At 71.6% G+C, this 56,805-nt stretch carries 54 protein-coding genes (2 of these 54 only partly in view); 14 read left to right on the forward strand and 40 right to left on the reverse strand.

What is annotated here, in order from left to right:
• From ABD401_RS22830 to ABD401_RS22855, 6 genes are all read right to left on the reverse strand, one after another.
• Positions 1–177, reverse strand: the beginning of a protein-coding gene (locus ABD401_RS22830) for a Rieske 2Fe-2S domain-containing protein (protein WP_344609115.1). 1,008 nt of this gene lie to the left of the window's left edge; the window shows 177 of its 1,185 coding nt (coding positions 1–177); the start codon lies at positions 175–177; its stop codon lies beyond the left edge, outside the window.
• A 176-nt stretch (positions 178–353) separates the two neighbouring features.
• Positions 354–1,391, reverse strand: a complete 1,038-nt coding sequence (locus ABD401_RS22835; RefSeq protein WP_344609117.1) for an alpha-ketoacid dehydrogenase subunit beta — start codon at positions 1,389–1,391, stop codon at positions 354–356.
• A gap of 2 nt (positions 1,392–1,393) precedes the next feature.
• Positions 1,394–2,392 (reverse strand): thiamine pyrophosphate-dependent dehydrogenase E1 component subunit alpha, encoded by a 999-nt coding sequence (locus tag ABD401_RS22840; RefSeq protein ID WP_344609119.1) that lies wholly within the window; start codon positions 2,390–2,392, stop codon positions 1,394–1,396.
• Positions 2,393–2,406: 14 nt separating this feature from the next.
• On the reverse strand, positions 2,407–3,549 hold the full coding sequence (locus tag ABD401_RS22845; RefSeq protein WP_344609121.1) for an acyl-CoA dehydrogenase family protein: 1,143 nt from the start codon (positions 3,547–3,549) through the stop codon (positions 2,407–2,409).
• Positions 3,546–4,280 carry an SDR family oxidoreductase gene (locus tag ABD401_RS22850; protein WP_344609123.1) on the reverse strand — a complete coding sequence of 245 codons (735 nt, stop codon included), beginning with the start codon at positions 4,278–4,280 and terminating at the stop codon, positions 3,546–3,548. Before ABD401_RS22850 ends, ABD401_RS22845 begins: the two co-directional genes overlap by 4 nt.
• Positions 4,277–5,257: a Rieske 2Fe-2S domain-containing protein gene (locus ABD401_RS22855; RefSeq protein ID WP_344609125.1), complete on the reverse strand. Its 981-nt coding sequence runs from the start codon at positions 5,255–5,257 to the stop codon at positions 4,277–4,279. Before ABD401_RS22855 ends, ABD401_RS22850 begins: the two co-directional genes overlap by 4 nt.
• 269 nt (positions 5,258–5,526) lie before the next feature.
• Between ABD401_RS22855 and ABD401_RS22860 the strand changes: the two genes are divergently transcribed.
• Positions 5,527–6,108 carry a TetR/AcrR family transcriptional regulator gene (locus tag ABD401_RS22860; protein WP_344609127.1) on the forward strand — a complete coding sequence of 194 codons (582 nt, stop codon included), beginning with the start codon at positions 5,527–5,529 and terminating at the stop codon, positions 6,106–6,108.
• 41 nt (positions 6,109–6,149) lie between these two features.
• Here ABD401_RS22860 and ABD401_RS22865 read toward each other — a convergent pair whose 3' ends face one another.
• From ABD401_RS22865 to ABD401_RS22905, 9 genes are all read right to left on the reverse strand, one after another.
• Positions 6,150–7,658 carry an aldehyde dehydrogenase family protein gene (locus ABD401_RS22865; protein ID WP_344609129.1) on the reverse strand — a complete coding sequence of 503 codons (1,509 nt, stop codon included), beginning with the start codon at positions 7,656–7,658 and terminating at the stop codon, positions 6,150–6,152.
• A 4-nt stretch (positions 7,659–7,662) separates the two neighbouring features.
• Positions 7,663–8,415, reverse strand: coding sequence for an enoyl-CoA hydratase/isomerase family protein (locus ABD401_RS22870; protein WP_344609131.1), 753 nt, complete (start codon positions 8,413–8,415; stop codon positions 7,663–7,665).
• Positions 8,416–8,439: 24 nt separating this feature from the next.
• A complete protein-coding gene (locus ABD401_RS22875; RefSeq protein ID WP_344609132.1) occupies positions 8,440–9,804 on the reverse strand; it encodes an aromatic ring-hydroxylating oxygenase subunit alpha in 1,365 nt (454 codons plus the stop codon).
• Positions 9,801–11,405, reverse strand: a complete 1,605-nt coding sequence (locus tag ABD401_RS22880) for an AMP-binding protein (RefSeq protein ID WP_344609134.1) — start codon at positions 11,403–11,405, stop codon at positions 9,801–9,803. Before ABD401_RS22880 ends, ABD401_RS22875 begins: the two co-directional genes overlap by 4 nt.
• A 13-nt stretch (positions 11,406–11,418) precedes the next feature.
• A complete protein-coding gene (locus tag ABD401_RS22885) occupies positions 11,419–13,020 on the reverse strand; it encodes a class I adenylate-forming enzyme family protein (RefSeq protein ID WP_344609136.1) in 1,602 nt (533 codons plus the stop codon).
• Positions 13,017–13,847, reverse strand: coding sequence for a mycofactocin-coupled SDR family oxidoreductase (locus ABD401_RS22890; RefSeq protein WP_344609138.1), 831 nt, complete (start codon positions 13,845–13,847; stop codon positions 13,017–13,019). Before ABD401_RS22890 ends, ABD401_RS22885 begins: the two co-directional genes overlap by 4 nt.
• Positions 13,848–13,932: 85 nt before the next feature.
• Positions 13,933–14,892, reverse strand: a complete 960-nt coding sequence (locus ABD401_RS22895) for a PDR/VanB family oxidoreductase (protein ID WP_344609140.1) — start codon at positions 14,890–14,892, stop codon at positions 13,933–13,935.
• Positions 14,889–15,941 carry an acyl-CoA dehydrogenase family protein gene (locus tag ABD401_RS22900; protein ID WP_344609142.1) on the reverse strand — a complete coding sequence of 351 codons (1,053 nt, stop codon included), beginning with the start codon at positions 15,939–15,941 and terminating at the stop codon, positions 14,889–14,891. Before ABD401_RS22900 ends, ABD401_RS22895 begins: the two co-directional genes overlap by 4 nt.
• The gene (locus ABD401_RS22905) at positions 15,934–17,085 is read right to left on the reverse strand and encodes an acyl-CoA dehydrogenase family protein (protein WP_344609144.1); all 1,152 of its coding nucleotides are present in this window, start codon (positions 17,083–17,085) and stop codon (positions 15,934–15,936) included. Before ABD401_RS22905 ends, ABD401_RS22900 begins: the two co-directional genes overlap by 8 nt.
• A gap of 47 nt (positions 17,086–17,132) precedes the next feature.
• Here ABD401_RS22905 and ABD401_RS22910 point away from each other — a divergent pair, with 47 nt between their 5' ends.
• Positions 17,133–17,885, forward strand: coding sequence for an enoyl-CoA hydratase/isomerase family protein (locus ABD401_RS22910; RefSeq protein WP_344609146.1), 753 nt, complete (start codon positions 17,133–17,135; stop codon positions 17,883–17,885).
• On the opposite strand, the gene ABD401_RS22915 is transcribed toward ABD401_RS22910, so the two are convergent.
• Genes ABD401_RS22915 through ABD401_RS22925 form a run of 3 tightly spaced genes read right to left on the reverse strand, consistent with a single transcriptional unit; the run spans position 17,882 to position 20,267 of the window.
• Positions 17,882–18,718, reverse strand: a complete 837-nt coding sequence (locus tag ABD401_RS22915) for an enoyl-CoA hydratase (protein WP_344609148.1) — start codon at positions 18,716–18,718, stop codon at positions 17,882–17,884. The genes ABD401_RS22910 and ABD401_RS22915 overlap by 4 nt on opposite strands.
• A complete protein-coding gene (locus tag ABD401_RS22920) occupies positions 18,715–19,029 on the reverse strand; it encodes a 2Fe-2S iron-sulfur cluster-binding protein (RefSeq protein ID WP_344609150.1) in 315 nt (104 codons plus the stop codon). The genes ABD401_RS22915 and ABD401_RS22920 overlap by 4 nt, the downstream gene beginning before the upstream one ends.
• Positions 19,026–20,267, reverse strand: a complete 1,242-nt coding sequence (locus ABD401_RS22925; RefSeq protein WP_344609152.1) for an acyl-CoA dehydrogenase family protein — start codon at positions 20,265–20,267, stop codon at positions 19,026–19,028. Before ABD401_RS22925 ends, ABD401_RS22920 begins: the two co-directional genes overlap by 4 nt.
• A gap of 72 nt (positions 20,268–20,339) precedes the next feature.
• Between ABD401_RS22925 and ABD401_RS22930 the strand changes: the two genes are divergently transcribed.
• Entirely contained in the window at positions 20,340–21,758 is a 1,419-nt protein-coding gene (locus ABD401_RS22930) for an FAD-dependent oxidoreductase (RefSeq protein WP_344609154.1), read from the forward strand.
• On the opposite strand, the gene ABD401_RS22935 is transcribed toward ABD401_RS22930, so the two are convergent.
• From ABD401_RS22935 to ABD401_RS22975, 9 genes are all read right to left on the reverse strand, one after another.
• A complete protein-coding gene (locus ABD401_RS22935; protein ID WP_344609156.1) occupies positions 21,734–23,932 on the reverse strand; it encodes a molybdopterin-containing oxidoreductase family protein in 2,199 nt (732 codons plus the stop codon). The genes ABD401_RS22930 and ABD401_RS22935 overlap by 25 nt on opposite strands.
• Positions 23,929–26,154, reverse strand: a complete 2,226-nt coding sequence (locus ABD401_RS22940; protein WP_344609226.1) for a molybdopterin-containing oxidoreductase family protein — start codon at positions 26,152–26,154, stop codon at positions 23,929–23,931. Before ABD401_RS22940 ends, ABD401_RS22935 begins: the two co-directional genes overlap by 4 nt.
• 91 nt (positions 26,155–26,245) lie before the next feature.
• Positions 26,246–28,042, reverse strand: a complete 1,797-nt coding sequence (locus tag ABD401_RS22945; protein WP_344609158.1) for an MFS transporter — start codon at positions 28,040–28,042, stop codon at positions 26,246–26,248.
• Positions 28,039–28,518, reverse strand: coding sequence for a MarR family winged helix-turn-helix transcriptional regulator (locus ABD401_RS22950; RefSeq protein ID WP_344609160.1), 480 nt, complete (start codon positions 28,516–28,518; stop codon positions 28,039–28,041). The genes ABD401_RS22945 and ABD401_RS22950 overlap by 4 nt, the downstream gene beginning before the upstream one ends.
• A 14-nt stretch (positions 28,519–28,532) precedes the next feature.
• Entirely contained in the window at positions 28,533–30,023 is a 1,491-nt protein-coding gene (locus tag ABD401_RS22955; RefSeq protein ID WP_344609162.1) for an MFS transporter, read from the reverse strand.
• Between the two features lie 24 nt (positions 30,024–30,047).
• Entirely contained in the window at positions 30,048–31,880 is a 1,833-nt protein-coding gene (locus ABD401_RS22960; protein ID WP_344609164.1) for an MFS transporter, read from the reverse strand.
• Positions 31,881–31,977: 97 nt separating this feature from the next.
• A complete protein-coding gene (locus ABD401_RS22965) occupies positions 31,978–32,190 on the reverse strand; it encodes a hypothetical protein (protein WP_344609166.1) in 213 nt (70 codons plus the stop codon).
• 55 nt (positions 32,191–32,245) lie between these two features.
• Positions 32,246–32,743: a hypothetical protein gene (locus tag ABD401_RS22970; RefSeq protein WP_344609168.1), complete on the reverse strand. Its 498-nt coding sequence runs from the start codon at positions 32,741–32,743 to the stop codon at positions 32,246–32,248.
• Positions 32,744–32,895: 152 nt separating this feature from the next.
• Positions 32,896–34,242, reverse strand: coding sequence for a PDZ domain-containing protein (locus tag ABD401_RS22975; RefSeq protein ID WP_344609170.1), 1,347 nt, complete (start codon positions 34,240–34,242; stop codon positions 32,896–32,898).
• Between the two features lie 196 nt (positions 34,243–34,438).
• On the opposite strand from ABD401_RS22975, the gene ABD401_RS22980 reads away from it, so the two are divergent.
• A complete protein-coding gene (locus tag ABD401_RS22980) occupies positions 34,439–35,350 on the forward strand; it encodes a DUF1444 domain-containing protein (protein WP_344609172.1) in 912 nt (303 codons plus the stop codon).
• Positions 35,350–35,814, forward strand: coding sequence for a DUF6884 domain-containing protein (locus tag ABD401_RS22985; RefSeq protein WP_344609174.1), 465 nt, complete (start codon positions 35,350–35,352; stop codon positions 35,812–35,814). The genes ABD401_RS22980 and ABD401_RS22985 overlap by 1 nt, the downstream gene beginning before the upstream one ends.
• Before the next feature lie 106 nt (positions 35,815–35,920).
• Here ABD401_RS22985 and ABD401_RS22990 read toward each other — a convergent pair whose 3' ends face one another.
• A complete protein-coding gene (locus ABD401_RS22990) occupies positions 35,921–36,664 on the reverse strand; it encodes a hypothetical protein (RefSeq protein WP_344609176.1) in 744 nt (247 codons plus the stop codon).
• A 158-nt stretch (positions 36,665–36,822) separates the two neighbouring features.
• Entirely contained in the window at positions 36,823–37,152 is a 330-nt protein-coding gene (locus ABD401_RS22995; RefSeq protein WP_344609177.1) for a J domain-containing protein, read from the reverse strand.
• 43 nt (positions 37,153–37,195) lie between these two features.
• Between ABD401_RS22995 and ABD401_RS23000 the strand changes: the two genes are divergently transcribed.
• Complete coding sequence (locus tag ABD401_RS23000; RefSeq protein ID WP_344609178.1) at positions 37,196–37,810, forward strand: cyclase family protein; 615 nt, start codon at positions 37,196–37,198, stop codon at positions 37,808–37,810.
• A 26-nt stretch (positions 37,811–37,836) separates the two neighbouring features.
• A complete protein-coding gene (locus ABD401_RS23005) occupies positions 37,837–38,559 on the forward strand; it encodes a nuclease-related domain-containing protein (protein WP_344609180.1) in 723 nt (240 codons plus the stop codon).
• A gap of 4 nt (positions 38,560–38,563) precedes the next feature.
• Here ABD401_RS23005 and ABD401_RS23010 read toward each other — a convergent pair whose 3' ends face one another.
• The 3 genes from ABD401_RS23010 to ABD401_RS23020 all read right to left on the reverse strand — a co-directional run bounded on the left by ABD401_RS23010 (position 38,564) and on the right by ABD401_RS23020 (position 41,910).
• The gene (locus tag ABD401_RS23010) at positions 38,564–40,789 is read right to left on the reverse strand and encodes a SpoIIE family protein phosphatase (protein ID WP_344609182.1); all 2,226 of its coding nucleotides are present in this window, start codon (positions 40,787–40,789) and stop codon (positions 38,564–38,566) included.
• A gap of 52 nt (positions 40,790–40,841) precedes the next feature.
• Complete coding sequence (locus ABD401_RS23015; protein ID WP_344609184.1) at positions 40,842–41,552, reverse strand: hypothetical protein; 711 nt, start codon at positions 41,550–41,552, stop codon at positions 40,842–40,844.
• An 82-nt stretch (positions 41,553–41,634) separates the two neighbouring features.
• Complete coding sequence (locus ABD401_RS23020; protein WP_344609185.1) at positions 41,635–41,910, reverse strand: hypothetical protein; 276 nt, start codon at positions 41,908–41,910, stop codon at positions 41,635–41,637.
• 156 nt (positions 41,911–42,066) lie between these two features.
• On the opposite strand from ABD401_RS23020, the gene ABD401_RS23025 reads away from it, so the two are divergent.
• Genes ABD401_RS23025 through ABD401_RS23035 form a run of 3 tightly spaced genes read left to right on the forward strand, consistent with a single transcriptional unit; the run spans position 42,067 to position 44,074 of the window.
• Entirely contained in the window at positions 42,067–43,053 is a 987-nt protein-coding gene (locus ABD401_RS23025; protein ID WP_344609186.1) for an NAD(P)H-quinone oxidoreductase, read from the forward strand.
• 23 nt (positions 43,054–43,076) lie between these two features.
• Positions 43,077–43,616, forward strand: coding sequence for a bacterial proteasome activator family protein (locus ABD401_RS23030; RefSeq protein ID WP_344609188.1), 540 nt, complete (start codon positions 43,077–43,079; stop codon positions 43,614–43,616).
• An 8-nt stretch (positions 43,617–43,624) separates the two neighbouring features.
• Positions 43,625–44,074, forward strand: coding sequence for a PaaI family thioesterase (locus ABD401_RS23035; protein WP_344609190.1), 450 nt, complete (start codon positions 43,625–43,627; stop codon positions 44,072–44,074).
• Positions 44,075–44,117: 43 nt separating this feature from the next.
• On the opposite strand, the gene ABD401_RS23040 is transcribed toward ABD401_RS23035, so the two are convergent.
• Positions 44,118–44,903, reverse strand: a complete 786-nt coding sequence (locus ABD401_RS23040; RefSeq protein ID WP_344609191.1) for an HAD family hydrolase — start codon at positions 44,901–44,903, stop codon at positions 44,118–44,120.
• Between the two features lie 102 nt (positions 44,904–45,005).
• On the opposite strand from ABD401_RS23040, the gene ABD401_RS23045 reads away from it, so the two are divergent.
• Positions 45,006–46,523, forward strand: a complete 1,518-nt coding sequence (locus ABD401_RS23045) for a diacylglycerol/lipid kinase family protein (protein WP_344609192.1) — start codon at positions 45,006–45,008, stop codon at positions 46,521–46,523.
• 20 nt (positions 46,524–46,543) lie between these two features.
• On the opposite strand, the gene ABD401_RS23050 is transcribed toward ABD401_RS23045, so the two are convergent.
• A complete protein-coding gene (locus tag ABD401_RS23050; RefSeq protein ID WP_344609194.1) occupies positions 46,544–47,074 on the reverse strand; it encodes a DUF4446 family protein in 531 nt (176 codons plus the stop codon).
• Between the two features lie 70 nt (positions 47,075–47,144).
• On the opposite strand from ABD401_RS23050, the gene ABD401_RS23055 reads away from it, so the two are divergent.
• Positions 47,145–49,292 (forward strand): hypothetical protein, encoded by a 2,148-nt coding sequence (locus tag ABD401_RS23055; RefSeq protein WP_344609196.1) that lies wholly within the window; start codon positions 47,145–47,147, stop codon positions 49,290–49,292.
• A 6-nt stretch (positions 49,293–49,298) separates the two neighbouring features.
• Here the strand turns inward: ABD401_RS23055 and ABD401_RS23060 are convergent, their stop codons facing one another.
• The 5 genes from ABD401_RS23060 to ABD401_RS23080 all read right to left on the reverse strand — a co-directional run bounded on the left by ABD401_RS23060 (position 49,299) and on the right by ABD401_RS23080 (position 53,497).
• Entirely contained in the window at positions 49,299–50,003 is a 705-nt protein-coding gene (locus ABD401_RS23060) for a glycosyltransferase family 2 protein (RefSeq protein ID WP_344609198.1), read from the reverse strand.
• 5 nt (positions 50,004–50,008) lie between these two features.
• Positions 50,009–50,860 (reverse strand): DUF5926 family protein, encoded by an 852-nt coding sequence (locus ABD401_RS23065; protein ID WP_344609200.1) that lies wholly within the window; start codon positions 50,858–50,860, stop codon positions 50,009–50,011.
• A 34-nt stretch (positions 50,861–50,894) separates the two neighbouring features.
• Complete coding sequence (locus ABD401_RS23070; protein ID WP_344609202.1) at positions 50,895–51,722, reverse strand: glycerophosphodiester phosphodiesterase; 828 nt, start codon at positions 51,720–51,722, stop codon at positions 50,895–50,897.
• A 70-nt stretch (positions 51,723–51,792) separates the two neighbouring features.
• Positions 51,793–53,004, reverse strand: a complete 1,212-nt coding sequence (locus tag ABD401_RS23075; RefSeq protein ID WP_344609204.1) for an AAA family ATPase — start codon at positions 53,002–53,004, stop codon at positions 51,793–51,795.
• 163 nt (positions 53,005–53,167) lie between these two features.
• Positions 53,168–53,497 carry a rhodanese-like domain-containing protein gene (locus tag ABD401_RS23080; RefSeq protein WP_344609206.1) on the reverse strand — a complete coding sequence of 110 codons (330 nt, stop codon included), beginning with the start codon at positions 53,495–53,497 and terminating at the stop codon, positions 53,168–53,170.
• Positions 53,498–53,621: 124 nt separating this feature from the next.
• Here ABD401_RS23080 and ABD401_RS23085 point away from each other — a divergent pair, with 124 nt between their 5' ends.
• Both ABD401_RS23085 and ABD401_RS23090 read left to right on the forward strand, forming a co-directional pair.
• Positions 53,622–54,131 carry an SSI family serine proteinase inhibitor gene (locus ABD401_RS23085; protein ID WP_344609208.1) on the forward strand — a complete coding sequence of 170 codons (510 nt, stop codon included), beginning with the start codon at positions 53,622–53,624 and terminating at the stop codon, positions 54,129–54,131.
• A gap of 392 nt (positions 54,132–54,523) precedes the next feature.
• The gene (locus ABD401_RS23090) at positions 54,524–56,410 is read left to right on the forward strand and encodes a S8 family peptidase (protein WP_344609210.1); all 1,887 of its coding nucleotides are present in this window, start codon (positions 54,524–54,526) and stop codon (positions 56,408–56,410) included.
• 46 nt (positions 56,411–56,456) lie between these two features.
• On the opposite strand, the gene ABD401_RS23095 is transcribed toward ABD401_RS23090, so the two are convergent.
• Positions 56,457–56,805 carry the 3' portion of an Fpg/Nei family DNA glycosylase gene (locus ABD401_RS23095; protein ID WP_344609212.1) on the reverse strand. It continues 542 nt past the right edge of the window, so only the last 349 of its 891 coding nucleotides appear in the window; its start codon lies beyond the right edge, outside the window — the gene reads right to left on this strand; its stop codon occupies positions 56,457–56,459.

A 56,805-nucleotide genomic window follows, 5' to 3' on the forward strand; every position in this document is an offset into this window, starting at 1 on the left:
CGCCTGGCAGTGAACGACGCCGTTCCCGTCACGCCACAGAACGAGGTCGCGTTCCAGCACCCTCAGCGGTACGACCTGGTTCTTCTTGACGTCGCAGGAGAATGCGATCATCCACCAGGACTTCGGGTACGCCGGATTGACCGCGGCGTAGGCCGGGCCCGCGGCGGGCGCGGGCACGTCCCGTGAGACAGCCGTGGTCCGGGCGGTCGAGACTCCAGCCGGTACGCCGGTGGCGTCAGCTGGTCGCGCTGGCGTCGCGTCGATACTCATGCACGTCCTGTCCGCTACAAATTGATAGCTTACTTTATTTAGCCGCAGGGCCACTGTCAAGAAAAAATGTGCCCGTGGTCACACTACGGCGGCCGGGGTCCGGCACCCACCGCCGCAGCGATCTCGGCCACGACTCGGGCCGTCGTGGGCACGCTGACCAACGACTCGGCGAACGGCACGGGCGTGTCGGTTCCGCCCAGCCGCAGCACGGGTCCGTCGAGGCCGCCGAACAGCTCGCTGGAGATCACCGCGGCGATCTCGGCGCCGGGGCCGGCCGTGGTGGTCGCCGAGTGCACGACCGCGGCCCGCCGGGTCCGCGCAACCGAGGCCAACACGGTCTCCGAGTCCCACGGGGACAACGTCCGCAGGTCGATGACCTCGATCTCGACACCCTGCTCGGCGAGCTTCTCCGCCGCCTTCAGCACGGTCCGGACCTGCGCGCCGTAGGTGATCGCAGTCAGGTCCCGGCCCTCGCGTCGCACCGCCGCCCGGCCCAGGGGAATGCGGTAGTCCGCGAGCTCGACCTCCTCCTTGGGCGAGAACAGGAGGTTCGAGTGCTCGACGAACAGGCAGGGGTCCGGATCGAAGATGCAGGACAGCAGCAGGCCCTTGGCGTCGCTCGGGGTCGAGGGCATCACGACCTTCAGCCCCGGCACGTGCATGAACCACGCCTCGAGCTCCTGGGCGTGCTGCGCACCGAAGCGCGAACTGCCGACCGTGGTCCGCACCGTGAGCGGAACCGGCGTCGCTCCCCCGGTCATGTAGCGCAACTTCGCCGCGTGATTGACCAGCTGATCCATGGCCACGGTCACGAAGTCGAAGAACATGATCTCCGCAACGGGCCGGTACCCGCCCAGAGCCGCCCCGATGGACGCTCCGACGATCGCCTGCTCGGCGATCGGCGTGGTGCGCACCCGGTGGGCGCCGTGCTTGGTGGACAGGCCGTTCGTCACCTTGAAGACACCACCCGCGGGGTCGGCGATGTCCTCGCCCAGCAGGATGACCTTCTCGTCGAGTCCCAACGCGATGTCCAGGGCGTTGCGCAGCGCCGCGGCCGTGTTCATCGCCTTGCTCGTGGGCTGGCTCGTGGGCTGGCCGGCCGGTGCTTCCGTCTGGCTCATCGTCACACCCCTGCAGTCATCGCGAACACGTCGGTGAACATCTCGGCCGGCTCCGGTGGCGGACTGCTCTTCGCGAACTCGAACGCACCGTTCACGAGCGCGGCGGCTCGCTCGTCGATCTCCTGCGCAGCTGCCTCGTCGACCTCGCCCCGCTCCAGCAGCCAGGCGCGGAAGCTCGGCGCCGGGTCGCGGGCGAGGGCGGCGTCGAAATCGGTGGCGGGCATGTAGGAGTAGTCGGTGGCTCCGGTGTGCCCGGACAGCCGGTAGGTCCGGCACTCGACGAAGGCGGGGCCCCCGCCGGCGCGGACGGCGTCGACCGCGCTCCGCAACGTGTTCCAGGTCGCCACCGGGTCGAAGCCGTCGACGCTGTAGGCCGTCACCCCGTATCCCCCGGCCCGGCCCGCGAAGTCCGGGTTGGCGGCGTACTCCGCGACCGGCGTGTGCTCGGCCCACCCGTTGTTCTGGCAGAGGAAGACGACCGGGAGCCGCCAGAGCGCCGCGAGGTTCATCGCCTCGTGGAAGGCACCGATCGACGTGGCACCGTCGCCGAAGGTCACCAGCGTCACGCGGTCGATGCCGTCGAGCTGGGAGGCGAGGCCGAGCCCGGTCGCGATCGGAAGGCCCGAACCGACGATTCCGGTCGTCATCATGAATCCGACCTCGAGGTCCTGCAGGTGCATGGGGCCGCCCTTGCCCTTCGACGTCCCCGTGATGCGCCCGTAGGCCTCCGCGACGATGGCGTCCAGGGACGCTCCCTTGGCCACCGCGTCGCCGAGATTGCGGTAGGTCGAGACCAGGTAGTCGGTCCGGCGCAGGACCACTCCCATCGCGGCGCACACGGCCTCGAGCCCGCGCACCGGGTAGAAGGTCGCGTTCAGCCCGCCGGCCCGGACCTCCTCCCGCAGCCGGTCGTCGGCCAAGGTGATGGTCTTCATCGTCAGGTACATCTCGCGCAGCTGCGCGGAACTGGGCGTCTCCGCCCCGTCGACACTGGTGCTCATCCCTATCCCTTGCACTAGAGACCCAGCCGCTGCGCGGCCAGCTCGCGATGATGGGCCGGATCCCCGAAGAGCACGCGTGAGGTCTGCGCGCGCTTGAAGTACAGGTGTGCGGGGTGTTCCCAGGTGAATCCGATGCCGCCGTGGACCTGGATGTTCTCCGCGACCACCCAGGCGAAGGCGTCGGAGCAGTAGGCCTTCGCGATGCTCGCCGCGAGGGGGCCGTCCTGCGCGCCGTCAGCGAGCGCCCACATCGCGTAGTAGGCCAGGGACCGCGCGGACTCCACCTGAACCAGCATGTCGGCGCAGCGGTGCTTGATGGCCTGGAAGGTTCCGATGGGACGGCCGAACTGCTCCCGCGTGCACGCGTACTCCCTGGCCATCTCCATGGCCCGTGACGCTCCACCGACCTGTTCGGCGGCCAGGGCGACGGCCACGCAGTCGAGCATGTGCTCGACCGCGGGTCCTGCGGCGCCGTCCTCGCCCACCAGTTCCGCGGGGACGTCGGCCAACTCCAGACCGGCCTGTCGCCGCGTCAGGTCGATGGTGCTCATCTCCCGACGGGCCAGGCCGGGGGCGTCGCCAGGCACGGCGAACACGCTCGGCCCGTCGCCGGTCCGGGCGACCACGAGCACCAGATCGGCGAGAGCTCCGTCGAGCACGAACATCTTGCGTCCGTCGAGGCGCCAGCCGGAGCCGGTGGAGCGGGCGGTCAGCGTCACGCTGCCGGCGCCCCACTGGGCGCTGTCCTCCGCGATCGCCACCGCCACCAGCAACGAGCCGTCCGCGATGCCCGGCAGGTACTTGGTCATCGCCGTCCGGTCCCCGAGGGCCAGCAGCAGGTTCGCCGCCATCGCGACCGACGAGAAGTAGGGCCCGCAGAACAACGCTCGGCCCATCTCCTCGAAGACGATGCCGGTCTCGACCGCTCCTCCCCCGGCGCCGCCGAACTCCTCGGGGATGGCGAGCGACGTCAGGCCGAGCTGGACGCTGAGCCTCTTCCAGACCTGCGGGTCGTACCCCTCCGAGGTCTCCATGGCGCGCCGCACCGCGGATTCCGACGAGTGGTGCTCGAGGAACTGACGCACCGTCGACCGGAGATCCTGCTGTTCCTGGGTGAACGCAAGGTCCGTCTTGGTGGGTGACGGGGTGACGGTCATCGGAGGAAGTAACCCCCGTCCAGCGTGAGCACCTGGCCGGTCATCCACGAGGCCCGCTCGCTGGTGACCCAGTCGACCGCGTTCGCGATGTCCTCCGGCCGGCCGATGCGCCCGAGCGGAGTGCGCCGGGCCAGGGCCTCGATCTCCTTCTCCGGCACCAGCGACCGCATCAGCGGGGTGTCGACGAGACCCCCGGACACGGCGTTGACCGTGGTCCCCTTCTTCGCGAGCTCCGAGGCCAGGTAGACGACCAGGCTCTCCAGCGCCGCCTTCGACGGCCCGATGGCGCCGTAGCCCTCGACGTACCGGTGCGACCACGGTGACGTCAGGGCGACCAGACGTCCGTTGTCGCGACCGCGCTCGGCCATTTCCTGACCCAGCCAGAGCAGAGGGGCCGTGTTCGTGGCGAGCACGTCGGCCCACGTCTCCTCGCTCACCCGCAGGGGACTCTGCAGCTTCGCGGCGACCGCGGCGAACACGACGATGTCGATGCCACCGGCGGCCGTGACGACCTCGTCGACGAGTGCTGCCACCCCCGCACGGGTCCGCACGTCGGAGGGGAGAACCGTGACGTCGAGACCTTGTTCCTTCATCTCGAGCGCGAAGGCCTGCGCGGCAGCGTGGTCACTCAGGTAGCTGGCGAAGACCGGACCGTGCGCGGCGAGCACCCGCGTGGTTGCCGCACCGATGCCCTTGATGCCGCCGACGACGAGAGAGACGCGTTGCGTCACGACGCCTCTCCCACCGGGTAGAACTGCGCCGCCCACTTGCGCAGCGCCCGGAACGCCGGGGCCTCCTCGGGGGCCATCGGGGCATTCGCGCGGTAGCGCATGTTCTCCCAGATCGGGATGTCGTTGTTGAGCTGGTCGTGCTGGAGCTCGATCAGGGCGTTCATGCGGTCGGTCATCGTTCCCGGGGACGCCGGGTCCTGCCGGACCCAGACCGAACCACGCAGGGCACTGCGCTGCCCCAGCAGCGGCGTCGTCGCCTGGATCTCCAGGTGGGTGAGCTCGCCGTCGACGCTGAAGGCACCGAGCATCAGGCCCAGACCGAAGGCCCACATGTCGAGCTGGGCGGGCTTGCGCCCGTCGAAGCGCTGCGAACAGCGGAAGATGTGGCCGTCCGCGCCGTAGTCGATGATGACGCTGCCGTGCGCCGCGGCGTGCACGAACTGGAAGTGCGCCGAGTCCACGATGTTCTCGACGACCAGCTGCGGGTGCAGGCGAACCGACGGCCAGAGGTGCACCCCCGCCGGGAAGAGCGGGAAGTAGTCGCTGGAGTCGAACTCCTTCACCCAGTGGTCGATCGGCAGCGGCTCCCAGGCCGGTTCGCCGCCGGCGGCGTCGTGCCAGACGACGATCAGACCGTCGATCTCCCGGACCGGCCAGCTCTTCAGGGTCAGGTTCGGCATCACCTTGGTGCTGTAGGGGATGCAGGCGTTGCGGCCCTCGGCGTCGAACTCCCAGCCGTGGAACGGGCAGGCCAGGCGGTCCCCCCGCATCACCCCGCCGACGCCGAGGTGCGCACCGAGGTGCGGGCAGTAGGCGTCGTACACCCGCAGGTCGCCGGCCTCGCCGCGGCAGGCGACCAACTGGTGCCCGAAGGCTTCGGCTGCGAGTACGCCGTTCGGTCCGACCTCCTCGGACCACGCGAGCTGGAACCACCCGGTGGGTTCGCACGCGTAGGGCCAGCCTTCGCGCCGATCCATCTCCTCGGACGGTCGAAGTTGGTGGTTCGGCGGCGTGGTGGGAATCAACGTCACTACTGACCTCGTCTCTGGGCGCGGTGAGGCCGCATCCGAATAATTAACTACGCGCTCAGTATTGTCAACCAGGTGGCTCTTTCCCTGCCTGTTGCGAAGCCGATGGTGGGTAGCATGACCGAATGGCCAGGACCCCTCGCGCTCCACGGAAAGTGACCAGGAACGGATCTCCGGGCTCGGTCCCCTTGGGACGTCCCCCCGCCGGGGACTCCGCCGTGACGCGGGCTCGGATTCTGAAGGTTGCACGGACCGAGTTCGGCCAGAACGGGTACAGCGGCACCACGACGAAGGCGATCGCCGAGGGCGCGGACCTCACCATCGGCGCGCTGTACTACTACTTCCCGACCAAGCACGATCTGTTCCTGACGGTCTATAAGGACGTCTTCGAGAACGTGACCGAGAAGTTCGAGACCGCGACCGACGGCGTTGACGGCCTGGCCGCGAAGATCTGCGCGATCATGGACGTGGTCGTCCAGATGAACGTCGACGACCCGTCCCTGGCGACCTTCGCGTCTGTGGCTCCGATCGAGATCCACCGGCACGAAGGGCTGGCGGCACAGACTCGCCGGGAGAGCCGCGCGCTGCATCGTCTGTTCGAGAAGATGATCGCGAGCGCGCCGGAGGAGCTCGCGCCGGACACGACGCCCGAAGATGTCGTGACCCTGCTGATGGCGATGATGGCGGGTCTGTCGCAGATGGGCGCGACCGCCAGCCGAGCCACCCACCGGCAGGCGGCCGACGCCTTCAAGAAGCTGCTGCACGGGCACCTGCTGGAAGGGACCGGAGTCCGCTCGTAGCGTTCGCGCACCTGAACTCTAAGGCCGCTCACGCGCCGGGCTCAGGGAGCCACGAGCGCCCACAGGTGCTCGTTCTTGGACGGCGTCAGGTCGAGGTAGACGACCTTCTCCTCCAGGTACGCCTTGAAGCCACTCTCGCCGTTCTCCCGGCCGGAGCCACTCATCTTCATGCCGCCGAAGGGCGTCTGCGGGGAGAGCATGTTGTGGTCGTTGATCCACACCGTGCCCGCCCGGACGCGCCCCGCCACGTCCAGCGCCCGGCGCCGGTCGTTGCACCACACCGAGGCCGCCAGACCGAACTGCGTGTCGTTGGCGACCTGCACCGCCTCGGCGTCGTCGGCAACCTTCAGGATCGAGACGACCGGTCCGAAGATCTCCTCGCGGGAGATGCGCATCCGGGGTGTCGCCCCGACGAACACGGTTGGCTTCACGTAGAAGCCGTTCTCGAGCCCGGACGGACGGCCCCCCGGCAGCACGGCGACCGCACCCTCCTCCGTCCCGAGTTGGACGTAGCCCTCGATGCGGTCGCGGGCCGCCGCGGACACCACCGGACCGAGGTCCGTCGCGAAGTCGTCCGTGGGCCCGACCACGAGCTTGTCCGCCCGGGCGGCGAAACGCTCGACGAACTCGTCGTGCACGCGCGCGTTCACCAGGACCCGGGAGGCGCAGGTACACATCTGACCCGACAGGAACAGGGTGGACCAGATCACGCCGTCGACCGCCGATTCGATGTCGACATCGTCCAGGACGAGCGCCGGGCTCTTCCCACCGAGCTCGAGAGTCAGCCGCTTGAGGTTGCCGGACGCGAGCTGGGCGATCCGCTGACCGGTCGCGGTGCCACCGGTGAACGTCACCATGTCGACGTGGTCACTGGACACCAGCGCCTCGCCGACGGTCCCGCCGCCGGTGACGACGTTGAGCACCCCCGGGGGAATGTCCGCCTCGGCGAACGCCCGGGCCAGCTCCATCGCCGTGGACGGCGCCAGTTCCGACGGCTTCAGCACGACGGTGTTGCCGGCCAGGAGCGCCGGCCAGACCTTCCACATCGCCAGGATCAGCGGTCCGTTCCAGGGAGTGATGGCACCCACTACCCCGAGCGGTTCGTAGCTGATCGTCGTGGAACCGAACGGTCCGCCGGGGACCGGCCCGGTCGTCACCGGCTGACCGGAGGTGAACGAGAACTTCGTCGCGAGGTCCGCGATCCCCATCGCGAAGCCCAGCGCACCCGGCACCATGAACGAGGTCGCCTGACGGATCGTCGCTCCGTTGTCCTGGTACTCGATGGCGGAGAGCTCCGGGACTCGTCCGCCCAGGATCTCCAGCACCCGACCCAGCCGTTGTGCCCGCTCGGCAACCGGCATCGAGGGCCAGGGCCCGGCGTCGAAGGCGCGCCGCGCCGCGGCCACCGCGGCCTCGAGATCAGCGACCGTCCCGTCGACGAAGGAGGCCACCTCCGCGCCGGTCGCGGGATTCACGCTGGCGAAGCGACGGGACGCGGTGCCGTCGACGAACTCGCCGCCGACGAAGAGCTGATAGTCGCGCGTCGGCATGTGCCTACTCCTTGGGTACGACGCCGTTGGTTCGCCAGTGGTACGAGCGATGCGCCGTCTCCTCCGACGTGAAGTAGGGCGCGAAGTCCCAGACATTCGGTGTCGGTCGCATCGTGTGGAGCGTGCGCTTCCACACGGTCCGGCTCGCTCGGTCGGTACGCTGGATCGCCGCGACCACTGCGGCCACCTCGGTGTCGAGGTCCGCCTCGTCGACGCAACGCGCGATCAGTCCGATGCGCTCGGCCTCGACCCCGTCGATCTCCTTCGCCGTGTACATCAGGTCGGCGGCCCGCTCCCGGCCGACCTTGGAGGTCAGACGCAACGGGATGAACGGATCCGGCCGGCCACGCAGCAGTTCCGGACACCGGAAGCGTGCCGTGCGGGCCGCGACCGTGATGTCCGCACACAGCGACAGCAGGAGTCCACCGGCGTGCGCCGGTCCCTGAACTCGGGCGACGACGAGCTTGGAGATCCCCTCGAGGGACTCGGTCAGGTCGATGCCGCTGGCGAGCATGGTCCAGGCCTGCTCCACCGTCATCGTGCTCGGCCCGTGCTCGCGCAGGTCGCCGCCGGAGGAGAAGGCCGGGCCCTCACCGCTCAACACGATGACGTCGATGTCCGGGTCGGCATCGAGGTTCTTCAACCCCGCGCAGAGGTGCTCCCGCATGGACGTCGAGAGCGAGTTGGCCTTGTCGGGGCGTGACATCACCAGGTGTCCGACCGACCCGTCCTGCCAGACCTTGACCGGATCACTCATCGTGCGCCCCCTGTTGTCGTGAACTCATGACCCCACATAGCGGTCCAACATTCCTGCGAAGTGCCGAATGCGGCTCTCCTGGTACGAGGCGAGTGCCAGTGACGGCTTGACGGAGGCCAACAGTCCCCGCTGCACCGGTCCGAGGTTCGCCATGTCCTGGTCGAAGATCAGGGCCAGGCGTCCGAGCTCCGGGAGTGAGCTGAACGGTTCGTCCCGATCCAGGTGGATCGGAGCCGGGGGCCGCGGCCGCGGCCGGCCCTCCGGGACCGGTTGCATCAACCAGATGTCCATGATCGCGTGGGCCGGATCGTCCCCGTCGGGCCGGAACCGGTACATGATCGGCGACAGACCGGCCCAGGGAACGAAGTTCGGGAAGACGAAGTACTGGATGGCGTCGATGGCCTCGGAGATCGAGCTCGGGACCTCGGTTCCCGCCGCCCGGTTGTAGTCCGACTTGACGACCGCGGCCAGCCGGTCGCGCGCGGTCTCCCCCGGTTCCAGCGGACGGCGTCGGCTGCCGCTGAGCAACGAGTCGATGATCGCCTGGTCGTCCAGCGGCGGCCCGAGATGCGGGCTCGAGACCGCCTGCGGGCTGATCATCCGGTTGAACTTCGCGTCGGGCGGATAGGTGTCGTACTGCGTGTTGACGTCGTCGACCGACATGAGCAACTGCGGGTGCGTGGCGACCACGTGGTACGACTCGATGAACGCCTCGAGGCCGACCTTCCAGTTGCACGTCAGGCGCTTGACGATGTGCATCCCGATGGTGCGATTCGCCTGGGGCCAGGCGCTCCAGTGCTGGATGAAGTTCCCGAGGAACTCCTCGAGCGGTTCGGTCTCCGGGTCCATGCAGACGAAGACCCAGCCGTCCCAGCAGGCCACCCGGACCTCGGGCAACCTGAGGTCGACCCCTTCCAGGTGCTGGAAGTCCCAGGAACTCGGGATGTCGATGAGCTTCCCGTCGAGATCCCAGGTGAAGCCGTGGAACGGGCACCGCAGCTCGGCGATGCAGCCGGGTCCCTCGCGGAGCAGTCGACCGCGATGCAGGCACGAGTTGTGGAAGGCGCGGATGGTGCCGTCCTGGGTGCGGACGATGACCAGCGACGTGTTCACGATCTCGTAGACGAGGCTGTCACCGGGCTCCGGGATCTCCTCCTCCCGGCACGCGACCTGCCAGACCCGCTTCCACATGCGCTCGACCTCGCGGTCGTGCCACTCCTTCGACACGTACCGGTCCACGTCGATCGGTCGGTCGACGTTCTCGGCGAAGGAGGTCTCACGCAGGACGGGCGGCACCGGATCACGCTCCTTGTCCAGCAGCTGCTGGACACGTTGCTGCGCGATCTCGGGAGAACCCATCACGGGGGGCCGTCCCGGGCGCTCGATCATCGGGTCACCGTGAAGCCGGCGGCCTGTGCGTCCCAGGTCGTCGGGGTGACACCACGTTCGCGCAGCAGGTGCTTCTGCACCCGCTCCGTCGGGGTACGGGGCAGCTCGTCGAGGAACTCGATGTACCGGGGGACGACGAAGTAGGGCAGGTTCTGGTCGCAGTACTTCGCGAGCTCGAGGTGATCGATCTCGGCACCCTCGGCGAGGACGACACAGAGCTTGACCTCGTCCTCGGAGTCCTCGGCCGGCACGGGATGGACCGCCGCCATGGCGACCGCGGGGTGCCGGCAGACCACCTGCTCCACCTCCATCGAGGAGATGTTCTCGCCGCGGCGGCGCATGTAGTCGGCCTTGCGGTCGACGAAGAACAGCTCACCGTCGGCGTCGAGCCGACCGAGGTCACCGGTGTGCAACCAGTAGTTGCGCATCGTGGCGAGCGTGGCCTCGGGCTGGTGGTAGTAGCCGCTGAAGACCGCGTCCGGAGCGGTCGGGCGCACCACGATCTCCCCCACCGTGTCCGGGGGCTGAACGACGTCGTCGTCGTCGACGATGGCGACCTCGAGGTTGACCTGCGCCCAGCCGGAGGACCCGTCCTTCGCCGGTCGGTTGACGTTGCCGATCGTCATGGGCATCGCCTCGGTGCTCCCGTACGCGGAGAACATCGCCTGGATGCCGAAGCGCTGCTTCATCCGGTCGGCCAGGCCGGGAGGCAGGGGCACCGCGGTCCACACGCGGCCCGGGTTGTCGGCGTCGTCGGGCAGTTCCGGCTGGGCCACGATCCACATGTGCATCGCGCTGAGGGTGAACAGCTGGGTGGCGCCGTAGCGCCGGACGCTCGACCAGTAGTCACCGACGGAGAACCGTGACTCCATCCCGACCGGCAGGCCGTAGATGAGCGAGGGGTACAGGTTCAACAGCCAGGCACCCGAGTGGAACATCGGCGTGCAGAGGTGGAAGACGTCGTCCGCGCGGATGTCACGTCCGGCGGCCATCGCGATGGCCGCGTTGCACCAGTAGGCGTTGGACTGCATGACCCCCTTCGAGCGCCCCGTGGTGCCGGAGGTGAAGGAGATCGAGAGCAGATCCGTGTGCCGCCCGGCCGCCGGTGGGCGCGGGCCGCCCAGCGCGGCCACCTCGGCCGCGCTCCGGACGTCGACCGCGGTGTCGAACGCGTCGACGTCACCGTGGACGACGACCTGCTTCACGCCGGGGACGTCGCGCAGCACCGCACTGATCGTCTCGCCGTACCGGTCGTCCGCGATCAGCATGACCGGCGCGCAGTCCTCCAGCATCCGCCGGAGGAACTCCCCGCGGTACGCGGTGTTGATCGACACCTGAACCGCGCCGAGGTGCGCCAACGCGAGCGCGGTGAAGACGTAGGCGTCGGAGTTGTCCATCATCAGGGCGACGATGTCGCCCTGACGCAGCCCGAGCGCAGCCAGACCCGTGGCCTGGGCGATGACCTCCGCCTCGCCCTGGGCAAAGGTGTAGGACCGGTCGCCGAACATGAGCCAGGTGGCGTCGCCGTTGTGTTCCGCTTGCGCGGGCAACAGCGCGTTGATCATCCGGTCGCGGGGGCGGGAGAAAGTGATCTGATGCATGAGGTCGCGTTTCCTAACCGGCCGAGGGCCAGGTGCGCAGGAGCTCGGACTTGAGGACCTTGCCGCCGGCATTGGTCGGCAAGGGCTCGTTTCGGATCCACCACGCGCTCGGGACCTCGAACGAGGACAACTGGGCGCGGGCGAAGTCACGCAGGTCGTCGACGGACACGTCGGCTCCGTCGGCCGGCACCACCGCCGCCGCGACCTGCTCGCCGAGGTCCGGGTGGGGCAGGCCCACGACGGCGACCTCGGCGACGGCGGGATGGCGGAGCAGACCGGCCTCCACGTGCGGGGCGGCGATGTTCTCGCCGGCGCGGATGACGACGTCCTTCGACCGGCCGACGAGTTCGAGGTGCCCGTCGCGCAGCCGGCCGCGGTCGCCGGTCCGGAGCCAACCGTCCGGATCGACCAGGGCCGTGTGCGACCCGTCCCAGTAGCCGGTCATGTTGGCCGGTGAGCGGACCTCGATCTCCCCGACGCCCTCCGCGTCGGCGTCGACGATCCGCACCTCGACCACCGGCAGCGGGGCGCCGGACGACCAGGGGCGCTCGGCGAGGGCCGGCCCGGAGCACCGGGTCACGGCGCCCCCGGTCTCGCTCAGGCCGTACATGGTGGAGACGTTGCGCTTCACGTTCGGGAACGCCGCTCGCACCCGCTCGACGAGCGCGGGCGGTACAGCCATTCCCCCCATGGTCGCCGCGCGGATCGAGGAGAAGTCGTAGTTGCCGAAGTCCGGGTGGTTGACCAGACGGCCCATCACCGTGGGCACGGCGGCGAAGAAGGTGAGCCGCTCGGCCGCCATCAGCTCCAGGGTCGCCTTGGCGTCGAACGGACCCGGTGGCGGGAAGACGAGCCTTCCCCCGGTGACGAGTGCGATCACCACCGACTGCAGACCCGAGAGGTGGAAGAACGGCACCCCCAGCATGCTGATCTGGATCGGTCGCTCGGGCCCGATGGTCTGCGGCAGTGATCCGGTGTCGTGGAGCAGGTTGTGAACGTTGGCGATGACCGCACGGTGGGAGAGGACCACACCACGCGGCCGACCGGTGGTCCCCGAGGTGAAGATGACGGTGGCCGGGTCGTCCTCGTCGCCGGTCTCGTCCCAGTCACGCGGTGCCTCGCCCTCGGCGGGGCACAGCTCCTCCAGCAGGAAGGTCGGCACCGCGGCCGGGACGCTGCCGCGGCGCTTGCCGTCCGTCACGACCAGACGAGGCGTCAGTTCGTCGATCGCGGTGGCCACGTCCGCCTCGCTCCACCAGCTGTTGCCGAGAACGGGAAGCGCGCCGACGCACTGCGCCGCCCACCACAGGACGATCGTCTCGACGTGGTTGCCGGACAGCAGGAAGACCCGGTCGCCCACGCCGACGCCGTGGCGACGCAGTTCCCGACACGCCCGGTCGACGAGCAGGCCGTGCTCGGCGAACGACACCCGGCGTTCGCCCTGCACCAGGAACTCGCGGTCGCCCCAGAACTCGGAGTCGGCGAGGAGCTCACTCAGCCGGTGCTTGCGCGGCTCCCAGACCAGGTACTCCGGGTGGCGGCCGGTGCGCCGGCGGACCTCGGTCCCCCAGGCGGGCGGCGCCGCCACCGGCGCGTCGGTCTCCAACGCGCTCAACGCGCCGTGAACCCCGCGTCGACGGGAAGCGTGACGCCGGTGACGTACCGGGCCTCGTCGGACACGAGCCACGCGATCGCGTTGGACACGTCCACGGCTTCGAGCATCTCGACCGGGAGCAGGTTCTGCAGGTTGCCCACCATGTCCGGGTTCTCCCCGATCCACTCCCCGAACGCCGCGTTGGCGACCATCGGGGTGTTGCACCCCGTCGGGTGCACGGTGTTCGCCCGGATCCGGTACTGGGCGAGCGCGTTCGCGTAACTGCGCATCAGCCCCACCACACCGTGCTTGGCCGCGGTGTAGCCGAGCAGACCCGGGGTGGCGGTCGCCGGCGTCTTGCTCATCGCCTTCAGCCCCGCGGTCGAGGAGGTGATGACGATGCTGCCGCCGTCACCCTGGGCGATGAGGGTCGGAACGGCGACCTCGATCGTGTAGTACACGCCGGTGAGCATGACGTCGATGGCGTCGATCCAGGCGCTGCGCTCGCGGCCGACCGCTCCGGTGACCGGCATGATGCCGGCATTGGCGAGGACGATGTCGACGCGCCCGAGTTGGGCCACGCCGGCGTCCAGGGCGGCCTGCAGAGCGTCGAAGTCACGGACGTCGGCCTGCTGCGCGACGATGCGGCGGTCGAGGTCCTCGACGAGCTTGACGGTCTGTTCGAGGTCCTCCGGCGTCGCCATCGGGTACTCGACGCTGTCGAGCTGCCCGCAGAGATCGACCGCGATGATGTCGGCGCCCTCCTCGGCCAGTCGCAGGGCGTGAGACCGTCCCTGGCCGCGTGCAGCACCGGTGATGAAGGCCACCTTGCCGTCGAGCTTGCCCACTCCGCACCTCGTCCTCAGATTTGAGTGATTACTTAGTTTATTCTGCGGCCGCTGGGCTGACAACCCCGCCCGACCCGCGCGCGATCTACAGGTCGAGAGTCAGCCGGGGGGTCAGGGCACGGCTCACGCAGATCATCATCGAGGATCCGTCCGCACGCTCCTCCGGTGTCAGGAGCGTGTCGCGGTGATCCGGTGTACCGGCCAGCACGGCGGTCTCGCAGGTCCCGCAGTAACCCTCTTCGCACGAGAACGGGAGCTCGGGGTCGATCTCGCGCAGCACCTCTAGCACCGAGCGCGCCGGCGGAATCTCGACAACCACTCCGCGGCGGTTCAGCACGACCTCGAAGGCCTCGTTCGCCGTCGGGTCGTCCTGACGTGCTCCGGCCCCGGCGCCGGAGAACCGCTCCACCCGAAGGGCACCGGGTTCCAGCAGATGGGCACACCGGGCCTCCACGGCGGCCAGCAACGCCTCCGGACCGCAGCAGTACACGAGGTCACCCGACCCGGCCTTCTCCAGGAACGCGTCCAGCGGCAGCAACCCGAACTCGTCCTCCGGCACGACGTCGACGGGCCCGTCGAGCTTGTCCAGGAAGGCCATCGAGCTCCGGCTGCGTCCGCCGTAGAGCAGCTCCCAGTCGCCACCGGCCGCGGCGAGCTGACGAACCATCGGGAGCAGCGGCGTGATGCCGATCCCGCCGGCGATGAACAGGTGCCGACGAGCGGCTTCCAGCGGGAAGTGGTTGCGTGGCACGCTGACCGCCAGCTCGTCACCGACCGCGCAGCGTTCGTGGACCTCCACGGAGCCACCGCGCGAGTCCGGTGCGCGCAGGACGGCGATGCGGTAGGCCTGCCGATCCTGCGGATCACCGCAGAGCGAGTACTGACGGATCAGTCCGGACGGCAGCCGGATGTCGATGTGGGCCCCGGGCGTCCAGGGCGCCAACGGGGCCGAATCCACTGCGTGCAGCGTCAGACCGACCACGCCCTGGGCCAGTTCGACGCGTTCGGCGACCACGACCTGCTGGTAGTCCGGCGCCACGGTCATCGACCTCCTGGCGTTCCGGCGACGACCGGATAGAGGTGGTCCGCCCCGGCGGCGTGCAACGACCACCCGAGCCGGCTCGACCACTCGCGGGCACGGCCGTACTCCTGCCGCCACGACCACAGTCGTCGCGTCAGGTGCTGGAGGTGGTGTTCGTACGTCATACCGATGGCTCCGTGGGTCTGGTGCGCGGCGGCGGTGGCGACGCCCGCGGCTCGATCGGCGAGGACCTTGGCCGCACCGATCTCGAAGGTCCCGGAACCGCGTTCGAGCGCCCGTGCCGCGGCGCCGGTGGCCATGGCGACCAGCGCCGCCTGCTGCGCGACCACGACGAGGTGGGCCTGCACCGCCTGGAAGCTCGACAGCGCGCGGCCGAACTGGCGCCGCTCCTGGGCGTGAGAAGACGTCAGCCGGCCGATCGCGTCGAGCGCGCCGGACATCATCGCGGCCCGCGTCAGTGCACCGCGGGCTCGCAGGTCTGCGGGCCGCGCGCCGACCGGTGCCGGCACGAGGTCCAGCGGCCCCACGCGATCCAGCCGCAGGGTGTCGCGGGGCTCTCCGGCCAGGTTCGCCCGGTGCTCGACGTCGCACGCCGCAGCGTCGACCCGCACGACCCACCAGCTGTCACGGTCCTCGACGAGGGCGACGACGTGGCCCGCCCGCCGGGCCCACGGCACGCGGTGCCAGTCGCCACTCAGAGCGCCGCCCTCGAGACGAACCGTGTCCTCCGGCCGCCCGGGCACGACCGTCGTCAGGCCGGGCCCCAGCACGAGGCGGGCGGACGACAGCAGCCATCCGGCCAGCACACTCTCCGCCAGCGGAACCGGCGCCGCGTACCGGCCGACCACACCGAGCACCGCGATCGCGTCGGCGAACTCCCCACCGACACCACCGCTCTGTTCGTCGATCCCGAGGCGCGACAGACCCATCTCCTCGACCGCGTCCCAGATCGGGCCGGCCCAGCCGTCCTGCTCAGCCCCGGCGAGGGCCTCGGCGGTGCAGAGGTCGGCGAGCAGGTCGTCGACCGTGGACAGCAGCAACGGGTCAGCCACGGCAGAGCCCCTTGGCCACGACGGTGCGCAGGATCTCGATCGTGCCGCCGCGCAGCGTGAAGATCGGCGCGGCCAGCACCGCACGGCCGAGCAGACGCTCGAAGTCGACGTCTGAGGTCAGGTCCGGCTCGACGTCGACGAGCTCCTGGATCCGCCCGAGCAGCTCCTGTTCGAACCGGGTCGCCATCTCCTTGACCATCGAGGACTCGACGACCGGCAGCCGGCCGGCGTCGAGCGCGCGCGCCATCGACAGGGAGAGCAGGCGCAATGCCCACATCCGCGCCGTCATCTCACCGATGACGCTCAGGGCCTCGGGGTCCGGATCGCCGCTCTGCGCGCGCAGGAACGCCTCAAGGACGAGGTAGGTGGAGAGCCATCGCTCGGGCCCGGACCGTTCGTAGGCGAGTTCCGACGTGACCTGGGCCCATCCCTCCCCGACCACGCCGAGCACCTGATCCGGACCGATCCAGACGTCGACGAGGCTCACCTCGCAGAAGTCGGACTCGCCCGTGAGCAACTGGATCGGGCTGACCCGTACCCCGGGCGCGCGCAGGTCGACGAGAACCTGGCTGAGGCCGGCATGACGATCGGCCTCGGCGCTGGTGCGGACGAGAGCGATCATCCAGTCGCTGTACTGGGCGCCGCTGGTCCACACCTTGGTGCCGTTCAGCAGCCACCCCGACCGGTGGGGCACGGCCCGCGTCGTCACCGACGCCAGGTCGCTGCCGGAGTCCGGTTCGCTCATCCCGACGCAGAAGGCGAGTTCGCCCGCGCAGATGCCCGGGAGGAAGCGCCGTTTCTGGTCCTCGGTCCCGTACTTGGCGATGACCATCCCGCTCTGCCGGTCCGCGAACCAGTGGTGCGCAACGGGTGCCCCGGCGCGCAACAGTTCCTCGACGACGACGAAGCGCTCCACCATCGATCGACCACCGCCGCCGTAGGCGACCGGCAGCCCCATCCCGAGCCAGCCTCGGGCCCCGAGCAGCTTCGAGAACTCCCGGTCGGCCGCGGCTCCCATGCCGAGCCCGGGTGTGCCCTGCCAGCGGTGCGCCTGCTCCGCCACGAACGCCCGTACCGTCCGCTGCAGTTCCTGCTCCTGCTCCGTGAGCTCGGTCAGCTCGAAGTCGTAGGCCGGGCCACGCATGGTTAGATACTAATGACTTAATTAGTTCCGGACAAGGTGAGCACCCCATGACCGTCTCGATCGAGGCCATCGACCACGTCTGCGTCGTCGAGTTCTCCCGGCCGCCGCACAACTACTTCGACGCAGCGCTCATCGGAGCCGTCGCCGACGCCTGTGCCGAAGCCTCGGCCCGGCCGGAGTGCCGGGCCGTCGTGCTCGCGTCCTCGGGCCGGCACTTCTGCGCCGGCGCCGACTTCGCCGGCCCGGACGGGGACTCCTTCGACACCGCGACCCTCTACGCCGCCGGGCTCCCGCTGTTCGAGATCGACGTTCCGCTCGTCGCCGCCGTCCAGGGTTCCGCGATCGGTGGCGGGTTCGGGCTCGCCCTCGCCGCGGACTTCCGGGTCGCCGGGCCGTCCACCCGGTTCCGCTGCAACTTCGCCCGGTTGGGCATCCACCACGGTTTCGGTCTCACCGTCACACTGCCGCGGGTGGTGGGTGATCAGCTCGCCCTGGACCTGCTGTGCACGGGCCGAACCGTCGACGGCGAGGAGGCGCTGCGGATCCGGCTGTGCGACCGGTTGGCCCCCGAGGGCGAGGTTCGCCAGGAGGCGGTGGCGCTCGCCGCTGCCCTGGCCGCGAACGGACCGATCGCGGTGCAGGCCATCCGTCGGACCATGCGAGCCGGTCTGCGGGACGCCGTCCGGGACGCGACCGCACGCGAGCACAGCGCGCAGCAGCTCTGCCGGACGACCTCGGACTTCGCCGAAGGCGTGCACGCGGCGAGCGAGCGCCGTGAGCCGCGGTTCCTGGGCCGCTAGGGCGAGCTCTTGCGGCGCAGGGGCGCCAGGCCCGCGGGGTCGATCGGCCGGCCGTGCACCTGCATGTTGTGCGAATGACCCAACTGATGCCGGCCGAACGCGGCGCTCACCGCCGTCCACTGGTTCTGGGCGTCGAGGGCGTCGTGCACCGACTGCTTCGCCAGCTTGATCCCCATGGTGGGCTGAGCGGCGATCTTGCGGGCGAGCGCTTCCGTCGCCTCCGTCAGTTCGTCGCGCGGGACGACCCGGTTGACCATGCCGATCTCGTAGGCACGCCGCGCGGTGATGGGTTCGCCCGTGAACAGCATCTCCTTGGCGACGCGTGTTCCCATCTCCCACTGGTGCACGAAGAACTCGGCACCGTTCATGCCGAAGCCGACGGCCGTGTCGGAGAACTCGGCGTCGTCACTCGCGACGATCAGGTCGCACACCCACGCCAACATCAGGCCGCCGAGGATCACCTTGCCCTGCACCTCGGCGATGGTCGCCTTCGGGAAGTTCCGCCACCGCCAGCACAGGCCGAGATAGATCTCCTGCTCGGTCGCCATCCACCCTTCGGCGCCGGGCAGGTCGAAACCGCCACAGCAGCCGACTGGTTCGAAGTCGCTCATCGGCGCACGGTCCCGCAGGTCGTGCCCGGCGGAGAAGTGCTTGCCGGCACCGGCCAGGATCACGACCTTGACGTCGTTGTCCTGCGCGGCGCGGTCGAACGCTGCGCTCAGTTCGTAGAGCATCTGCCGGCTCTGCGCGTTCGCGGCGTCCGGACGGTTCAGGACGATGCGGGCTACGCCGGTGGGCGCCACGTCGTAGGTGATCGTCGCGAAGTCGCTCATCGCGCGACCGCCGCCCGCACGCCCGGCATGTGCACCACGATCGGGCCCTGGACCCGGAGCTCACACGCCAGTCGCCGCGCCCCGTTCTCGGCGGCCGGCATGCCGATCGCGGCCAGCCGTTCGAGCTCCCGCGCTCCCGGGGGTGCGCAGTGGTTGGCGCCCCGCAGGACCTCCAGGCAACACACCCCGCAGGTGGCGTTGCCCCCACAGATCGTCGGCCAGCGATACCCGTGCCGGAGCGCCGCCTCCATGACGGTCTCACCCTCCTCGACGTCGAGATCGATGCCGAGGGGCTCCACGCGCGTGATCACGTGGGCCGCGCCGGTGGAGCCGGATCGCGCGGAAGTCCCAGGACCTTCTCCGCGATGATGTTGCGCTGGATCTCGTCCGAGCCGCCCGCGATGCGGTAACCCGGTGCGCCCAGCAGGTGCTGGGACCAGGCGTACGTTCCCCATTCGCCGGTGTCGGCGGCGATCCGCGGGCCGAGCAGACGCTGGGCGACCTCGCCGGTCCGGGTCAGGCTGCGGACCCAGGCGAGCTTGCGGATCGACCCCTCCGGCCCCGGTGCCTCCCCGGCGCGCGCCGCCGCCCCGATTCGCCGGTTGGTGTAGTCGAGGATGCGGTTGAGTGTGTAGACCTCGATCAGTTCCTGGCGCACCAGCGGATCGTCGGTGCGGTCGAGATGCCGCGCAAGTTCGAGTAGCCGCCGGAACGAGCCGCCGGGCGCGGCGTGCTGGGACGATCCGCGCTCGAAGCTCAGCGTCGTCAGGGCGACGGTCCAGCCTTCGCCCACCGCGCCGATCCGGCGGCGGTCGGGCACGCGGACGTTGGTGAGGAACACCTCGTTGAAGGAGGCTCCGCCGGTCATCTGTCGGATCGGCCGGACCTCCACGCCCGGCGCGTCCATCTCCACGAGGAAGGCCGTCATCCCGGCGTGCTTGCCGGCGGTTCGGTCGGTGCGGCAGATCGCTTCTCCGAAGGTCGCCACCCCGGCGCCGGAGGTCCAGACCTTCTGGCCGTTGAGTATCCAGTCGTCGCCCGCCCGTTCGGCGAAGCAGGAGAGGGAGGCCAGGTCCGACCCCGCACCCGGCTCCGAGAACAGCTGGCACGCGATGGCGTCAGCACGCAGCAGGGACGGGATCACCTCGGCACACAGTTCCGCACTGCCGTGGCGGCGGATCGTCGGGGCGATGAGACCCAGGGTCACGGCCATCAGTTCGGACTCGGCCGGCACGGCGAACGCGCGTTCCTCCGCCCGGAAGGCACGCTCATAGGCTGAGGGAAGTCCGCGGCCACCGAAGGCCGAGTCCCAGGTGAGAGCGCCGTAACCGGCGTCGTACTTCTCGGCCTGCCACGCGGCCGCCGCGCGAACGGACGCCGCTTCGGCCTCGGCATCGATGCTCGGGAACACCTCGACCGAGTCGGACCCCACACCCCATTCCTGGACCGCGAGCTCCCGCTTCGGACGCCTCTCGAGCCGCGACGCCAGCCACTCGCGCGCTTCGGTGCGGAACGACTCCAGCTCCGAGAGAGTGGAATCCGACGACATGTGCACTTCCCTTCGAACCCCCACGAAGCACTATACTAAGTCTTCACTTAATAATCTACGGAGGTCGCGCACATGGCCCGAGAACCCGGAATCGAAGTCGACGTGGTCGTGGTCGGCACCGGGGCGGCCGGCTTGTGCGCCGCCCTCGAAGCCGCCGACGCCGGGGCTGACGTCCTGCTGGTGGAATCCGAGTCGATGCCCGGCGGCTCGACCAATCTCTCCGGCGGCATCATCATGGCCGCGGACACGAGCGTGCAGCGCCGCTGCGGCCTCACCGACAGCGCCGAGGCGCTGTACCGGGACTACTCCAATCTCAACCAGGGCGCGATCGAGCCCGGAATCGTGCGCCACCTCGCCGAGAACAGCGGCCCGGCCGTGGAATGGCTGCAGGAGCTCGGTGTGCGGTTCCTCGACCACCTCGTCTACGCCGCCGAGGAGAGCGTCCCCCGCTCCCACGTACCGACCCGCGGCGGCGCCGGCATCGTCAAGGTGCTGCTGCGGGCGATCAAGGAGCGCGGAGTCGACATCGCGCTCGGCAAACGGGTCACCGACCTCGTGGTCGAGGACAACACCGTGTGCGGCATCCGGGCGGGCGACGAAACCGTGCGCGCGGGCGCCGTCGTCCTGGCGGCGGGTGGCTTCGGCGCCAACCCGGCGTTGTGGACCAAACATCTGCCGTCGCTGGCCGCAGCGGGTTCCGCCGCCTGGTACATCGGCGCCGAGGGGTCGCGCGGCGACGCCCTGCGGCTGGGCGCGCAGGTCGGCGCCGACGTCGTCGGCCACGACCGGTGCCTGGCGCTGCTGACCCCGGGCTTCTACCGCAATCTCGAGGTCTACTTCCCTGGCTGGCTGGTGCTGGTCGATCGCAGCGGGCAGCGCCGGGTCGACGAGTCGACGTCGTACGCCTCGATGGAGATGGCCCACCGCCGGCACGGGCCGTTCTTCGCGATCTTCGACGCGGCGGCCAAGAAGGCCGCCCAGCCCGGACTTCCTCTGCAGTACAAGCAGGCGGTGCCGGGCATGGAGGCGGCGACGAACTCCAACTGGGTGGAGCCCCTGCTCGACGAGATGATCGCGCTGGGCAAGGTCGCCCAGGCCCCGACGCTGGAGCAGCTCGCGAACGCGGTGTCGATCGACGCCGACGGCCTGGTGGCGACCGTCCGGCGCTACAACGGCTACGCCGGCGCCGGCGCCGATCCCGAGTTCGGCAAGGAGGCCCGCTTCCTCCACCCGCTCGACCAGCCGCCCTTCTACGCGGTCGAACTGCGCCGCGGAATCCTCGCCCTCACCTCGACCGGTCTGCGGATCGACGCAAGCGCGGCGGTGCTGGACTCCCACGGCGACCGCGTCCCGGGGCTGTTCGCAGCCGGCGAGTGCACCGGCGGCGTGCTCGGTTCGGTATACGTGGGCAGCGGGAACTCGATGGCGAACTGCGTGGTCTTCGGTCGGACCGCCGGAACGTCGGCCTACGCCTTCGCGACCGCGACATAGGTCGAGCTCAGCGCCGGGGTCTGCGACAACGGATCGAGGTCGGCGCCGTCCACCAACCGGTTGCGGTTCTCGCCGTATACGAGGGGCTCGGCCTCACCGCGCGGGTCGAAGACGCGTGAACCCCACCCGTGGTCGACCAGCACCGAACCGCGCCGGGGCTCGTTGCTGATCGCGGCAGGCAGCCGGATCTCCGCCACCGGCGACCAGACGCGGACCAGGTCACCCTCGGCGATGCCGAGTTCCGCCGCGTCCTCCGGCGTGAGCACGGCGACATTTCGCCGCTCCGAGCGATGCAGACTCGGCAGGTCGTTGAGGTAGGAGTTCATCGAGTGCCGGTGCCGGCGGTTGCCGAGCAGGAACGGGAATCCCTCCGGCGCGGCTGGGTGCTGACCGGCCATCAGCTCACGGGTGCGCGCCAGGAACTCGCGCGGCGCGACGTGGATCCGCTTGTCCGGGGTGCGCAGGGCCTTGCGGAGATTGCCGAACTCGCGCTCGCCGTACACCCAGCCGTGCGGCTTGGCCATGATGTCGCGCCATCGCAGCTTGCGACCGAACATGACCAAGAGACGGTTCACCCAGTGCGGGGAGAACGCCAGTCCGGGGCGGTCGGTCCGCCGGGCCAGGCATCGGCTCGTCCGCACGAGTGTGTTCACCCCGCGGTAGCCGAAGAAGGGTCGGCGCATGGCCAGCGCGAGGTCGGTGAAGATCTCCCACTCCTCGCGAGCGCCCGGCGGCGGGTCCACCGCCTTGTGGCCGTACTGCACGAATGGCCGGTCCTGCAGGCCGCTGGTCAGCGAGTGCAGGTCGTCGCGCTCGAGCCAGTGCGCGACCGGCAACAGCCAGTGGGCGTGCCGGTGGCTCTCGCGCTGGACGAGGTCGAGCACGACGAGCAAGTCGAGCTGGGCGAGGGCGGCGTCGAGCTTGTCACCGTTCGCCCCGGAGACGACCGGGTTGCCGGCGTCGATCACCAGGGCACGGACGCGGCCCTTGCCGGGGGTGGTGATCTCGTCCGGCAGTTCGTCGAGGCCGTGGTGGCCGGCGACCATCTCCCGGCCGGAGACCCGCGAACGGTGCAAGGTCGGCTTGGCCCAGATGTCGAAGAGCTTGAGGCTGTCCACGTAGCCCTGCTCGTAACGCCGGCCACCGGGACGGTCCATCCGTCCGGTGATGACGTTGAGGACGTGACCGAGCCACTCCCCGATCGTCCCGGCCTCGTGGAGCGCGACGCCGGTGCGCGTGACCGCCATCGCCGTCCTCGCCGTCGCGAACTCGCGCGCGATCCGCTCGATCTCGGCACGCGGGATCTCGCACCGCGCCGCCAGGTCGTCGAGGTCGGCGTCGCGCACCAGGAACCGGAGGTCGTCGACGCCGAGGGCGAGCTCGGCGCAGTCCTCCTCGTGCTGGAGCCGCTCGTCGAGGATGACCTTGACCATGCCGAGCAGCAGGGCCCAGTCCTGGCCTGGCCGGACGCGCAGGTGGACGTCCGCCTTCTCCGCGGTCTCGGTGCGGGTCGGGTCCACGACGACGATCCGCGCGCCGCCGCGCTGGCGTTCGAGGCAGCGCCGCCAACCGCCCGGCACGGTCTCCACCCAGCCCCACGCGCTGACGGCCGGGTTGCACCCGACCAGCAGGAAGTAGTCGCAATTGTCGATGTCGGAGACCGGCGCCATGAGCTGAGACCCGTACATCGCGGCCGCGACCACGTGCATCGCGTTCTGATCGACGGAGCCCACGAAGTAGCGGCTCCGCGTCCCGACCGCGTCCAGCCACCCGTTGAGGAAGACGACGTTGGAGGCCGAGAATCCCCCTGGGTTCCCCCAGTAGCAGGCGACAGTGTCGGGGCCGTCCTCGGCGATGAGTTGGTTCATCCGCCGGGCGATGTCGCGGATCGCCTCGTCCCAACTCGCCTCGGCGTAGGAGTCGCCGACGCGCTTCATCGGGTTGAGGATGCGCCGGGGATGCTCGACGAGCTCGTGCGCGGTGCGGCCCTTCGCGCAGAAGTCCTTCCAGGTGTGCGGATTCGCCCGGTCGGCGGAGATCTTCAAGACGCGGTTGCCGGCGACCGTGACGTCGACCCCACACGCGGCCATGCAGTACCGGCAGAAGGTGTGCACGGTGCGCTTGGCGTCGAGACCCTCTTCCCCGACGTCGGCCGGACGGTCGACGGTGGTCACACCGAGCTCCTGGCAGATTTGGCGACGCCGACCCAGGCCGAGCTGAGCGCCGGTGTCTGGGAGAGCGGGTCGAGGCGGGAAGCGTCGACGAGCAGGTTCCGGTTCACGCCGTACGACTGGGCCGGAGCACCGCCGCGAGGGTCGAAGACCCGGGACCCCCAACCGTGGTCGACGAGCACCAGGCCCCGGCGGGGCTCGTCGCTGATGGTCGCCGGCAGTTCGATCTCCCCCACCGCGGAGAAGACCCGCACCAGGTCGCCTTCGGCGATTTCGAGCTCGGCGGCGTCCTCGGGATTCAGGACCGCGGCGTTGTGCCGACAGCCGCGGTGCAGGCCGGGCAGGTCGTTGAGGAACGAGTTCATCGAGTGCCGATGGCGACGGTTCCCGAGCAGGAACGGATACTGCGGCGGCGGCGCCGGCGCCGGGGTCCGCAGGAGCTCACGCGTGCGGTCGAGGAACTCCGATGGTGCGGCGTGGATCCGCCGGTCTGGGGTCTTGAGGGCTTCCCGAAGCCTGCCGAACTGACGCTCCCCGTACACCAGGCCGTGCCGCGACCGCATGACGTCGCGCCATTTCACGGTGCGGCCGCTTGCGACCAGCAGCCGATCGATCCAGCGCGGCGAGAAGGCGAGTCCCGGACGCCCGGTCCACCGCGCGAGCCATCGTGAGGTCCGGACCGCCGTGTTGACCCCCCGGTACCCGAAGAGCGGCCTGCCCATCGCCAGCGTGAGGTCGCAATAGAAGCGCCACTCCTCCCGCGCACCCGGTGGCGGCTCGACGACCTTGCGCCCGTACTGCACGAACGATCCGTCCTGCAGGCCGCTGGTCAGGGAGAACAGGTCGTCACGTTCGAGCCAGTGCACGCCGGGCAGCAGCCAGTGCGCGTGCCGGTGACTCTCTCGCTGCACCAGGTCCACGGCGACGAGGAGGTCGAGTTGCGCCAGGGCGGCATCGAGCTTGGCACCGTCCGGCCCGGAGACCACGGGGTTGCCGGCGTTGATGACGAGAGCACGGACCCGCCCACGACCTGGGGTGGTGATCTCGTCGGGAAGCTCGTCCAGGCCGTGGTGGCCGGCTACCATCGGGCGTCCTTGGACCCGGGACCGGTGCGTCATGGGTTTCGCCATCACGTCCCAGATCCTCAAACTGTCGACGTACCCCCGCTGGTAGCGCCGACCGCCGGGGCGATCCATCCGTCCTGTGATGACGTTGAGGACGTGGCCCAGCCACTCGCCGATGGTGCCGGTCTCGTGGTGCGCGACGCCGGTGCGGGTGATCGCCATCGCGGTTCGGGCGTTGGCGAACTCCCGCGCGATCCGCTCGATGTCCGCTCGCGCGACCTCGCACCGCGCCGCCAGGTCGTCGAGGTCGACCTCGCGCACCAGGCCGCGCAGGTCGTCGACGCCGGTCGCCAGGCCCGTGGTCGGATCGCAGTCGCCGCGGTGCTCCAGCCCCTCGTCGAGCACGACCTTGATCAGGCCCAGCAACAGCGCCCAGTCCTGCCCGGGACGCACCCGCAGATGATCGTCGGCCTTCCGCGCGGTCTCGGTCCGCACCGGGTCGACGACGACGATCCGCGCCCCGGCTCGTTGCCGCTCCAGGCAGCGGCGCCACCCGTCGGGCACGGTGCCGTCGGCCCACCCCCAGGCGCTGACGGCCGGGTTGGCCCCGAGCAGGAGGAAGTAGTCGCTGTTGTCGATGTCGCCGATCGGGGCGAACAGCTGGGATCCGTACATCGCGGTCGCCACCACGTGCATGGCGTTCTGGTCGACGGAACCGACGTAGTAGCGGCTCATCGTCCCGATCGCGTCGAGCCAGCCGTTCTGGAACACGACGTTCGGGATCGAGAACCCGGCCGGGTTGCCCCAATAGACGCCGACGGTGTCCGGACCCTCCTCGGCGATGAGCTTCGTCATCCGGGCGGCGATGTCGGCGATCGCCTCGTCCCAGGTCGCCTCGACGTAGTCGTCGCCGACGCGCTTCATCGGCGTGAGGATGCGTCGCGGATGCTCCACGACCTCGTTCGCGGTGCGGCCCTTCGCGCAGAAGTCGTGCCAGGTGTACGGATTCGCCTTGTCCGGCGCGATGCGCTGGACGCGGTTGTCCCGCACCGTCACCTCGACGCCGCAACCCGCGAGGCAGTACCGGCAGAACGTATGCACGGTGCGCGCCCCGGAGACGTTGCTCAGTCCAAGGTCCGGCCTGGTCGTGCTGCGGTCCAGGGTGGTCACGGCAGTCCTCCGCGAGAGATAAATGCCCGCGACGATACTAAGTAGCCAATTAATTAGCCAGACCGCTGGCCGAACCCACCGCTCACCGACTCGGGACGTCGAGCGGAGGCGGAGCCGCCGGACGGGGCGCGCGCCGACGCTCGGACCGCGACAGCGGGTCGACGACTCCCGGCATCTCCACGTCGACAGCGACCGGGTCGTCGGTGAGATCGACGATCAGGGCGGTCGGGGTGCGACCGGTGTCGGCGACGACGACGTAGTAGCGGCCGGGGGCGGGGCTGAGGGCGAACCGCCCGTCGGCGTCGGCGCGGGACCGGGTCACCTCGCGGCCGTCGGGGCCGAGGAGGGTGAGGACGGCGCCCGGGACCGGGAGGCCGCCGCGGCGGACCGAGCCGGTGAGGCCGACGGGTGAGAGGACGGTGTTCTCGACCGCCTCGGCGAGGGCGGGTTCGACGATCGGCGGGACGACGACCGGGACCTCGGCGGGTTCGCGGCCCGGGCGGGGGATCGCGAGGACGCAGAGCAGGGCGAGGCCGAGGGCAGCGGCGAGGAGGACGAACGTCAGGGTGTAGCCGGCCTCCCGCGGGAAGCCGGTGTTCGCGACGACGTAGCCGGTCAGCACCGCGGCGGCGACCTGGCCGCCGATCGCTCCGCCGACCGTGCGCATGATCGCGTTCATGCCGGTGGCGACGCCGGTCTGGGTCGGCTCGACGGCCTCGATGATCAGGTTCGGCATCGCGGAGAACGCGAAGCCGGTGCCGAGGCCGGAGACGAAGCTGACCGCATAGATCATCCACGGGTCGGAGTGCCACACGGCCAGGAAGATGAACGACACCAGCACCAGAACGGTGCCGAGCAGCAGGGCGAACCGCGACCCGTGACGAGCCGTCAGGCGCCCCGTCAGCGGGCCCGCGATGAGCATGGCGCACGCGTTCGGCAGCAGGAACATGCCCGCCTCGGTGACGCTCGAACCGAAGCCGTACCCGCTCTCCGACGGCGTCTGGACGAATTTCGGGAACAGGATGAACGAGCTGTACATCCCGAACCCGATCAGCACGGCCGCCAGGTTCGTCGTGAACACCGGCCGGCGGCTCATCATCCGCATGTCGACCAACGGCTCCGGGTGCCGCTGCTCGTACGCGACCCAGAACACCAGCAGCAGCGCGGCGGCGGTGAACAACCCGATGACCCGCGAGTCGAGCCAGCCCCACGAGTTGCCCTCGCTGACGCCGATCAGCAGCGCGACCATGCCGCCCGAGAGGAGCGCGGCTCCGCCCCAGTCGATCTTCGCCGGCGCCGTCACCGGCGACTCCGGGATGTACAGGGCCGTGAGGACGACGGTGAAGCTGGTGAACGCCAGCCCGATCCAGAAGACCCACTCGTAGCCGAGGTTGTCGACGATGACGCCGGAGAACACCACGCCGGTCGCACCGCCGATGCCGATCATCGCGCTGACCAGGCCGATGCCGCCCGCGACCTTCTCGCGCGGGAACTCGTCGCGGACGATCCCGAACGCCAGCGGGAAGATCGCGCCCGCCGCGCCCTGGATGACCCGGCCGGCGATCAGCACCTCGATCGAGGTCGACAGCGCGCTCACCAGCGACCCGAGGCCGAACATCGCCAGGGTCGCGACGAGCATCTTCTTCTTGCCGAACATGTCGCCGAGGCGGCCGATGATCGGGGTCGACACCGACGCCGACAGCAGGAACGCCGTCAGGACGTAGGTGACCGCGGTGGTCGAGACGTCGAGGTCCTCCTGGATCGCCGGCAGCGCGGGCGCCACGAGCGTCTGCTGCAGGCCGTAGGCCATCGAGGAGAAGACCAGGATCGCCAGGGTGAGTCGGTAGTGCTGGCGGACGGGAGCGTGTGTGTCGGTCACAGGGCGTCCAGCGCCTCGGCCAGCCGCGGCAAGAGATGCTGCAGCTGCGCGCGCTCGTCCGGGGTGAGCGACGCGTAGACCGCGGCCCGCCGGGCCTCGACCAGCGCCCGCTTCGCCTCGAGCACCTCGCGGCCGGTCTCGGTCAGCGTCACGGACACGCGGCGGTGGCCGCGGGTCGACGCCGCCCGGGTGACGATGCCGTCGCGCTCGAGTCCGGTGAGCATTCGCGTGACGGTCGGAGCGCTCGCCCCGACCTCCTCGGCCAGCTCGCGCAGCCCGGCGTCGGGGCAGCGCTGCACCGCGCACAGCAGCCGGAACTGCGAGATCGTCAGGCCGTCCTCGCGGGCGGCACGGCCGCGGACCCGGCGCATGGCCGCGAAGAACTCGTCCCAGGCGGTCCAGAACTCGACGGGCTCACCGGAAGCGGGGCGCGCGTCGGGCTGCGACCCGGTGACCGGAGCGTTCGCACTCGGCATCTCGGTCTCCTTCGTCAGCTCGCCAGGCGGCGCGGGGGAACCGCGCCGACGACACGGGGAACGGTGGGGGTCTCGGTCTCGACGAGCGGGACGCCGGTGGCGACCTCCGGCTCCGCGCTCCGCTTCTGACGAGGAATCAGCAGGGCCACGCCGAACGCACCCGCGACCGTGGCGGCGCACACCCAGAACGCGACCGCGAAGCCGTGCTCGCTGGCGTAGCCGTTCACCAGGTGCCCGGTGAGGATCGCGGCGGCGACCTGTCCACCGAGCGAGCCGCCGATCGTCCGCATGATGGTGTTCATGCCGGTCGCGACACCGGTCTTGGTCGGCTCCACCGCACCGATGATGACGTTGATCATCGACGCGAACGCGAAGCCGAGACCGAGGCCGAACAGGCCGGTCGCCACGAGGATCGAGGTCGCGCTCGAGTGCTCGAGCGCGAGGAACACGTAGGCCACGAGCGCGACGAGCAGCCCACCGGCCAGCGGGATCTGCGGCCCGATGCGCCCCCCGAGCCAGCCCGCCACCGGCCCGGCGACGAGCGTCACGGCCGTCGCCGGCAGGAGGAACAGCCCGGCCTCGGTGACCGAGGCGCCGAATCCGTAGCCGGTCGACTCCGGCGCCTGCACGAACTGCGGCACGAGGATGAAGAGGCTGAACATGCCGAACCCGACGAGCACGCCGGCGAGATTCGTCGTCAGGACGGTGCGCTCACGCATCATCGCCATGTCGACCAGCGGCTGCGGGTGGCGGTACTCGAACAGGCCCCAGCCGAGCAGGAGGATTGCGGAGGTCGCGAACAGGCCGAGGATGCGGGCGTCCGTCCAGCCCCAGTGGTTGCCCTCGCTGACGCCGACGAGCAGCGCGATGAGCCCGCCCGACATCAGGACGGCGCCGCCCCAGTCGATCTTCGCCGGGGACGTGACCGGCGACTCCGGGACGAACCGCCACGCCATGAACAGGGCCGCGACCACGACGAGGAAGCCGAAGCGGAACACCCACTCGTAGGACAGGTGGTCGACGATCACGCCGGAGAGCACCACGCCGGCGCCACCGCCGATGCCGAAGGTCGCCGACAGCGTCCCGACCGCGCCCGGCACGCGCTCGCGCGGGAACTCGTCGCGCACGATCGCGAAGGACAGCGGGAAGACCGCCGCGCCGCCGCCCTGCACGACGCGGCCGGCGATCAGGAGCTCGATCGAGGGCGCGAACGCACACAGCAGCGACCCGAACGCGAAGACGCCGAGCGCGATGACGAGCATCCGCTTCTTGCCGAACATGTCCCCGAGGCGGCCCGCGATCGGGGTCGCCACCGAGGCCGAGAGCAGGAACGCGGTGAGCGTGTAGGTGACCGCGGTCGTGGAGGTGTTCAGATCCCGCTGGATGGCCGGCAGCGCCGGCGAGACGAGGGTCTGCTGCAGCGCGTAGGACAGCGTGGCCAGCAGCAGCACCGCGAGCGTGAGGTTGTGGTGCGGCCGCGCGGGGGCGTGTCCGGGCGGCGTCACGTGCGGTCCTCTCGCGGGTGTTAGCTAGCTAAGTGAGGATACGTCCGCGTTCCGGTGAAGGAAAGGTGACGTGGGCCTCGTCGCCGTCCCCGCGTCGATCGCGACGGGGCGGCTCGCTCCCCGCAACACGAGGTCCCGCCGGACGAATTCCCCGTCCTCCGCCGCGGCGTCCACCTGCACGACCTCGGAGCCGTGCTGCCCGTCGAGCTGAGCCACGACGTAGTAGGTGCCCGCACCCGGCAGGTCGAGGCCGTAGGTGCCGTCGTCGCCCACCCGCGTCCGCGCCACCTCGCGACCGGACCGGCCGATCACGGTGACCACCGCGCCGGCGGCCGGTGCGCCGGCGGTGGTCCGGATCGTGCCGAGGAGGTTCTCCCGCACCGGCTCGACGCCGGCCTCGGCCGCCAGACCGGTCGCGACCGGGTGCTCGGTCATCGGGACAGCGGCCGGGACCGCGGCGGGGGCCACGACCCGGCGCGGAATCGCGAGGACGAGCAGCAACGCGACGGCCACGCCCCCGGCGAGGACGGCGAAGGCGACGGTGTACCCGGTCTCGCTCGGAAGTCCCGAGTCGCCGGTGTGCGCCATGAGCACGGCCGCGCCGACCTGCCCACCGACCGCACCACCGACGGTGCGCATGATCGTGTTCATGCCCATCGCGACGCCGGTCTCGGTGGGCTGCACCGCCCCGAGAATGAGGTTCGCGGTGGCCGCGAAGGAGAAGCCGATCCCGAGCCCGGAGATCGTGATCGCCAGGACGATCATCCACTTCTCGGAGTGCGCGACCGTCAGGAAGCCGTAGGCGACGAGCGCGAGCGTGGTGCCGAGCAGCAGCGGGACCCGGTCGCCGAAGCGGTTGCACATCCAGCCCGCGACCGGACCGGCGAAGAGCATGACGACCGACGACGGGAGCATGAACAGCCCCGCCTCGGTCACGCTCGACCCGAAGCCGTAGCCGGCGCCCTCGGGGGCCTGGACGAACTTCGGCAGCAGGATGAACCCGGCGAACATGCCGAAGCCCAGCAGCAGCGCCGACAGGTTCGTGGTGAGGACCGTGCGGCGACGCATCATCCGCATGTCGACCAGCGGGGCCGGGTGGCGGTTCTCGTACCCGACCCAGGCCACCAGCAGCACGGCCGCGGCCGCGAACAGGCCGAGGATGCGCACGTCCGACCAGCCCCAGCTGTTGCCCTCGCTGACGCCGACGAGCAGCGCGACGAGCCCGCCGGACAGGAGGGCGGCGCCGCCCCAGTCGACCTTGCCGGAGACCTTGACCGGCGACTCCGGCACGAACATCGCCGCGGCGAGCAGCGCGATCAGGATGACGCTCAGGCCGAGCCAGAAGATCCACTCGTAGTCGAGGTGGTCGACGATGACGCCGGAGAGCACGATCCCGGCACCGCCGCCGATGCCGAAGGTGGCGGACAGCAGCCCGACCGCGCTGGCGACGCGCTCCCGCGGGAACTCGTCGCGGATGATGCCGAAGGCCAGCGGGAACACCGCCGAGCCGATGCCCTGGATCGCGCGCCCGGCGATGAGCACCTCGATCGAGGACGAGAGCGCACAGACGAGCGAGCCGAACGCGAAGACCCCGAGCGCGATGACCAGCAGGCGCTTCTTGCCGAACATGTCGCCGAGGCGGCCCATCACGGGTGTGGCGACGGAGCCGGTGAGCAGGAACGCGGTCAGCAGGTAGGTGATCGCGGTGGTGGAGACCCCGAGGTCCTCCTGGATCGCCGGCATGGCCGGTGCGACCAGGGTCTGCTGCAGGGCGTACGCCATGGTCGAGAGCACGAGGATGCCGAGCGTGACGTTGTGGTGCTGACGTCCGTGCTCGGCCTGCGTTGCGGTGTCCACGAATCCCCCCGCCCAGCGGCGTTAGCTAGCTAAGGGATCGAGTGTACGACGGCGTACTCGATGCCCCGAACCCGTTTTCCGACCTACCGGTGTGACGTCAGTCGGGTGGTTCGGGCGCCGGGTGGGACGCGTCGGCGACGTCCTCGGCCGGCTCGTCGGGGTCCGGCGCACCGCCGTCCGCGGCCTCCTCGGCCGCCTCCGCCCGGACCTTCTCCTGCGCGGGGGCGTCGAGTTCGTCGATGCGTTCCCGCACGTCGTCCGGCGCCGGAACGCCATCACGGGGGACGGGACGGGACTCGGCCGAGGTCATGCAGGCACCCTCCGGATCGATCGGCGGGATGCCCCTACCCCGAGGGCCGGTGCGGTCAGTCCTTCGGGAACTGCTGCGTGCAGGAGACCGCGGTGCGCTTGCCGTTCTTGAGCTTGAAGGTCACCACGGTCGTGACCGAGCCCATCTCCTGGCGGAGCGACTTGTTGTACACCGCGCGGTCACCGCGACGATCAGCCCAGACGGCACTGCCGATGCGGTCGTCGGCCTTCTCGGACTCGTAGAGGAACGTCGTCGTCACCGAGCGTACGCGGGACGAGCGGTACTTCCCGACGCCGTCGGGGTGGCTGACGCGGACCCGCAGCGAGCGAACCTTGTTGACGTCGGACTTCGACGCCATGTTGAAGCGCATCCGGACCTTCAGCGGAACGCCGTGGGCCGTGGTGGAGCAGACCTTCGCGACGACGGTGCCCTTCCCGGACGCCGCCGTCCCGGCCGCGGGCGCCGCAGCGGCCGCACCGGCGGGCATCCCCGCCGCCAGCAGCGCCCCCGCTACGCCCCCCGTCAGCCACATAACCTTCGGCGTCGCTCCCACGGTGGTGCCCTCCCCAGCTTCCCGATGTTGCGCAGTCGACCGACAGCGTCGTCCCGCGGGCCGGCGCTCGCGGCCCCTCCCCGAGCCGCTGAGCGCCAGCCTTGTTCCCTCCCGCGCCGGCGGCGCGGACTTTTCCCGGTCTTGGCGATCCGCTAGAGCAGCCCGACCTGGACGTCCCCGTCCGGCCCGGCGGACTTCGGCGTGACGGTCACGGTCTCGGTCTGCCCACTCGCCCGCTGCACCTCGACCTCGAGCTCCTGCCCGGCGCGGCCGGAGAGGGCGGCGTCGAGGTCCGACGGTTCGCCGGTCCGAACGTCGCCGACCCGCTGGATCGCGTCGCCCTTCTTCAGGCCGGCGGACGCCGCGGGGCTGTTCGCCGCCACGGAGGTGACGGCGATGCCCGGCCGGCCCGAGAGCGGCGCAACCTCGACCCCGATCGTCGCGGGCTTCGGGGTCGCCCAGTAGTTCGGCGCCTTCGACATGTCACCGAGGGTCAGCACGACCTCGGTGATCTGGCCGCCGCGGTCGACCGAGAAGGTGACGTCCTCACCCGGCTCGTGCTGAAGCAGCTCCGGCCCGAGGCCCTGCTTCGGGCTGTTGCCGGCGACGGAGACGATGCGGTCCCCGACCTGCAGCTTGCCGTCCGCCGGCCCGCCGGCGATGACCTCACTGACCATCACACCGGGGTTCTGACTGCTGCTCACCCACGCGCCGACCCACGGTCGGCTGTCGGCGATCACGGCCACGCCCCGGTCCTCGGTGAGGCCGACGGTCTGGGTGTACTCGGCCGGGTCGCCGCCGTTCACCCACGGGTACCACCAGTTCGGCACCGCCAACTGCTGGGCGTTGCCGGAGCCGGTGACCTTCGGCGCCCCGAGGTCCTGCGCCATCTCGAAGTGGTCGAGGTTCGCCCGGCCCGGCTTCGTGACGAAGTCGACCACCGCGAGCACGCCGAGCACGTGCGGGTTGTCCTTGTCCTCGCCGTAGATCACCAGCGAGGGCGAGTCCAGGCCGAAGCGCACGGGCTGCACCGCGACCTTCTCCACCCAGTGCTTCTGGTTCAGGACCGGGTCGGGGGTCTTGTCGGACTCCGGCGCCCCGAAGTCGCCCTGCATCTCGAACGGCACGATCTTGTCGGCCGCGTCGAAGACCTCGGTCCAGGCGGCGTCGCGGTAGGCGAAGACCTGCACGTTCTGCGTGCCGCCCTTCACCGCATCGGCGTTGGCCGAGACGACCACCTGGTACTCGGGCTCACCGGCCGGGCCGAGCGGCATCGTCGTCACCGACTTCACCGTGTACCCGGCGGGAATCAGCGCCTTGGCGTTGAACGGACCCGCGGTCGCGGCCGGGCGCGCACTCGGGGTGCCCTCGGCCGACGGGGCGGCCACCGCCTCGTCGTCGTCCCCGCCGCACCCGGTCAGCACCGTGGCCGTGAGCCCCGTGAGCAGGGCGAACGTCGCCACCCGGCCGTACCGGCTGCCTCGCTCGAACCGCGTCATCTCTCCCCCAACTCCGCTTCTGTCGCAACCACGACGCGTAGCCCCCGGAAAAGGTTCACACCGATCGGTGCGCCGACCGCACTGATCCTGCCGCGCGTCGCCGGGCGATGCCGGTTATCCACAGGTCGCGAACGGTCCCGAGCGGATTCTGGCGATTTCCACCAAGGTGTGCGCACCACACACCGGAGGGGGAGCCATGGCAAGTTCGCGAGACCGCAGGAACTCACACTGTCTGCCCGGCCTGACGGCGGCTCAGAGCCAGCAGGTCCGGAGCCTGACCCGGACCGCGCTGGCCGAGCGCGGCTTCGAGGCGGTGGTTCACGCCGACCACCTCGTCACCGTCGACGGACGGCAGTTCGGACTCACCACGCTCGGGTCGCTCTGCCGCCGCAGCGGGAGCTCGGAGCACTGGGCGGAGGTCGTCGGCCGTTGGGTGGACGACCTGCTGACGAACTTCCCGACCGAGCCGGTGCCGCTGACGCCGGATCAGATCCGCGCCGGGGTGCACCTGCGCCTGGTGCAGCTCGACGCCGAGAAGGCGAGTTGGTACACCCACGCCCGCCCGGTCGGCGGCGGATTCCACGAAATGCTGGTCCACAAGGACGGCGACTACGTCCGCTGGATCTCCGACCGCGAGCTCGTCGGCGTCGACGTCGCCGAGATGCACGCGCTCGGCCGGCAGCGCCTGCTGGAGATCGAACCCGACGACGTCGAGGTCCTCACCAAGCGCGGAGCGGTCACGTTGTGCATCCGCGGGCGGTCGGGGTTCGTCGCCTCGAAACTGCTCGTGCTGCCCGAGCTGCTCCGCGAGATCGCGCCGAGCCTCGGCTTCCCCGACGGCCACCTGGTCGCCGTCCCGAGCCGGCACGAGCTGGTCGTCGCGCCGGTGAGCCCGGCGGTCGACGACTGCCTCGAGGCGCTGGAGCTGATCACCGGCTTCGACTACGCCCACGATCACGCGCCGATCAGCCCGTGCGTGCACTGGTGGCACGAGGGCCGGATCCACCCGCTGTTCGACGCGAGTGTCCGGGGCCGGATGTTCTTCGCCGACGTCCCGGCAAAGTTCCGCGCGACGCTCGCGCGCAACCGCGGCGAGGGGGCAGCGTGATGGCGGCTCGGCACGTGATCCTGATCGGCTGCGTCCAGACCAAGCTCGACTCCCCGGCCCCGGCCGCGGACCTGTTCACCAGTCCGCTGTTCAAGGCCCGCCGGGCGTACGCGGAACGCAGCCGCCGCCGCTGGTTCGTCCTGTCCTCGCGCTACGGCGTGCTCCCGCCCGACCGGGTCGTCGCGCCCTACGACCTGCCGCAGGCCCGGCAGCCCGTCGACGAGCGCAACTCGTGGGCCGAGATGGTGCTGGCGCAACTGCAGACCGAGCTCGGCGGTCTCAAGGGCCGTGTCCTGGAGGTCCACGCGGGGTCGGCCTACGTCGACCCGATCGCGTCGAGCCTGACCGACCTCGGGGCGACGGTGCTCGCTCCGCTGCGCGGGCTGGCCCTCGGTCAGCACCTCGCCTGGTACGCCGCGCAGGCTCCCGCACCACGGACGCCCCGCAGGCGGGTGCGAACCTGACGTACCGCCAGATCCTGCTGGGGGAACGACCGCCGACAAAGGTTGCACCGGCCACAGGGGAAGCCAGTGGCCGGTGCAGTCTGCGGGGCGGTCCGTCCGCCGAGGGTCAGCGCGCGAGCGCGACCTTGTCGACCTTGGACGTCGCCTTCGCCCGGGTCTTGTCGCCCTTGTGGACGGCCCGCCAGTCGCCGGCGGCCTTCGCCTTCGTGCCGTGGGAGAAGACGCCGTTGGCGCCGGACCGGACCGTGGCGAGCGTGGTCCACGTGGAGGTGCCGGCCTTGCGGAACTGCACCGCGACGGACTTGTTCGCGAACGGCGCCCACCCGCTGACCACGGCCTGCTGGAGCTTGCCCTTCACCGTGAGCGGCGAGCCCTTACGGACCGGTTCCGGCGTCACGTCCAGGCCCGCGATCCGGGTGGCGTACTTGAGCACGAAGGTGTCGCGGACGGTCGTGATCCCGGTGGACCGGTTGCCCTTCACGTCCTCGGCGAAGGCGCTGACCTGCCACTCCCCCATCGGGACCTTCGTCGGCATCGTGATGCGGGCACGGAAGACGCCGTCCCACGACTGGCCTCCGACGCGTTCCGTCGCGAAGCCGACCGGCTTGGCGTACGTGCCCTTGGTGTCCAGCAGCCCGACGACCACGCGCGCGATGTCGAGGTTGTCCCTCGCGCGGACGGTGACGTCGAACGTGGCGCCCTTGCTCGTCAGGCCCACGATCGACGGGGCCGAGACCGAGACGATCTTGGGTGCCTGGGTGTCCTCCGCCGCCGTCGCGCCGCCGACCGGCAGCACCACGGCTGCGGCCAACGCGGCCAACGCGGTTGCGCCCACCGTCGATGCGCGCATCGGACCCACCCCCTGGTCTGCCCGGCGCGACGGCCCCCCGCCGCCGCGCTCGGTACCAGATTGACGCGGGACCCGTGCCCTCGGTTGCACGATCTGTCGGGTTTCGGCCGCGATATGGCCGTTCGTGGCGGCCTGACATCAGCCGTTCGGAGGAGAGGTCAGGACGAGCCGCGCTCGCGGCGCCGCTGGACGATGTCCTCGACCACCGCCGTGCCGCCGCGGATCAGACGGCCCACCTGCTTGCGCACGAACGGGAGCGGGATCAGCAGCAGGTCGCCGATCCCGTTCGCGGTCTCCCGGTCGTAGTCCAGGCGCTTCTTCGGGTCCGACAGCACCTCGAACGCCCGCTGGGCGGCGAGGAACTTCGCCGCCGCCTCGGGGGTCGGGTCACGGTCCGGGTGCCACCGCCGCACGGCGTCCCGGTACGCCGCGCGCACCGCGTCGGCGTCGGCGCTGCGCGAGAGTCCCAGCGCGGCGTAGTGGTTCATGCGGCCAGTGTGCCGAACGGCGGTCCCTGCGAGAGACTGACCCGTGACTCTCGTGGACCTCTCGCACCCGATCACGCCGGGGATGCCGGTCTGGCCGGGGGACCCGGAGGTCAGCACGTCCGTCGCGGCGACGATCGGCAGCCACGGCTACAACCTGCTCGCGCTGCACCTGGGTTCGCAGACCGGGACGCACGTCGACGCCCCCTTCCACGTCGACGAGGCGCTGCCGACGCTCGACCAGCTGCCGCTCGAGCGCTTCACCGGCCCGGCCTGGGTCGTCGACCTGCGGGGGCACGTGGGCGCGATCCGGCCCGACGACCTGCCCGATCTGCCCGCCGGCTCCGTGCTGCTCCTGCACACCGGCTGGTCCGCGCACTGGGGCACCGAGCGCTACGGCGACCACCCGTGGCTCGACCCGCACACCGCCCGGGAGATCGTGGCGGCGGGGATCCGAACCGTCGGCATCGACGCCCCGTCGATCGACCGGCCCGGGGACACGGCCCTGCCCAGCCACCACGTCCTGGCCCGGGCCGGTGCGGTGATCGCGGAGAACCTGACCAACCTCGACGCGGTGCCCGACGGCGCCGTCGCCTGGCTGCTGCCCCTGCCCCTGGCCGGCGCGGACGGCGCGCCCGTCCGGGCCGTCGCGGTGTTCTGAGCCCGGTCGGGGCAATACTCGAGCACATGGCGAGCAACCCGCTGGGCTACCAGGCGATCCCCGGGACCGACCTCGCGCTCAATCCGCCGGGGGCGATCTCCCTGGAGCGGGCGCGGGACCTGCGCCCGGCCAACCCGCTCCGCGCGGGGGCCGAGCGGCTGCTCAGTCTCCGCACCGACGAGGCCTGGCTGCGCATCACTGCCAACGCCGAACGCAAGGTCGCCGTCGACCTCGAGCGCCTCGGCTCGCGGTGGCGCATCCTGCACGCGATCCCGGTCGGCCCGGACCGGCCGGCGATCAGCCACCTCGTCGTCGGGCCGCCCGGCGTGTTCACCGTCGTCACCCGCGGCTTCCGGGCGCTGCATCCGCGCGGTCCGCTGGACCGCGTCGAGGCGCAGGTGATGGGCGACGAGATCAAGATCTACGGCTCCTCCTGGCCGTACCTGAAGGAGGCCCGGGCGCAGGCGTGGCGCAGCGCCCGCGCGCTCTCCGGAGCCGTGGGGTGGCAGGTCTTCGTCCGCCCGGTCGTGGCGCTGGTCGGGGTCGACGAGGTGCGCTTCTACGACATCCCGAACCGCGTGGACGTCCTGCCTCGACGTCAGGTGGTCCGGTTCCTGCAGGGCTTCCCGACGCGGCTCGACCCGGCCTTCATCGAGGACGTCTACACCGCAGCGCGACTCGGCGACACCTGGCTGGACCCGGCCGGCCGTTCCCCCGAGGGCTACTCGGACGGGTACTCCGAGACCTGAGCCGTCAGGGCGGGTTGCGCAGGACGAGCACGGCGATGTCGTCCCGCGGCGGGTCGTGCGCGAAGGCGAGGACGTCCTGCCGCACCCGGTCGGCGATCTCCTGAGCCGGCCGACCCGCCATCGTCGCGAGCAGGTCGCGCAGTCGCTGGGTGCCGTACATCGATCCCTGCCGGCGACGTTCGGTCACCCCGTCGGTGACGAAGACCAGCGCATCGCCCTGACGTAGCGTCAGATAGAACTCGGGCGTCTCGAACTGCTCCACGAGACCGACGGCCGACCCGCACTCGCCCACGGAACGGACGGTGCCGTCCGCCTCGAGCAGAACGGGTCGGTCGTGGCCGGCGAGACAGAGGACGACGTCGAGCGTCCGCGGCCGACCCGCCGGCTCGAGTCGCGTCACCATCGCCGCCGCCACGGTCGCGTAACGGTCGTTCGCGCTCGCGAGCAGCGTGCGGTTCAGCGTCCCGAGCATGGTGGCCATCGCCCGGTCCTCACCGATCAGCGCGCGCATCACCTCGCGCACGGCGCCGGTCATCACCGCGGCCTGACTGCCCTTGCCGCAGATGTCGCCCATCGAGACGAACCAGCGGTTCCGTCGGACGGCGAACACGTCGTAGAAGTCGCCGCCGACGTCGCCGGTCCCGGCCGGCACGTACACCGCGCCGAAGTCGATGCCCGGAGCCTCGGGCAGCGGGCGTGGGAGCAGCGCGCGTTGGAGTTCGTCCGCGACTCGGATGCGCTCGGCGTGGACGGAGGCGTTGTCGATCGCGAGCGAGGCCCGGCGTGCGAAGTCCGCCAGCGCCGCCGCGTCGTCCCCGCTGTGCGCGCGGTCCGCGAACCGGCCCGCGGACAGCACGCCGATCACGCGGCCCCGGGCGACCAGGGGCAGGGCGAGGCCGGGGAGGCCACCGTCGAGGGGCACGGTCGCGGCCTGGTCGAGCACCTCCGCGAGGCGCCGGTGGGTGTCCGCCGCCTCGGCGTACGACCGGATCTGCGGGATCGCGTGCTCGTCGGCGTGCGCGACCGCCACGGTCCGCAGCTCCCCGCGCGGCCCCAGCAGGTGCACCACGGCCCAGGCCCCCAGGCGCGGCACGACCAGCTGCGCGGCCAGGGCCGTCGTCAGCTCGAGGTCGAGGGAGTTCGCGAGCAGTTCGCTCGCCTCGGCGAGGAAGGTGACCCACCCGCGCCGGCGCAGCTCGTCGCCCTGCAGCCGTTCGGCGTCGATGCCGATCGCCATCCGCTGGGCCGACAGCGCCGCCAGCTCCTGCCAGTACCGCCCTGGCGGCCGACCGGCGGGCGGGTGGAGCACGACCTTGCCCCGCAGCGGATGCGCAACCGGCAGCGGAACGACGACCGTGTCCGCCTCGGCGCCGGCCGCGGGCCGGCCGTGCGACGACGAGTAGCCGGCGAGGCGGCGCTCGCCCGCGGCGTCCCCCCGGTCCAGCCAGACCGACCCGGTCGCGGCGCCGGTCACGTCGCAGAGCCGTTCCAACAGCTCCGACACCAACTGAGGCATCGTCAGCCGGGCTCGCAGCGCCTCCGGCACGTGGACCAGCCACACCCACGCCGCGGGCGGGACGGCGGTGCCGTCGGCCGCCGGGGCCACCGCGGCAGCGGCGACGGGGTTCGGGCCGGCGGCGGTGTCCGGGGCGGGATCCAGGACCGTGTCCGGGACGGTCTCGACGATCTCGAGCGGCGCCAGAGGCGGGCCGGTGTCGGGAACGGGGTCGGACCCGAGCCGGAACCAGACGCTCTTGCCGGTCGCGTGGTGGCTGGTGCCCCAGGCGCTCGCCAGCCGGTCGACGAGCATCAGGCCGCGGCCGCGCTCCTCCAGCTCGACGGTGTCGTCCCACACCGCGTCCGCCGCGGCCCGCGGGGGGCGCCCGTTGCCGTTGCCCGTCGGCGGGAGGTTCCCGTCGCCGTTCGGGCCGCCGGCCGCGATCAGGTCGAACGGTCCGCTGCGCACGGCGGTGGTCGCGCCGACCAGGCCGGACTTCTGGTCGGAGACGGTGATCGTCACCCCGGTGTCGTCGGCGAGCACGTCGACGTCGACCGGCGTCCCGGCGTGCACGACGCCGTTGGTCGAGAGCTCACTGACCAGCAGCAGGGCCTCGTCGAGCTGATCGGCCCAGCCACCGGCCAGCAGAACCTGCCGGACGGCCGCACGGGCCACGGCCGGGGTTCGGTCGTCGGCGGGCAGGCGCAACCGACGGTGGGCACGGACGGACATCTCGCCCGCGTCCTTCCCGCAATCCGCCCGGTCCAGTCCCCCGGGCGGTCCCTCAGATCTCGGCGGTCAGGTCCACCGGGTTGTCGCTGCCCTCGAACCGGACCGAGGAGTGGCCGGGAAGGACGTAGTCACCGTCGGAGGTGTGGATGTGGATGCCGGAGAACACGGCGATGTCGGCGTCGCGCCAGCTCTTCATGCGGGCGGCGGTGCGGCCGAGGTCGTCGAGCATCACGTCACGGGCGATCGTGGTCAGCTCGACGATGTCGGGGACGTTGCCGTAGGGGATCGAGCGCAGCAGACGCTGCCGCAGCAGGCTCATCTCCAGGTCGTACGGGTCGATCTCGCCGTAGACGTGACCGGACTCGAGCTCGGAACGGAACGCCATCAGGGCGCCACAGGCCGTGGTCGTGACGTCCTGGCCGGGGCGGCGGACGTAGCCGATGCGGCCGTCGTCGTCGATCCCGATGTGCGGCATGACGTAGGCGACGTACCGCCGGCGGCCGTCGGCGCCGGGGGCATGGAACTGCGCCGCGCGCAGGCCTGCCTGGCCAAGGAAGAGCATCCCCGCCATGCCGCTCATGCGGAACGGCGGACCCCAGGCCGCTCGGATCGGCTCGGTGAGCGCGTCGGTCAGCTCGTCACGGCAGACGCCGACCATGGCGAGCGTCTTCTCCGACACCAGGCCATGGACCAGGCAGGCGTCGTAGGTGCGCTTGACGTACTCCTCGACGCGGATAGCCCCCGGAAAGGCCTGCAGACTCATACCCGAAGACGGTAGTGCCTCAGCGGGAAATCTCTCCCTGCCGCGGAACGCCCCGCCGCGTGGGGGTGGTCAAGGCCACAGGTCACGCACGGCGCGCCGTGTACTGGGCGGCCGCGAAGAGCCCCCCCGCACCCGCGAGCGCGGCGACCCCGACGCCGATCAGCAGCGCCGGGTCGGACCCCGCCGGGGTGCGTGGCGGGGTCGCCGGGGCGACCTGGGCGGCCGGCGCCGCGTCCGCCGGTCGCGTGGTGGTCGCGCGAGACGACTGCGCCTCGGGCAGGACCACGACCGGGACGGCGACCGCGAGGCCGCCGAGCGCCACGGCGCTGACGGCGAAACCGCGGGCGGTGAGCGTCATGCGAAATCCCGACTGCCAGATCCCAGGCGCTTCGGCAGCACCCGACTACGACAGATCCTCAGCTTTTGCCTCGCCGGACTCACCCGCAACGATCACCCCATTTGTCCAATTCATCCCCAAATCTCCCAGGTTCCGCTCCCGGTAACGTCGCCGTCCATGCACGCAGTCACGATTCGCGAGCCGGGCGGCCCCGAGGCGCTGGCCTGGACCGAGGTGCCCGACCCCGAGCCCGGCCCCGGCGAGGTCCTCCTCGACGTCGTCGCCACGGCCGTCAACCGCGCCGACCTGCTCCAGCGGCAGGGCCGCTACGACCCGCCGCCCGGGGCCTCGCCGTACCCGGGCCTGGAGTGCTCCGGACGGATCGCCGCCCTCGGACCCGACGTCACCGGGTGGGAGATCGGCGACGAGGTCGTCGCGCTCCTGGCCGGCGGGGGCTACGCCGAGCGCGTCGCCGTGCCGGCCGGCCAGGTGATGCGGCGGCCGCAGGGCATCAGCCTGCGCGACGCCGGTGGGCTGGCCGAGGTCGCGTGCACCGTGTGGTCGAACGTCTTCCTCCTCGCCAACCTGCGCCCCGAGGAGTTGCTGCTCGTCCACGGGGGCGCCAGCGGCATCGGCACCACGGCGATCCAACTCGCCAAGGCCGTCGGGGCGCGTGTCGCCGTCACCGCCGGGACCAAGGACAAGCTCGAGCGCTGCCGGGAACTCGGTGCGGACGTGCTGATCAACTACCGCGAGGACGACTTCGTCGAGGCTGTCCGGGAGGCCGGCGGAGCCGCGGGTGGTGCCGACGTCATCCTCGACAACATGGGCGCCAAGTACCTCGGCCGCAACGTCGACGCCCTCGCCACCAACGGCCGCCTGGTGATCATCGGCATGCAGGGCGGGATCAAGGCCGAGCTCGACATCGCGAAACTGCTCGGCAAGCGCGCCGCGGTGCTCGCCACCTCGCTGCGCGCCCGGCCGGTCGCGGAGAAGGCGGCGATCGTCGCCGCGGTCGCCGAGCACGTGACGCCGCTGGTCGACTCCGGCGCCTTCCGGCTCGTGATCGACCGCGTCCTGCCGATCACCGACGTCGCCGACGCGCACCGCGTCCTGGAGGCGAGCGAGCACGTCGGGAAGGTCCTCCTGGAGGTTTCGCGTTAGGAACCGTCAGAGAGGATGGGGACATGACCGAGCAGCAGGACCAAGACACCGGTGACCAGCGCGTCCTCGTCGTGACCCCGGCCGGCATGGCCGTCGAGGGCCCGCCGGACGACGGCAGCGACGAGCAGTCGATCACGCAGATGGTCGAGCAGCCCGCGAAGGTGATGCGCCTCGGCAGCATGATCAAGCAGCTGCTGGACGAGGTGAAGAGCGCGCCGCTCGACGAGGCCAGCCGCGCCCGGCTGGCGCAGATCCACGCCTCGACGATCCAGGAGTTGGAGCAGGGCCTCGCGCCCGAGCTCGTCGAGGAACTGGGCCGCCTCTCCCTCCCGTTCAGCGAGGGCCAGGTGCCGAGCGAGTCCGAGCTCCGGATCGCCCAGGCACAGCTGGTCGGCTGGCTGGAGGGGCTGTTCCACGGCATCCAGACCGCGCTGTTCGCCCAGCAGATGGCGGCGCGCGCCCAGCTCGAGCAGATGCGCCGCTCGCTGCCGGGTGGGCCGCAGATGGGGATGGACCCGAGCCAGCAGCGGCCGATGTCCGGCGGCCACGGTCAGTACCTGTAGGCCCGCCGTTGACCACCTTCACCCCCCGCGACCCGGCGTACGCCGAGACGGTCCGCACCAGCTTCGCCAAGCAGGGATTCATGGCGACGCTGAAGGCGGAGCTGCTCTCGGTCGAGCCGGGTCGCGTCGAGGTGGGCGTCGAGAACTGGCCCGGCCTGCAGCAGCAGCACGGCTTCGTGCACGCCGGCGTCACCACGACCCTGCTCGACAACGCCTGCGGCTACGCCGCGATCTCCCTCAAGCCCCCGGGCATCGAGGTGCTGACGATCGAGCTCAAGGTCAACCTGCTCAACCCCGGCCGGGGCGAGCGCATGGTCGCCGTCGGCCAGGTGGTGAAGGACGGCCGCCAGGTGACGGTCGTGCAGGCCGACGCGTACGGGATCCAGGCCGACGGCTCCCGCATCCACGTCGCCACGATGCTGGCGTCGATGATGGCGTTCGACCTCTCCCGGGCCTGACTGCGCTCCTGAGGGCCTGCCCGAGGGCCTGCCTGAGAACCCGTCAGAGCCCCAGGATCTGCTCGAGGACCGCAGCCACCCCGTCCTCCTCGTTGCTCGGGGCCCGCCGCTCGACGGAGCGCAGCACCTCCGGGTGGCCGTTGGCCATCGCGTAGGGATGGCCCGCCCAGCCGAGCATCGGCAGGTCGTTGCGCTGGTCACCGAAGGCGACGACGTCCTCCGGGCCGATGTCCTGCGTGGCGCACAGCCGGGCGAGGGCGGTCGCCTTGGTCACGCCGGCCGCCGACGCCTCGACGAAGGCCGGGCCCGCGTTGGAGGAGTGGGTGATCTCCAGCAGCCCCTCGACGACCTCCTGCAGGGACTCGGCGAGGTCGTCGGAGCTGTGCTCCTCGTGGCGCAGAATCAGCTTCGCGCCGGGCCGCGCGAGCAGCTCGGAGACGGGCACCTCGTGGTGGTCGGGGCTCTTCCACTTGTCGAGCATCGGGAACGCGGACTCGTAGGCGAACGAGTCGCCGTACTCCATCCCGAAGGTCACGCCCGGTACCGCGTCCCGAATCCGGCCGATCGCCTCGGCGAGCGTCTCCGGGCTGATCAGGTCCTCGGCGACGACCTGCTCGGTGTGCAGGTCGTACAGCTGCGCGCCGTTGCCGCAGATCACGAGCCCGCGGTGGTCGGTCTGGTCGGCCACCGGGTGGATCCAGCGCGGGGGCCGGCCCGTGACGAAGACGAGCAGGATCCCTGCCTCCTCGACGGCCCGCAACGCCGCCCGGGTGCGCGGGGAGACCGTCAGGTCGTCCCGCAGCAGCGTCCCGTCCAGGTCGCTGGCCACGGCCCGCGGTAGTTCCGACCCTCCCGTCACCCCCTCATGGGATCACGCCCCGCCCGGCAGGACCTTGGGGGGACGCGCAGCGCGGCGGGTACTTTTCCCCCCATGACGCCCGACCTGGTGCGCCTCCTCCGCCGCCTGTGCGTGCCGGTCCTGGTGCTGACAGCGGTCCTCACCGCGGCCGGTCTGGTGATGCACGAATGGCCGGCGCCGGACTGGCCCTACGAGGCGTCCGGCGGCTGGCGCGCGCTCGCCCGCACCGCGGAGGGCCTCGGCACGGCGGCGGTCGCCGTTCCCCCGGTGGTCCTCCTGGTCGCCGGCATGCGCGTGGGCTTCCGGCGCTGGCGCGAGAGCGTCTTCCTGCTGACCTCGATGCTGATCGTCGGCCTCGTGCTGATCGTCGCGAGCGCGGCGGTGCCCGGGACCACGTTCCCGGCGGGGGCGTCGGGGCTCGCCGCCGCGACGTACGGCGCGATCTCGGTCGTGCTCGGGCGCCGGCTCGGCACCCCGGTCCGGCGGACGCTCGGCGGGATCCTCCCCTGGTTCCTCGTCCTCGGCGTCGCCGTGGGACAGCTCTACCTCGGCGAGTACCGCGTCGAGGAGATCGTGGTCTCGGTCGCCGCGGGCGTCGCCGCCGTGGCCGTGGCCACGCGGTACGTCCTGCTCGGCGGCAGCTTCGAGCAGCGTCCGGCGATCGACGACATCCCGCTCCCCGACCGGCGCCGCGCCGCGGTCATCGTCAACCCGACGAAGGTGGCCGACCTCGAGGAGGAGCGGCGCGCGGTGACCGCCTACCTCGCGGCCGCCGGCTGGCACCCGCCCTGGTGGCTGGAGACCCGGCTCGACGAACTCGGCGTCGGCCACGCGAAGGCCGCGGCGGAGGGCGGCGCGGACGTCGTCTTCGCCTGCGGCGGCGACGGCACGATCATGAGCGTCCTGTCCGGCCTGGCCGGCACGGGCGTCCCGCTCGCGATCCTGCCCGCCGGCACCGGCAACCTGCTGGCGCGCAACCTCCAGCTCCCGCCCGACCGGGACGCCTGCCTGCGGATCGGGCTCGGCGGCGTCGACCGCAAGATCGACGTCGGCCGGGTCGACGAGAACCACCGCTTCGCGGTCATGGCCGGCATGGGCCTCGACGCCGCGATGATCATGGACGCCCCCGAGAAGCTGAAGAAGCGCATCGGGTGGCCGGCCTACGCGGTCTCCGGGGCCAAGCACCTGTTCGACCGGCGGGCGCACGTGACGATCACGGTCGACGACGCGGAGCCGGTCGAGCTGCGCGCCCGCGGCATCGTCATCGGCAATGTCGGCAAGCTGCAGGCCGGGATGGTCCTCATGCCCGACGCACGGCCGGACGACGGGATCCTCGACGTCGCCGTGCTCGTCCCGAAGTCGCTGCGGCACTGGCTGATGCTCGGGCTGCACGTGGTCCGGCGGCGCCCCCGTTCGCGCGGCGCCCGCATCGAGCACTTCCGCGGCCGGCGGATCCACATCGAGTGCGACCGCGTGTGGCCCCGCGAGATCGACGGCGACCTCCTCGAGCCCAGCAAGGAGATGACGGTCGTGGTCGAGCCCCAGGCGCTGATCGTCCGGATCCCGCCGGGTTCCGACGTGATGACCTGACGGGCCGTCAGTTCACCTGCTCAGCGGCTGGGCTGCGCCGCCCCGCGCGCCGGGTTCGGGATCCGCACCGCGCCGGAGCGGGTCGCGGGCCGCAGCGCGGCGTCCACGACGGAGATCTCCTCCGGCGAGAGCCGCAGGTCCGGGACCCCGCGCTTGAGCGTCTTGATGTAGCAGCGGGTGTCGGTGCGGTTCACCAGCGAGGTGAGCACCACCCCGTCGCCGTGGTCGTCGAGCAGCGCGACCGACCAGGACAGTCGGCCGCCCACCTCGCCGAAGGCGTCGTAGCGGAGCACCGCGACCCGACGCAGCGACTCGTCGACGTCCGTGCGGAACGCCTCGAACTCGCGGTGCAGCCGGCCGACCTCGGTGCGGAGCCGCTCCATCTCGGCGGTCTGGCGGGAGACGGCGACGAGGAAGGAGCTGTGCTCGGCGTCGCCCTGGAGCACGGAACACGTCTTCTGCAGGCGGCGGAACCTGACGTGCGCCGAGACCGCCACCAGTACCGCGAGCCCGGACGTCCCCGCCGCGACCAGGCTCACGGGATCACTCACGTTCTCCAGGCTAGGCCCCACACCTAGGGTGATCCGGAATCGGCACGCGAGCGATGTGAGGGGGATCGGGGTGCGCAGCCTCCGACGCGCGTGCGGCTTTCTCGTCGCCGTGCTCGTGCTCCTCGGGCTGACGCTCGGTCTCACCCACGCCCTGGCCCGGGACCCGCTCGCCGCACCCGTCGCGCACGCGGCGACCACACCCGAGCGGGCGCTGTTCCCCCGGGGAGCTCCGGCGCCGGACGTGATCTTCGTCGGCGTCCCGGGTCTGCGGTGGTCGGACGTCCAGGGAGAAGTCCCGACCCCGGCGCTGTGGCTGCTCGCGCGCGAGTCCTCGCTCGGCACGCTCGCGATCCGGACGGTCGAGCCGACCGCGTGCGCCCTCGACGGCTGGCTGACGCTCAACTCGGGCGCCCGCGCCGTCGGCCCCCGCCCGGACGGGGCGTGCGCACCGGTGCCGGCCCCACGGGGGGCCGGCACGCGCGCTGCCGTCCCCGGCTGGGCCGAGCTGGTGGCCCCCAACGCCGACCACTCCTACGACCCGGTCTGGGGGACGCTCGCCCGGGCCCGCCCGGGTGCGGTCCCCCCGCCGCCGGCGGAGCGCTGCGCCGTCGGGCCCGGCGCCGCGATCGCCCTGACCGACGCCGCCGGCGCGGTGCGCGGCACCTACGCCGCCGACTTCGCCGACCTGCCCCGCAAGGCCTGCGGTGAACTCCTCCTCGTCGACGCCGGTCCCCTGCCCCTCGGCCCGCCGCGCCTGTCCGCGCTGCAACGGGTGGACGAGCTGATCGCACAGATCCGCGCCGAGGTCCCCGACAGTGCGCTGATCGTGGCGGGCATCGGCGACAGCGACCAGGACGAGCCCCACCTGACGGCGATCATGGTCGAGGCGGGCGCGGACAGCCTCCGTGGACTGCGGCGCGGATGGTTGCGCAGCGACAGCACGCGCCGGACCGGCACGGTCACGATCACCGACCTGACGCCGACCCTGATCGGCGACGCGATCCCGGCCGACCTCGACGGGCACCGACTGCAGTACCGGCCGCGGATCGAGAGCACCCCGGCCGCCGTGCGCGAGCTCGAGGAACGCGACATCGCCGCGCGCGTGGTGAGCGACATGTTCGTGTGGTTCTTCGCGGTGCTGATCGCTGGTCAGGTGCTGCTGTACCTGGCGGTCGGCCTCGCGCGCCGGTCCGGGGCGTCCCGCGGCTCCTGCGCGCGCGTGCTGCGCGGCGTCGGCCTGACGTTCGGTGCGGTGCCGGCGGCCGCCGTCCTGGCGAACCTGTTGCCGTGGCGGGCCGCGGAGCACCCCGCCGCCACGCTGTGGGCGCTGATCGCCGGAGGTGCCGCGGCGATCGCCGCGACGGCCGCCGGCGGGCCGTGGCGCCGGGCCCCCTACGGCGCGGCGACGGCGGTCGCGGTCATCACGACGGCCGCCTTCGGTCTCGACGTGATGTTCGGTTCGCGACTGCAGATGAACAACCCCTTCGGTCTGTCGGCCCTGATCGCCGGCCGGTTCTACGGCTTCGGGAACATCGCCTTCGCGGTGTTCGCCGTGTGCGCGCTCGTGACGGCCGCGGGCGGCGCGGCGGCCCTGGTCCGGCGCGGCCGCCCCGAGACCGCCGGGGTCCTCGTCCTCGCCGTCGGTGCCGTGGCGGCGCTGGTCGACGGCTGGCCGCGCTTCGGCGCCGACTTCGGCGGCGTGATCTCCCTCGTCCCCGGGGTGGCGCTGCTCGCCGCCGGGGTGGCCGGGATCCGCGTGACCGTCGCGCGGGCGTTCGCCGTCGGCGCGCTGGCGGTCGCGCTCGCCGTCGGGATCGCCGTCCTGGACTGGCGGCGCGGTGCCGGCTCCCGCTCGCACCTGGGCTCGTTCGTCCAGGACGTCCTCGACGGCAACGGCCTGGACGTCATCGGCCGCAAGCTCGACGCCAACCTCGGGCTGCTCGTCGACGCCCCGATCATCGTCGTCGCCGCAGTTCCCCTCACCGTGCTCGCGGTGCTGACCCTGGTGCGGCCGACGGCGCTGGGCCTCGGCGGTCTTGCCCGCGCCCAGGCGGCCGACCCGGTCCTGCGCCCGCTGCTGCTCGCCTGCCTGACCACCGCGCTGATCGGCTTCGCCGTCAACGACTCGGGGGTGATCGTCCCGGCGGTGGCCCTGATTGCAGCCGGCCCGCTGCTGGTCACCATCTGGGCGAACCTGTGGGTCCGCGAACGGACCTGAGTCCGGTCAGTGCCCCTGGTTGCGCCCCCGGTAGCGCACCAGTGCCCGTTGGACGTGGAGGTACTGGCGGAACCGGTGCAGCCGGCCGCGCCAGTCCTTGCCGGTGACGCGGTGGTGGAGGTCGCACTCGACCTCGTGGACGCGGAACCCCGCGCGCAGCAGATCGATCGTCAGCGCCGTCTCGACGCCGAACCCCCGCGCGAGCGGGCGGGCCGCCTCGAAGGCGGGCCGCGTCAGGCACCGCTGGCCGGACAGCGGCTGGACCGGACGGAAACCGGTGGCGCGCTCGATCCCCGCCCGCGCGGCGCGGACGACGAACCCGTGCCCGCCGCCGGCCGTGCGCTGCGGCGGGAGGGTCGCGATCGTCATGTCGGCGACGCCGTCGGCCACCGGCGGGACGAGCACGGTGGCCGCGGCCGCGGTGCCCTCGAGATCGGCGTCGAGGAAGAGCAGCAGCCGGGGGTCGTGCGGGTCGTCCAGCCCGCCGACGGCGGCCGCGCCGGTCTCCATCGCCGCGGCCTTGCCCCGGTTGCGGGAGTGCGAGATCACCCGCGCCCCCGCGGCGGCGGCCACGGCGGCGGTGTCGTCGCTCGACCCGTCGTCGACCACGAGCACCAGGTCGACGCCGGGGATCTGCGCGGCGGCCCGCACCGTGGTCGCGACCCGCGCGGACTCGTCCTTGGCGGGGATGACGACCGCGACCGCCGGCACGGCGGCTAGCGGATCGTGAGCTGCCGGCTGGCGAGCCCGTCGCGGGCGCGGCGCTCGACCGCCGTCAGCGGCTCCGTGTTGGCGAGCGCTTCGTCGAGGCGGGCCTGGAACGCAGTGACGCCGGCCTCGAACTCCTCGGCCGGAGCGCCCTTCGGCACCTCCCAGACCGGGGCGAGCAGGCCGTGGCAGCGGAAGGCGCCGACGTACCTCGTGCCGTCACCGATCGCGTCCACGCGGGCCGCGTGGAGCCGGGCGAGCGCGTTGAGCAGCGGGTACTCGTCGTGGGGCATGACCCAGCGGACCCACGCCCGCTCACCCTCGTCGCTCCAGTACGCGGCCGGGACCGAGGTCAGGCGCGCGGTCGGCGGGGCGGCGCTGTTCGCCTGCTCCAGCGACTGCTTGACCTCCTCGGTCATCTCGTCCGGGTTCTCGACCCAGAACTCGAAGCCGTCGTGAACGGTGATCTCCAGCGGCACCGCCGGGTCGACGAGCTTCTGCAGCGGCGGGGTGTCCGGGGTGATGCCGACGTCGGTCGGCGTCGCGCCCGGCTCGATGTTGAGCGCGGCGAGCAGCGCGGCGGCCACCTGGCGGCTCGCGTCGCCGGCCGAGACCTGCGTCTGCAGCGCGACGAGGACGCTGCCGTCCGAGCGCGTCAGGCACGGCAGCGCCAGCGGCAGCACGGTGCACGCGGTGACGGTGCGGTCGGCGTACTCGCCGGTCAGCTTCAGCTGCGCGGTCGCGGCCGGGACGATCTCCCGCATCGCAACCAGGTCGCACTCGGAGGCCAGGCCCTCGAAGGGGCGCAGGACGAAGGATTCGCGTTCGGCGGCGCGGCGCGCGCGGGAGGCCTTACTCATGGGGCAAGACCCTAACGGTCGCCCGGGGTGTTGATCACCGCGCGGCGAAGACCTGCTCGCGTACGGCCCGCGGCCGGTCGGTCGTGATCGTGTCCACGCCCGCCGCGAGGCAGCGCGCAACGTCCTCGGGCTCGTTCACCGTCCACACGTTGACCCGGTGCCCGCGGGCGTGCGCGCGGGCGACGTAGCCCGGGTCGGTGCGCACGATGTCCTTGCTGATGCCCGCCCAGCCGACGCCGTCCGGCAGCGAGCCGTCGCGGTAGCGGCGGGGCAGCCGGGCCATCAGGTGGACGAGGTCGAGTTCCGGAGTCAGCCGGCGCATCCGGCGGCTCGCCACCTCGGCGAAGCTCATGACGCGCACGGCGGGCCGGCCGTCGGGGTGCACGATGCGCCGGTCCAGCCCGAACTCGGTGAGCAACTCGGCCAGCCGGGCCTCGACCCGGCCGCCGTAGCGGGTCGGGTGCTTGATCTCGATCAGCAGGCCGACCGGGCGCCCGGCGTCGGCGACGAGCTCGAGCAGCTCGCGCAAGGTCGTCAGGCGCGTGGCCTCGGGATCGGCGTCCACCGGCGGCGCGACGGGGCGGCCGCCGCGGTACCGGTCGACGGGACGCCACGGCCGCCGGGCGCCGAAGCGCACGGCGCGCAGCTCCTCGAGCGTCATCGTGGACACGATCCCCCGCTGCCCGGAGACGAACTCCAGCCGACGGTCGTGCAGGCAGACCAGGTGGCCGTCGGCGGTCAGGCGGATGTCGCACTCGAGGGCGTCGGCCCCGTCCGCGATCGCCTGCCGGAACGCGCCGAAGGTGTGCTCGTACACGCCCTCGCGGGACCCGCGGTGGCCGACGATCTCCGGCAGCGCCATGCCCTCATGGTGCACCGCGCGCCGCCCGCGTGCGGACCAAAGATCACGCTCGGTCCGACCTGAGGGGACGTCAGCTCGGCTGGGACCGGAGAAACCGCCCGAAGTGGGGCACGGTGAAGGCGACCGAACCCCGCTCGCCGGCGAAGATCAGGCCCTTCTTGATCAGGCCGTCCCGCGCCGGGGACAGGCTCGACGGCTTCCGGCCGAGGTGTTCGGCGACCTCCGCCGTCGGGACCGGCCCGTCGTCGCTCGCCTGGCCCAGCGCCGCCATCGCCCGCATGTAGTCCCGCTCGGCGGGGGTGGCCCGCTCGTAGCGGCTGCCGAAGAAGCCGACCGCGAGCTCGGCCTCGGCCTCGGGCGCCGCGACCCGGACGTCGTCGGCGGTGATCGGCGAGGCCGGCGCGGCGTCCCAGGCGACCTTGCCGTACGCCTGGACGAAGTACGGGTAGCCGTCCGAGAGCTCGTAGAGGACCTTGAGGGCGTCCTCGTCGAACTCGACGTCCTCCGCGGCGGCGGGCGCCCGGAGCGCGCGGTCGGCCGCGGCGCGGTCCAGCCGGTCGATGCGGACGTACCGGAACAGTCGCTCCGAGTAGGACTTCGAGGCCGAGAGCACCGCGGGCAGGTGCGGCAGGCCCGCCCCGACCACGATGAGGGGCGCCCCCGACTGGGACAGCTCGTGGCACGCCCCGCACAACGCCGAGACGTCGGCCGGGCCGAGGTCCTGCATCTCGTCGAGGAACAGCGCGATCCCGGAGCCGACGTCGGTCGCGACCGAGGCCGCGTCGGTGAGCAGCTCCGTCAGGTCGATCTCGATGTCGCCGGAGTCGGCGCGGCCGCGGGCGGCGGGGACGTCGATGCCCGGGTCCCAGGCCCGGGCGCTGGCCCGGCCCCGCTTGGCCGGGCTGACCTCCGCGTCGCGGAGCGCGAACGCCTTCAGCACGCCGAGGAACGCCTCGACCCGCTCGGGATCCCGGTGGCGGGGCGCGAGCTCGCGCACGGCCATGTGGAGCGCCCCGGCGATGGGGCGGCGCAGCGACTGGTCCGGGCGGGCCTCGATCTTGCCCGTCCCCCACAGCCGGCCGATCGCGGCCGACCGCAGGGCGTTGAGCAGCACGGTCTTGCCGACCCCGCGCAGCCCGGTGAGCACCATGCTCCGTTCGGGCCGCCCGCGGGCGACCCGCTCGAGCACCACGTCGAAGTCGGCGAGCTCCCGGTCGCGGCCGGCGAGCTCGGGCGGCCGCTGACCCGCCCCCGGGGCGTACGGGTTCCGGACGGGATCCATGCCTACGACGGTATGGCGCTCTCTAGCGAAATCCGTAGATCGCCGTATCGAAGGCTCGAGCGTGTCGCCCCTCGGCTCGAGACGAGCACACCTTTATCTACGGGAGTCTTCGAATTCCGCTAGACGGGTCATCTCTGCCGAGAGAGTCCGGCTCACCTCGCGGTCAGTAGACGTGCGGGGTCTCGCCCGAGTCGCTCACCATCGGCCGGCCCGCCGTCGCCCAGGCGAGCATGCCGCCGGCGACGTTGGTCGCCGACCGGCCGTTCTGCTGCAGATAGGCCGTGACCTGCGCAGATCGGCCGCCGCTCTTGCAGATCACGTAGATCTCGCCGTCGGCCGGGATCTCGCCGAGGCGCTCCGGAACGCTGTTCATGGGGATGTGGACGGCGCTCTCGGCGTGGCCGGCGGCCCATTCGACGGGCTCGCGCACGTCGAGCAGATAGGCGTCGGCCGGGATGCCGGAGATCTCGATCTCGGGTACTTGTGAGGGCATGTCGGCATTCTTCCGCCGCCCGTCGAGGGCGCCCGCGGCCGGGCCGCCCCGGCTTTGCCTGTTCTTGGAACTTTCCGCCCGGAACCGGCGGAACCGGACACCGTCACTCCGCGTCTCAGGTCCCATGCGGTACGTCAACGTGCTCGCCGCCGCGGCAGCTGTCGTGGTCGGATTCACCGGCTCCCTCACGGCAGCGCACGCGCTGTCGCTCCCGGAGCCCGCGCCGATCCCGGGCCTGCTCGAGATCATTCCGGCCGCCGAGCCGGCCGCCGAGACCGTGCTGACGGTGACGTACCAGGCCGACGAGAAGGCCGCTCCGGTCGTCATGCAGCTGACGTGCGACCCGACCGGCGGGGACCACCCCCGCGCGGCCGAGGCGTGCGCGGCGCTGGCGAAGGCCGAGCAGAACGCCACCAACCCGTTCGCGAAGCCCGAGCCCGACCAGATCTGCACCTACATCTACGGGGGCCCGCAGACGGCCCGCGTCGTCGGGAGCTGGAACGGCACGGGCGTGGACGCGTCGTTCTCGCGGGCCAACGGGTGCGAGATCTCCCGCTGGGACGCGATCGAGCCGGTCCTGTCTCCGACCGCTCCGGCGGCCGCTGCGGCAGCGGCAGCGGCGAAGAAGAAGTAGCACCGCACAACACAAGACTTCGGCACGCGTCTCGGACCCGGTTCGTGGGGGGCTGGACCGGGGCGCGCGCCGAGGAACGGGACCGGGCAGTCCCGTGCACGGGGGATGGGTAAGACGCAACTCGGGGGAACGACGGCGGCGTAGGTCCACGGACCTGCGCCGCCTTCCCGTTTGTTCGCCGACGGGACGTTGGTCCCGACCGGTCCCGACGGTGCCGACCCTGCTCCGGTCGCCGCGGAGGGCCGCGCTGTGCGGACGTTTCGCGGTGGTTGGGCCCGGTCCGCGTGGCTCTGCGCACCGGTCTCGAGGGCCGAATCCGCGCCGAGGTCTCACGTCTGACGTTGGTCCCGCCGATGGGGTCGTTAGTCCCCCCACCCCCCGGCGGTGATCCCGTGCAGTTCGTTCCGACCCCCACCTCGCGGCGCGCGCCGCGGGTCGCCCTCGCGGTCGCGCTGGGTGTCAGCGCCTTCGGCCTGAGCGGCCTGACGCCGGCGTCCGCCGTCGGCGCGGGCGAGCCCGCCCCGCCGGGACCGGTGGTCGACGCGCCGACCGACGTCGAGGCGACGCCCATCCCGGGGCAGTGGATCGTGACGACCGAGAACGCCTCCGGGACCAAGGCCGCCAAGGCCGCAGCCGACGAGCTCGGCGCAGACGTCGGCAAGACGTTCTCCAAGGCCGCGCGGGGCTTCGTCGCCGAGATGTCGGCCGAGGCCGCCGCCGAACTCGCGGAGGAACCGAGCGTCGTGGCCGTCGAGCCCGACTACCTGGTGCGCGTGGCCGGTACGCAGTCGCCGACCCCGAGCTGGGGCCTGGACCGCATCGACCAGAAGTCGCTCCCCCTCAACAGCAGCTACACCTATGGCGCCACGGGTCAGGGCGTCGACGCCTACGTCCTCGACACCGGCCTGCGCGCCAGCCACACCGACTTCGCCGGCCGCGTCGCGCCCGGCTGGACCTCGATCAACGACGGCCGCGGCACCAACGACTGCGACGGCCACGGCACCCACGTCGCCGGCACCATCGGCGGCACCAAGTACGGCGTGGCCAAGCAGGTCACGATCGTCCCGGTGCGCGTCATGAACTGCGACGGCGTCGGCAGCACCTCGGGGATCATCGCCGGCCTCGACTGGGTCGTCGCGCAGATGCAGTCCCGCGGCCGTCCCGCCGTCGCCAACCTCAGCCTCGGTGGCTCACCGTCCACGTCGCTGGACTCCGCGGTCAACCGCGCCATCAAGGCCGGCGTGAACGTCGTGGTCGCCGCGGGCAACGACAGCCGCGACGCCTGCGGCGAGTCGCCCGCCCGCGTCCCGAACGCGCTGACGATCGGCGCGACCACCAAGACCGACGCCCGGGCGAGCTTCTCCAACTACGGCTCGTGCGTCGACCTGTGGGCGCCGGGCGACCGGATCGTCTCCGCGATCAACTCCGGCGACAGCGCCTCCGCGACCTACTCCGGCACGTCGATGGCGGCACCCCACGTCGCCGGCGCGGTGGCGCTGTACCTGCAGGGTGCGCCGACCGCCACCCCGGCGCAGGTCACCAACGCGCTTGTCGGCAACTCGATCCTGAACGTGCTGAGCGGCCTGCTCGGCTCGACGAACCGCCTGCTCCGCACCGTGCTCGCCGCGGATGCCCCGCCGACCGCGCCGGTCACGACGACGCCGGGCACGACGCCGGGTGAGCCGACGCCCACGCCCGCGCCCGTCGACAGCAAGACCGCCACCAAGATCACGCTCAAGGCCGACAGCGCGAAGATCCGCTACGGCAGCCAGGTCACGCTGCGCGGGACGCTGACCGACGGCGCGGGCCGCCGCCTCGGCGGACTCCCGGTCGTGATCCGCGCCGACGGTCGCGCGATCGGCACGGTCACCTCCAAGTCGGACGGCAGCTTCGCCGGCCGGGTCCGCCCGAGCCGCACGATGGCCTACACCGCCGGCTTCGACGGCAACGCCACGTACGCGGCGAGCGCGAGCGCCCCAGTGGCCGTGAAGGTCGCGACCTCCCTGCGGGCCCAGATCAAGAAGAAGCCGAACCGCCCCGGCAAGCTCACGGTCGTCGGGATCGCCGAGCCGAAGACCGCCGGCCTGAAGCTGCAGCTCCAGCTGCGCGGGACCTCCGGCTGGAAGACCGTGAGCTCCGCCCGTACCAACTCCAAGGGCAAGGCCACCTTCAAGGTCGTGCTGACGAAGCGTCAGACCTACGCGCTGCGCATCTACACCAAGGGCGCCGGGGCGCTGGTCCAGGGCTCGACCCCGACGTTCAAGGTCCGGACGCGCTGACCTGGGCTCGGGGGACCACCCGGGCGACAACTCGAGTGACGCAGCGTCACTTCAGCAGTCGGGAGAGCCGCCGGTCCGCCAGCGGCTTCCCGCCGGTCTGACAGGTCGCGCAGTACTGGAGCGAGGAGTCGGCGAAGGACACCTCGCGGACGGTGTCCCCGCACACGGGACAGGGCTGACCGGTCCGGGCGTGCACGCGCAGGCCGGCTTTCTTCTCCCGCTTGAGCTGACTCGTCTCCAGGCCGTCGGAGCGGGCGATCGCGTCGGCGAGCGTCTCCCGGATCACCGCGTGCAGCGCCGCGACGCCCTCCGGGTCGAGGGAGTTCGCGGGCTTGAACGGGGAGAGCCGCGCGGCGTGCAGCACCTCGTCGGAGTAGGCGTTGCCGATGCCCGCG

The organism is Sporichthya brevicatena, from assembly GCF_039525035.1.
In the GTDB taxonomy this organism is placed as follows: domain Bacteria; phylum Actinomycetota; class Actinomycetes; order Sporichthyales; family Sporichthyaceae; genus Sporichthya; species Sporichthya brevicatena.

Excerpts from the sequence above, each read along its gene's own strand:
- ABD401_RS22895 (WP_344609140.1), bottom strand. The coding sequence starts at position 14,892 with ATGACCGTGGCGCCGGACTACCAGCAGGTCGTGGTCGCCGAACGCGTC.
- ABD401_RS22880 (WP_344609134.1), bottom strand. The coding sequence starts at position 11,405 with ATGCATCAGATCACTTTCTCCCGCCCCCGCGACCGGATGATCAACGCG.
- ABD401_RS23080 (WP_344609206.1), bottom strand. The coding sequence starts at position 53,497 with ATGCCCTCACAAGTACCCGAGATCGAGATCTCCGGCATCCCGGCCGAC.
- ABD401_RS22985 (WP_344609174.1), top strand. The coding sequence starts at position 35,350 with ATGGCGGCTCGGCACGTGATCCTGATCGGCTGCGTCCAGACCAAGCTC.
- ABD401_RS23005 (WP_344609180.1), top strand. The coding sequence starts at position 37,837 with ATGGCGAGCAACCCGCTGGGCTACCAGGCGATCCCCGGGACCGACCTC.
- ABD401_RS23085 (WP_344609208.1), top strand. The coding sequence starts at position 53,622 with ATGCGGTACGTCAACGTGCTCGCCGCCGCGGCAGCTGTCGTGGTCGGA.
- ABD401_RS23065 (WP_344609200.1), bottom strand. The coding sequence starts at position 50,860 with ATGAGTAAGGCCTCCCGCGCGCGCCGCGCCGCCGAACGCGAATCCTTC.
- ABD401_RS23010 (WP_344609182.1), bottom strand. The coding sequence starts at position 40,789 with ATGTCCGTCCGTGCCCACCGTCGGTTGCGCCTGCCCGCCGACGACCGA.
- ABD401_RS22915 (WP_344609148.1), bottom strand. The coding sequence starts at position 18,718 with ATGAGCGACTTCGCGACGATCACCTACGACGTGGCGCCCACCGGCGTA.
- ABD401_RS22840 (WP_344609119.1), bottom strand. The coding sequence starts at position 2,392 with ATGAGCACCAGTGTCGACGGGGCGGAGACGCCCAGTTCCGCGCAGCTG.
- ABD401_RS23070 (WP_344609202.1), bottom strand. The coding sequence starts at position 51,722 with ATGGCGCTGCCGGAGATCGTCGGCCACCGCGGGTCCCGCGAGGGCGTG.
- ABD401_RS22865 (WP_344609129.1), bottom strand. The coding sequence starts at position 7,658 with ATGCCGACGCGCGACTATCAGCTCTTCGTCGGCGGCGAGTTCGTCGAC.
- ABD401_RS22905 (WP_344609144.1), bottom strand. The coding sequence starts at position 17,085 with ATGCGTGGCCCGGCCTACGACTTCGAGCTGACCGAGCTCACGGAGCAG.
- ABD401_RS23015 (WP_344609184.1), bottom strand. The coding sequence starts at position 41,552 with ATGAGTCTGCAGGCCTTTCCGGGGGCTATCCGCGTCGAGGAGTACGTC.
- ABD401_RS22845 (WP_344609121.1), bottom strand. The coding sequence starts at position 3,549 with ATGACCGTCACCCCGTCACCCACCAAGACGGACCTTGCGTTCACCCAG.
- ABD401_RS22980 (WP_344609172.1), top strand. The coding sequence starts at position 34,439 with ATGGCAAGTTCGCGAGACCGCAGGAACTCACACTGTCTGCCCGGCCTG.
- ABD401_RS23045 (WP_344609192.1), top strand. The coding sequence starts at position 45,006 with ATGACGCCCGACCTGGTGCGCCTCCTCCGCCGCCTGTGCGTGCCGGTC.
- ABD401_RS23025 (WP_344609186.1), top strand. The coding sequence starts at position 42,067 with ATGCACGCAGTCACGATTCGCGAGCCGGGCGGCCCCGAGGCGCTGGCC.
- ABD401_RS22925 (WP_344609152.1), bottom strand. The coding sequence starts at position 20,267 with ATGTCGTCGGATTCCACTCTCTCGGAGCTGGAGTCGTTCCGCACCGAA.
- ABD401_RS22910 (WP_344609146.1), top strand. The coding sequence starts at position 17,133 with ATGACCGTCTCGATCGAGGCCATCGACCACGTCTGCGTCGTCGAGTTC.
- ABD401_RS23030 (WP_344609188.1), top strand. The coding sequence starts at position 43,077 with ATGACCGAGCAGCAGGACCAAGACACCGGTGACCAGCGCGTCCTCGTC.
- ABD401_RS22950 (WP_344609160.1), bottom strand. The coding sequence starts at position 28,518 with ATGCCGAGTGCGAACGCTCCGGTCACCGGGTCGCAGCCCGACGCGCGC.
- ABD401_RS22965 (WP_344609166.1), bottom strand. The coding sequence starts at position 32,190 with ATGACCTCGGCCGAGTCCCGTCCCGTCCCCCGTGATGGCGTTCCGGCG.
- ABD401_RS22875 (WP_344609132.1), bottom strand. The coding sequence starts at position 9,804 with ATGATCGAGCGCCCGGGACGGCCCCCCGTGATGGGTTCTCCCGAGATC.
- ABD401_RS23020 (WP_344609185.1), bottom strand. The coding sequence starts at position 41,910 with ATGACGCTCACCGCCCGCGGTTTCGCCGTCAGCGCCGTGGCGCTCGGC.
- ABD401_RS22990 (WP_344609176.1), bottom strand. The coding sequence starts at position 36,664 with ATGCGCGCATCGACGGTGGGCGCAACCGCGTTGGCCGCGTTGGCCGCA.
- ABD401_RS22870 (WP_344609131.1), bottom strand. The coding sequence starts at position 8,415 with ATGAGTGATCCGGTCAAGGTCTGGCAGGACGGGTCGGTCGGACACCTG.
- ABD401_RS22995 (WP_344609177.1), bottom strand. The coding sequence starts at position 37,152 with ATGAACCACTACGCCGCGCTGGGACTCTCGCGCAGCGCCGACGCCGAC.
- ABD401_RS22930 (WP_344609154.1), top strand. The coding sequence starts at position 20,340 with ATGGCCCGAGAACCCGGAATCGAAGTCGACGTGGTCGTGGTCGGCACC.
- ABD401_RS23075 (WP_344609204.1), bottom strand. The coding sequence starts at position 53,004 with ATGGATCCCGTCCGGAACCCGTACGCCCCGGGGGCGGGTCAGCGGCCG.
- ABD401_RS22975 (WP_344609170.1), bottom strand. The coding sequence starts at position 34,242 with ATGACGCGGTTCGAGCGAGGCAGCCGGTACGGCCGGGTGGCGACGTTC.
- ABD401_RS22835 (WP_344609117.1), bottom strand. The coding sequence starts at position 1,391 with ATGAGCCAGACGGAAGCACCGGCCGGCCAGCCCACGAGCCAGCCCACG.
- ABD401_RS22855 (WP_344609125.1), bottom strand. The coding sequence starts at position 5,257 with ATGGATCGGCGCGAAGGCTGGCCCTACGCGTGCGAACCCACCGGGTGG.